This window comes from Variovorax terrae (genome assembly GCF_022809125.1).
Classification (GTDB): domain Bacteria; phylum Pseudomonadota; class Gammaproteobacteria; order Burkholderiales; family Burkholderiaceae_C; genus Variovorax_A; species Variovorax_A terrae.
The window spans coordinates 495,123-551,017 of record NZ_JALGBI010000003.1 but is presented as its reverse complement, the minus strand read 5'-3'; the positions used below and the strand labels follow the sequence as shown (position 1 = coordinate 551,017).

At 70.1% G+C, this 55,895-nt stretch carries 51 protein-coding genes (1 of these 51 only partly in view); 20 read left to right on the top strand and 31 right to left on the bottom strand.

From position 1 onward, the window contains the following. Positions 1-13: 13 nt before the first annotated feature. Both ssb and MMF98_RS21965 read right to left on the bottom strand, forming a co-directional pair. The gene (gene ssb / locus MMF98_RS21970) at positions 14-511 is read right to left on the bottom strand and encodes a single-stranded DNA-binding protein (protein ID WP_243309478.1); all 498 of its coding nucleotides are present in this window, start codon (positions 509-511) and stop codon (positions 14-16) included. Positions 512-537: 26 nt separating this feature from the next. After that, positions 538-1,743, bottom strand: coding sequence for an MFS transporter (locus tag MMF98_RS21965; protein WP_243309692.1), 1,206 nt, complete (start codon positions 1,741-1,743; stop codon positions 538-540). A 240-nt stretch (positions 1,744-1,983) separates the two neighbouring features. On the opposite strand from MMF98_RS21965, the gene uvrA reads away from it, so the two are divergent. Continuing rightward, positions 1,984-4,839: an excinuclease ABC subunit UvrA gene (uvrA, locus tag MMF98_RS21960; RefSeq protein WP_243309691.1), complete on the top strand. Its 2,856-nt coding sequence runs from the start codon at positions 1,984-1,986 to the stop codon at positions 4,837-4,839. Between the two features lie 30 nt (positions 4,840-4,869). Here uvrA and leuD read toward each other — a convergent pair whose 3' ends face one another. From leuD to MMF98_RS21945, 4 genes are read right to left on the bottom strand one after another with little or no spacing between them, the layout of a single operon-like run. Next, on the bottom strand, positions 4,870-5,508 hold the full coding sequence (gene leuD, locus MMF98_RS21955) for a 3-isopropylmalate dehydratase small subunit (protein WP_243309477.1): 639 nt from the start codon (positions 5,506-5,508) through the stop codon (positions 4,870-4,872). Next, positions 5,505-6,920, bottom strand: coding sequence for a 3-isopropylmalate dehydratase large subunit (locus MMF98_RS21950; protein ID WP_243309476.1), 1,416 nt, complete (start codon positions 6,918-6,920; stop codon positions 5,505-5,507). Before MMF98_RS21950 ends, leuD begins: the two co-directional genes overlap by 4 nt. Next, a complete protein-coding gene (locus tag MMF98_RS23690; RefSeq protein ID WP_341481332.1) occupies positions 6,910-7,221 on the bottom strand; it encodes a tripartite tricarboxylate transporter substrate-binding protein in 312 nt (103 codons plus the stop codon). Before MMF98_RS23690 ends, MMF98_RS21950 begins: the two co-directional genes overlap by 11 nt. Then, on the bottom strand, positions 7,136-7,942 hold the full coding sequence (locus MMF98_RS21945) for a tripartite tricarboxylate transporter substrate-binding protein (RefSeq protein WP_279343770.1): 807 nt from the start codon (positions 7,940-7,942) through the stop codon (positions 7,136-7,138). The genes MMF98_RS23690 and MMF98_RS21945 overlap by 86 nt, the downstream gene beginning before the upstream one ends. A 64-nt stretch (positions 7,943-8,006) precedes the next feature. On the opposite strand from MMF98_RS21945, the gene MMF98_RS21940 reads away from it, so the two are divergent. The 3 genes from MMF98_RS21940 (at position 8,007) to MMF98_RS21930 (ending at position 10,282) form a co-directional block, all read left to right on the top strand. Then, the gene (locus tag MMF98_RS21940; protein ID WP_243309475.1) at positions 8,007-8,744 is read left to right on the top strand and encodes a GntR family transcriptional regulator; all 738 of its coding nucleotides are present in this window, start codon (positions 8,007-8,009) and stop codon (positions 8,742-8,744) included. A gap of 175 nt (positions 8,745-8,919) precedes the next feature. After that, entirely contained in the window at positions 8,920-9,360 is a 441-nt protein-coding gene (locus tag MMF98_RS21935; RefSeq protein ID WP_243309474.1) for an acyl-CoA thioesterase, read from the top strand. 10 nt (positions 9,361-9,370) lie between these two features. Beyond that, positions 9,371-10,282, top strand: coding sequence for an EamA family transporter (locus tag MMF98_RS21930; protein ID WP_243309473.1), 912 nt, complete (start codon positions 9,371-9,373; stop codon positions 10,280-10,282). Positions 10,283-10,288: 6 nt separating this feature from the next. On the opposite strand, the gene MMF98_RS21925 is transcribed toward MMF98_RS21930, so the two are convergent. The 4 genes from MMF98_RS21925 to pyrF form a co-directional block, all read right to left on the bottom strand. Then, complete coding sequence (locus MMF98_RS21925) at positions 10,289-11,281, bottom strand: M14 family metallopeptidase (protein WP_243309472.1); 993 nt, start codon at positions 11,279-11,281, stop codon at positions 10,289-10,291. 6 nt (positions 11,282-11,287) lie between these two features. Beyond that, positions 11,288-12,277 carry a Bug family tripartite tricarboxylate transporter substrate binding protein gene (locus tag MMF98_RS21920; protein WP_243309471.1) on the bottom strand — a complete coding sequence of 330 codons (990 nt, stop codon included), beginning with the start codon at positions 12,275-12,277 and terminating at the stop codon, positions 11,288-11,290. Positions 12,278-12,426: 149 nt separating this feature from the next. Beyond that, a complete protein-coding gene (locus tag MMF98_RS21915; protein ID WP_243309470.1) occupies positions 12,427-13,326 on the bottom strand; it encodes a LysR family transcriptional regulator in 900 nt (299 codons plus the stop codon). 31 nt (positions 13,327-13,357) lie between these two features. Next, positions 13,358-14,185: an orotidine-5'-phosphate decarboxylase gene (pyrF, locus tag MMF98_RS21910; protein WP_243309469.1), complete on the bottom strand. Its 828-nt coding sequence runs from the start codon at positions 14,183-14,185 to the stop codon at positions 13,358-13,360. 63 nt (positions 14,186-14,248) lie between these two features. On the opposite strand from pyrF, the gene MMF98_RS21905 reads away from it, so the two are divergent. Further along, the gene (locus tag MMF98_RS21905; protein ID WP_243309468.1) at positions 14,249-15,163 is read left to right on the top strand and encodes a DMT family transporter; all 915 of its coding nucleotides are present in this window, start codon (positions 14,249-14,251) and stop codon (positions 15,161-15,163) included. Here the strand turns inward: MMF98_RS21905 and MMF98_RS21900 are convergent. The 4 genes from MMF98_RS21900 to MMF98_RS21885 are packed head-to-tail and all read right to left on the bottom strand — an operon-like array spanning position 15,160 to position 18,175. Next, positions 15,160-16,014 (bottom strand): uracil-DNA glycosylase, encoded by an 855-nt coding sequence (locus MMF98_RS21900; RefSeq protein WP_243309467.1) that lies wholly within the window; start codon positions 16,012-16,014, stop codon positions 15,160-15,162. The genes MMF98_RS21905 and MMF98_RS21900 overlap by 4 nt on opposite strands. Further along, positions 16,011-16,478: a ribosomal protein S18-alanine N-acetyltransferase gene (gene rimI, locus MMF98_RS21895; RefSeq protein ID WP_243309466.1), complete on the bottom strand. Its 468-nt coding sequence runs from the start codon at positions 16,476-16,478 to the stop codon at positions 16,011-16,013. The genes MMF98_RS21900 and rimI overlap by 4 nt, the downstream gene beginning before the upstream one ends. A 3-nt stretch (positions 16,479-16,481) precedes the next feature. Further along, complete coding sequence (tsaB, locus tag MMF98_RS21890) at positions 16,482-17,165, bottom strand: tRNA (adenosine(37)-N6)-threonylcarbamoyltransferase complex dimerization subunit type 1 TsaB (RefSeq protein ID WP_243309465.1); 684 nt, start codon at positions 17,163-17,165, stop codon at positions 16,482-16,484. A 23-nt stretch (positions 17,166-17,188) separates the two neighbouring features. After that, positions 17,189-18,175, bottom strand: coding sequence for a DMT family transporter (locus tag MMF98_RS21885; protein ID WP_243309464.1), 987 nt, complete (start codon positions 18,173-18,175; stop codon positions 17,189-17,191). Between the two features lie 73 nt (positions 18,176-18,248). Here MMF98_RS21885 and dacB point away from each other — a divergent pair, with 73 nt between their 5' ends. The 4 genes from dacB (at position 18,249) to MMF98_RS21865 (ending at position 22,465) form a co-directional block, all read left to right on the top strand. After that, positions 18,249-19,658 (top strand): D-alanyl-D-alanine carboxypeptidase/D-alanyl-D-alanine endopeptidase, encoded by a 1,410-nt coding sequence (gene dacB, locus MMF98_RS21880; protein WP_243309463.1) that lies wholly within the window; start codon positions 18,249-18,251, stop codon positions 19,656-19,658. Positions 19,659-19,716: 58 nt separating this feature from the next. Beyond that, on the top strand, positions 19,717-19,977 hold the full coding sequence (locus MMF98_RS21875; RefSeq protein WP_243309462.1) for a SemiSWEET transporter: 261 nt from the start codon (positions 19,717-19,719) through the stop codon (positions 19,975-19,977). Positions 19,978-20,128: 151 nt separating this feature from the next. Then, complete coding sequence (locus MMF98_RS21870; protein ID WP_243309461.1) at positions 20,129-21,745, top strand: alpha/beta hydrolase family protein; 1,617 nt, start codon at positions 20,129-20,131, stop codon at positions 21,743-21,745. An 18-nt stretch (positions 21,746-21,763) separates the two neighbouring features. After that, positions 21,764-22,465 (top strand): OmpW/AlkL family protein, encoded by a 702-nt coding sequence (locus MMF98_RS21865; protein WP_243309460.1) that lies wholly within the window; start codon positions 21,764-21,766, stop codon positions 22,463-22,465. Positions 22,466-22,534: 69 nt separating this feature from the next. Here MMF98_RS21865 and MMF98_RS21860 read toward each other — a convergent pair whose 3' ends face one another. Genes MMF98_RS21860 through purE form a run of 4 tightly spaced genes read right to left on the bottom strand, consistent with a single transcriptional unit; the run spans position 22,535 to position 26,181 of the window. After that, complete coding sequence (locus MMF98_RS21860) at positions 22,535-23,488, bottom strand: SGNH/GDSL hydrolase family protein (RefSeq protein ID WP_243309459.1); 954 nt, start codon at positions 23,486-23,488, stop codon at positions 22,535-22,537. Positions 23,489-23,520: 32 nt separating this feature from the next. Next, positions 23,521-24,510 (bottom strand): L-threonylcarbamoyladenylate synthase, encoded by a 990-nt coding sequence (locus MMF98_RS21855; protein ID WP_243309458.1) that lies wholly within the window; start codon positions 24,508-24,510, stop codon positions 23,521-23,523. Positions 24,511-24,517: 7 nt separating this feature from the next. Beyond that, entirely contained in the window at positions 24,518-25,687 is a 1,170-nt protein-coding gene (locus MMF98_RS21850) for a 5-(carboxyamino)imidazole ribonucleotide synthase (RefSeq protein WP_243309457.1), read from the bottom strand. Continuing rightward, positions 25,684-26,181, bottom strand: a complete 498-nt coding sequence (purE, locus tag MMF98_RS21845; protein ID WP_243309456.1) for a 5-(carboxyamino)imidazole ribonucleotide mutase — start codon at positions 26,179-26,181, stop codon at positions 25,684-25,686. The genes MMF98_RS21850 and purE overlap by 4 nt, the downstream gene beginning before the upstream one ends. Positions 26,182-26,230: 49 nt before the next feature. On the opposite strand from purE, the gene trxA reads away from it, so the two are divergent. Then, complete coding sequence (gene trxA, locus MMF98_RS21840; RefSeq protein ID WP_243309455.1) at positions 26,231-27,139, top strand: thioredoxin; 909 nt, start codon at positions 26,231-26,233, stop codon at positions 27,137-27,139. Between the two features lie 10 nt (positions 27,140-27,149). Here the strand turns inward: trxA and MMF98_RS21835 are convergent, their stop codons facing one another. From MMF98_RS21835 to pyk, 3 genes are all read right to left on the bottom strand, one after another. Then, on the bottom strand, positions 27,150-28,046 hold the full coding sequence (locus tag MMF98_RS21835) for a phosphoribosylaminoimidazolesuccinocarboxamide synthase (protein ID WP_243309454.1): 897 nt from the start codon (positions 28,044-28,046) through the stop codon (positions 27,150-27,152). 79 nt (positions 28,047-28,125) lie between these two features. Then, positions 28,126-29,190, bottom strand: a complete 1,065-nt coding sequence (gene fba / locus MMF98_RS21830; RefSeq protein WP_243309453.1) for a class II fructose-bisphosphate aldolase — start codon at positions 29,188-29,190, stop codon at positions 28,126-28,128. 629 nt (positions 29,191-29,819) lie between these two features. Next, positions 29,820-31,253, bottom strand: a complete 1,434-nt coding sequence (gene pyk, locus MMF98_RS21825) for a pyruvate kinase (RefSeq protein WP_423837665.1) — start codon at positions 31,251-31,253, stop codon at positions 29,820-29,822. Positions 31,254-31,465: 212 nt separating this feature from the next. On the opposite strand from pyk, the gene MMF98_RS21820 reads away from it, so the two are divergent. Beyond that, a complete protein-coding gene (locus MMF98_RS21820; RefSeq protein WP_243309451.1) occupies positions 31,466-32,554 on the top strand; it encodes a fatty acid desaturase in 1,089 nt (362 codons plus the stop codon). Positions 32,555-32,656: 102 nt separating this feature from the next. Here the strand turns inward: MMF98_RS21820 and MMF98_RS21815 are convergent, their stop codons facing one another. Beyond that, a complete protein-coding gene (locus MMF98_RS21815) occupies positions 32,657-33,850 on the bottom strand; it encodes a phosphoglycerate kinase (RefSeq protein ID WP_243309450.1) in 1,194 nt (397 codons plus the stop codon). A 107-nt stretch (positions 33,851-33,957) separates the two neighbouring features. Between MMF98_RS21815 and MMF98_RS21810 the strand changes: the two genes are divergently transcribed. From MMF98_RS21810 to MMF98_RS21790, 5 genes are all read left to right on the top strand, one after another. Continuing rightward, positions 33,958-34,611: a response regulator transcription factor gene (locus tag MMF98_RS21810; RefSeq protein WP_243309449.1), complete on the top strand. Its 654-nt coding sequence runs from the start codon at positions 33,958-33,960 to the stop codon at positions 34,609-34,611. 151 nt (positions 34,612-34,762) lie between these two features. Then, the gene (locus tag MMF98_RS21805; RefSeq protein WP_243309448.1) at positions 34,763-36,520 is read left to right on the top strand and encodes a sensor histidine kinase; all 1,758 of its coding nucleotides are present in this window, start codon (positions 34,763-34,765) and stop codon (positions 36,518-36,520) included. Positions 36,521-36,687: 167 nt separating this feature from the next. Further along, complete coding sequence (locus MMF98_RS21800; RefSeq protein ID WP_243309447.1) at positions 36,688-38,124, top strand: RCC1 domain-containing protein; 1,437 nt, start codon at positions 36,688-36,690, stop codon at positions 38,122-38,124. Positions 38,125-38,162: 38 nt separating this feature from the next. After that, entirely contained in the window at positions 38,163-38,408 is a 246-nt protein-coding gene (locus MMF98_RS21795) for a hypothetical protein (RefSeq protein ID WP_243309446.1), read from the top strand. 199 nt (positions 38,409-38,607) lie between these two features. Then, positions 38,608-39,924: an SMP-30/gluconolactonase/LRE family protein gene (locus tag MMF98_RS21790; RefSeq protein WP_243309445.1), complete on the top strand. Its 1,317-nt coding sequence runs from the start codon at positions 38,608-38,610 to the stop codon at positions 39,922-39,924. 97 nt (positions 39,925-40,021) lie between these two features. Here MMF98_RS21790 and MMF98_RS21785 read toward each other — a convergent pair whose 3' ends face one another. The 8 genes from MMF98_RS21785 to def form a co-directional block, all read right to left on the bottom strand. Next, positions 40,022-42,469, bottom strand: a complete 2,448-nt coding sequence (locus MMF98_RS21785) for a DUF6351 family protein (RefSeq protein WP_243309444.1) — start codon at positions 42,467-42,469, stop codon at positions 40,022-40,024. 319 nt (positions 42,470-42,788) lie between these two features. Further along, positions 42,789-43,130: an AzlD domain-containing protein gene (locus MMF98_RS21780; protein WP_243309443.1), complete on the bottom strand. Its 342-nt coding sequence runs from the start codon at positions 43,128-43,130 to the stop codon at positions 42,789-42,791. Then, the gene (locus tag MMF98_RS21775) at positions 43,127-43,813 is read right to left on the bottom strand and encodes an AzlC family ABC transporter permease (RefSeq protein ID WP_243309690.1); all 687 of its coding nucleotides are present in this window, start codon (positions 43,811-43,813) and stop codon (positions 43,127-43,129) included. The genes MMF98_RS21780 and MMF98_RS21775 overlap by 4 nt, the downstream gene beginning before the upstream one ends. Before the next feature lie 48 nt (positions 43,814-43,861). Next, on the bottom strand, positions 43,862-44,914 hold the full coding sequence (locus MMF98_RS21770; RefSeq protein ID WP_243309442.1) for a methionyl-tRNA formyltransferase: 1,053 nt from the start codon (positions 44,912-44,914) through the stop codon (positions 43,862-43,864). Beyond that, positions 44,911-46,383, bottom strand: coding sequence for a caspase family protein (locus MMF98_RS21765; RefSeq protein WP_243309441.1), 1,473 nt, complete (start codon positions 46,381-46,383; stop codon positions 44,911-44,913). Before MMF98_RS21765 ends, MMF98_RS21770 begins: the two co-directional genes overlap by 4 nt. Positions 46,384-46,487: 104 nt before the next feature. After that, positions 46,488-48,491: a caspase family protein gene (locus tag MMF98_RS21760; protein WP_243309440.1), complete on the bottom strand. Its 2,004-nt coding sequence runs from the start codon at positions 48,489-48,491 to the stop codon at positions 46,488-46,490. Positions 48,492-48,620: 129 nt separating this feature from the next. After that, positions 48,621-49,118 (bottom strand): hypothetical protein, encoded by a 498-nt coding sequence (locus MMF98_RS21755; protein WP_243309439.1) that lies wholly within the window; start codon positions 49,116-49,118, stop codon positions 48,621-48,623. Between the two features lie 29 nt (positions 49,119-49,147). After that, the gene (def, locus tag MMF98_RS21750) at positions 49,148-49,660 is read right to left on the bottom strand and encodes a peptide deformylase (RefSeq protein ID WP_243309438.1); all 513 of its coding nucleotides are present in this window, start codon (positions 49,658-49,660) and stop codon (positions 49,148-49,150) included. 191 nt (positions 49,661-49,851) lie between these two features. Here def and MMF98_RS21745 point away from each other — a divergent pair, with 191 nt between their 5' ends. From MMF98_RS21745 to MMF98_RS21730, 4 genes are all read left to right on the top strand, one after another. Then, positions 49,852-51,060 (top strand): LysM peptidoglycan-binding domain-containing protein, encoded by a 1,209-nt coding sequence (locus tag MMF98_RS21745; protein ID WP_243309437.1) that lies wholly within the window; start codon positions 49,852-49,854, stop codon positions 51,058-51,060. Positions 51,061-51,107: 47 nt separating this feature from the next. Beyond that, entirely contained in the window at positions 51,108-52,322 is a 1,215-nt protein-coding gene (gene dprA / locus MMF98_RS21740) for a DNA-processing protein DprA (RefSeq protein WP_243309436.1), read from the top strand. A gap of 64 nt (positions 52,323-52,386) precedes the next feature. Continuing rightward, positions 52,387-52,875: a Smg family protein gene (locus tag MMF98_RS21735; protein ID WP_243309435.1), complete on the top strand. Its 489-nt coding sequence runs from the start codon at positions 52,387-52,389 to the stop codon at positions 52,873-52,875. 124 nt (positions 52,876-52,999) lie between these two features. Next, positions 53,000-53,989 carry a hypothetical protein gene (locus MMF98_RS21730; RefSeq protein ID WP_243309434.1) on the top strand — a complete coding sequence of 330 codons (990 nt, stop codon included), beginning with the start codon at positions 53,000-53,002 and terminating at the stop codon, positions 53,987-53,989. A gap of 30 nt (positions 53,990-54,019) precedes the next feature. Here MMF98_RS21730 and MMF98_RS21725 read toward each other — a convergent pair whose 3' ends face one another. Beyond that, positions 54,020-55,895: the 3' portion of a DUF1631 family protein gene (locus tag MMF98_RS21725; protein WP_243309433.1), read on the bottom strand. It continues 776 nt past the right edge of the window; only the last 1,876 of its 2,652 coding nucleotides appear in the window; the start codon falls outside the window, past its right edge; the stop codon is at positions 54,020-54,022.

Genomic DNA, 55,895 nt, shown 5'->3' with positions numbered 1-55,895 from the left:
AAGTCTTTTCCACTCAGAACGGAATGTCGTCGTCCATGTCGTCAAACCCGCTCGACGACTTGGCCGGGGCCTGACGCGGCGCAGGAGCCGGCGCCGGGGCGCGCGGGGCGGGAGCGGCGCGGCGCGGCGGCGCGCCACCGCCCTCATCGTCGCCACCCGAGGGGCCGCCCATGCCTTCGCGGCCGCCCAGCAATTGCAGCTCGGTGGCGATGATGTCCACGGTGTTCTTCTCGATGCCGTCCTGGCCGGTGTACTTGCCGTATTTCAGGCGGCCTTCGACGTAGATCGGGCGGCCCTTCTTGACGTATTCGCCGGCAATCTCGGCCAGGCGGTCATAGAAAGTAACGCGGTGCCACTGCGTGTCTTCCACCGTTTCGCCGGTGTTCTTGTCCTTGCGGCGGCTGGAAGTGGCCACGCTCACATTGGCCACCGCCTGCCCGGACGGCAGATAGCGGATTTCGGGGTCGCGGCCGCAGTTGCCGACGAGAATGACTTTGTTGACGGATGCCATGTGATTTCCTCCGGAAGGGGTAACGATTATGTAGCCAACGAACGGCCGGCCGGGCCGGCGGCCGCGGTCCGGGCCGAGGCCTGCATCGGCCAGGCGACCAGCAGCCACAGCAGCATCAGGCCGGCGCAGGCGGCGAACAGGCCCTGCGGCCCGGTGTTCTTGACGAGCCAGCCCCCGGCCACGCCGCCGGCAAAGAAGCCGAGCGACTGCAGGGTGTTGTAGACGCCCAGCGCCGCGCCGCGCGCATGCGGCGGCGCCACGCGCGAAGCCATGCTGGGCTGGCTCGCCTCCAGCACGTTGAAGCCGCAGAAAAACACGAACAGCAGGGCGGCCAACCCCGCCACGCCCGGCGTGCCGGATGCCATCAGCAGCAGGCCCAGTTGCACCAGCAGCACCAGGCCGACGGCTCCCAGGAACACGGCCCGCAGGTAGCCCCGGCGCTCGAGCGGAAACAGCGTCATGCCCATCACCACGAACGAGGCCAGCACCGCGGGCAGGTAGACCCACCAGTGGTGCTCCTTGGGCAGGCCGGCCTGCACCAGCAGCGCCGGGATGGCCACCCACATGGCCAGCTGCACCGCATGCAGCACGAAGACGCCGAAATCGAGCCGCAGCAGCGCGGCATGCGTGAGCACCTCAGCCAGCCGGCCGCGCGGCTGGTTCCTGTGCTGCACCGGCTCGGCCGGCGTCCACCAGGCCACGATGGCCACGCCGGCCAGCGCCAGCGCGCCGGTCACCGCGAACAGCCCGGCCAGCCCGATCCGGGCCGACAGCAGCGGCGCCAGCACCAGCGACACGGCAAACATCAGCCCGATGCTGGCGCCCACCAGGGCCATGGCCTTGGTGCGGACTTCGTCGCGCGTCTGGTCGGCCAGCAGCGCGGTGACGGCGGCCGACACCGCGCCCGCGCCCTGCAGCGCACGGCCGACGATGAGCCAGGCCAGGCTGCCGGCCAGGGCCGCCATGAAGCTGCCGGCGGCGAACACCAGCAAACCCAGCACGATGACGCGCTTGCGGCCCCAGCGATCGGAGGCCATGCCGAACGGGATCTGCAAGAAGCCCTGCGTCAGGCCGTAGATGCCCATGGCCAGGCCGATCAGGGCCGGATCGTCGCCCCCGGGGTATTTGCGGGCTTCCAGCGCGAACACCGGCAGCACCAGGAACAGGCCCAGCATGCGCAGGGCAAAAATGGCCGCCAGCGAGCCGCTGGCGCGGCGCTCGACGGGCGTCATGGGGGTGGCGGCGGGAAGGGAGGGGCTGCTCATGGCACAAAAGCGGTGCAGGAAACTGTCAGGAGAACCGGCAAAAAACCGCTTGAAAAGGCGCTAAACCCGCTATTGTCCGGCATTCCCGTGCGGGGCCGGTAGCGCGCGCGCCGGTGCCGGTCTATCATGGTGGGTTTTTCCGGGCCTTCGCCCGAACAGTTCCAAGCAGTGAATTCCAGCACCGACGGCAAATACCTGGCGGCAGCGATGCAGCAGCGCATCAGCGTGCGCGGCGCACGCACGCACAACCTCAAGAACATCGATCTCGACATCCCGCGCAACCAGCTGGTGGTGATCACCGGCCTGAGCGGCTCGGGCAAGTCGTCGCTCGCGTTCGACACGCTGTACGCCGAAGGCCAGCGCCGCTACGTGGAAAGCCTGTCGGCCTATGCGCGGCAGTTCCTGCAGCTCATGGACAAGCCCGACGTGGACCTGATCGAAGGGCTGTCGCCCGCGATCTCCATCGAGCAGAAGGCCACCAGCCACAACCCGCGCTCCACCGTGGGCACGGTGACCGAGATCCACGACTACCTGCGCCTGCTGTACGCGCGCGCGGGCACGCCCTACTGCCCCGACCACGACCTGCCGCTGCAGGCACAGACCGTGAGCCAGATGGTGGATGCGGTGCTGGCCCTGCCCGAGGACACCCGGCTCATGGTGCTGAGCCCGATCGCGCGCGACCGCAAGGGCGAGTTCCTGGAAGTGTTCGCCGAGATGCAGAGCCAGGGCTACGTCCGCTTTCGGGTGGACGGCCAGGCCTGCGAATTCGACCAGCTGCCCAAGCTCAAGAAGGCGGAGAAGCACGACATCGACGTGGTGATCGACCGCATCAAGGTCCGGCCCGACATGAAGCAGCGCCTGGCCGAGAGCTTCGAGGCCGCGCTGCGCCTGGGCCAGGGCCGCGCCATCGCGCAGGAGATGGACACCGGCAAGGAGCACCTGTTCAATGCCAAGTTCGCCTGCCCGATCTGCAGCTACTCGCTGAGCGAGCTCGAGCCGCGCCTGTTCTCCTTCAATTCGCCGGTGGGCGCCTGCCCGGCCTGCGACGGCCTGGGCCACATGGAGTTCTTCGACCCGGCGCGCGTGGTCGCGTTTCCATCGCTGAGCCTGGCCAGCGGCGCGATCAAGGGCTGGGACCGGCGCAACGGCTACTACTTCAGCCTGATCGAAAGCCTGGCCAGGCACTACAAGTTCAGCGTCGACACGGCGTTCGAGGAACTGCCGGCGCCCGTGCAGCAAGTGGTGCTGCATGGCTCGGGCGAGGAAGACATCCGGTTCAGCTACGTCATGGACTCGGGCAACTTCGCGGGCAAGAAGCTCACCAAGAAGCACCCGTTCGAAGGCATCATCCCCAACATGGCGCGGCGCTACCGCGAAACCGATTCGGTGGCGGTGCGCGAGGAACTGGCGCGCTACCGCAGCCTGCAGCCCTGCCCCGATTGCGGCGGCACGCGCCTGCGGCGCGAGGCGCGCCACGTGAAGGTGGGCGAGGGCGAGCAGGCCCGGGCCATCTACGAGATCAGCCGCGCCACGCTGCGCGAGAGCTTCAACTACTTCAACGCCCTGCGGTTGCAGGGCGCCAAGGCCGAGATCGCCGACAAGGTGGTGCGCGAGATCGGCCTGCGGCTCAAGTTCCTCAATGACGTGGGGCTCAACTACCTGAGCCTCGACCGCAGCGCCGACACCCTGAGCGGCGGCGAAGCGCAGCGCATCCGGCTAGCCAGCCAGATCGGCTCGGGCCTGACGGGCGTGATGTACGTGCTCGACGAGCCCAGCATCGGCCTGCACCAGCGCGACAACGACCGGCTGATCGGCACGCTCAAGCACCTGCGCGACATCGGCAACAGCGTGCTGGTGGTGGAGCACGACGAGGACATGATCCGCGCCGCCGACCACGTGATCGACATGGGACTGGGCGCGGGCGTGCACGGCGGGCGCGTGATCGCACAGGGCACCTTCGAGGAGGTGCAGGCCAACGCCGAGTCGCTGACCGGCCGCTACCTGGCCCAGACCCTGAAGATTGCCGTACCCGCGCAGCGCCACTCGCTGGCCGCCCAGGCCGACCCGCAGGTGCTGAAGATCGTCCACGCCACCGGCAACAACCTGAAGAACGTGAGCGTGGACTTTCCCGTGGGCCTGCTGACCTGCGTGACCGGCGTCTCGGGCTCGGGCAAGAGCACCCTGGTCAACGACACGCTGTACGCCGCCGTGGCGCGCCAGCTCTACCGCTCGCACGAGGAGCCGGCGCCGCACGAGGCGATCGAGGGCATCGAGCATTTCGACAAGGTCATCAACGTCGACCAGTCGCCCATCGGCCGCACGCCGCGCAGCAACCCGGCCACCTACACCGGCCTGTTCACGCCGATCCGCGAGCTGATGGCCGAGGTGCCGATGGCGCGCGAGCGCGGCTACGGCCCGGGGCGCTTCTCCTTCAACGTGGCGGGCGGCCGCTGCGAGGCCTGCCAGGGCGACGGCGTGGTCAAGGTGGAGATGCACTTCCTGCCCGACGTCTACGTGCCCTGCGACGTCTGCCACGGCCAGCGCTACAACCGCGAGACGCTGGAGGTGCTGTACAAGGGCCGCAACATCGCGCAGATCCTCGACATGACGGTCGAGACCGCGCACGAGTTCCTGAAGGCCGTGCCCACCATCGCGCGCAAGCTGCAGACCCTGCTGGACGTCGGCCTGAGCTACATCAAGCTCGGGCAGGCCGCCACCACGCTGTCGGGCGGCGAGGCGCAGCGCGTCAAGCTCGCGCTGGAACTCAGCAAGCGCGACACCGGCCGCACGCTCTACATCCTGGACGAGCCCACCACCGGCCTGCACTTCGCCGACATCGACCTGCTGCTCAAGGTGCTGCACCAACTGCGCGACGCGGGCAACACCATCGTGGTGATCGAGCACAACCTCGACGTCATCAAGACCGCCGACTGGCTGATCGACATGGGCCCCGAAGGCGGCGCCGGCGGCGGCCAGGTGGTGGGCACCGGCACGCCGGAAGAACTGGCGGCCCACCCGGACAGCCACACCGGGCGCTACCTCAAGACCGTGCTGGCACGCTAGGCACCGCCATCCAGCGGGCCGCCGCGCACCTCACACGGGCTCGGCCAGCCACTCCCAGGGCCGCTCCCGGCGCACGCGCTGCTGGTAGGCGGCGATGGCCGGCTCGCGCCGGAGCGTCACCTCCACCTCGTCGGCCCCGGCCAGCAGCATCTCGCGGCGGAAGTCGGGCAGGGTGAAGGAAATCGGCTCGCCATCGGGCGGCGTCAGCGTCATGGCCTCCAGATCGAGGTGAAACGCGGCGCCGCCGCGCGCCGCCTGAGCCAGCCGCTGCACCGTGGCAGCCTCCAGCATCAAGGGCAGCATGTGGTTGCGAAAGCAGTTGTCGCGGAAGATCTGGCCGAAGCTGGGCGCGATCACGCAGCGGATCCCGAACGCCTGGAGCATGGTGGCCGCTGTTTCGCGCGAGCTGCCGCATGCGAAGTTGGGCCCGCCGATCAGAAAGCGCGCCTGGCGGTAGGGTGCCTGGTTCAGCACGAAGTCCGGATTCTCCCGGCCGTCCGCCTGGTAGCGCCACGGCCCGAACAGGCGCTGCGCCAGTTCCGCCTGGCTGCGCAGGCCGACCGGCTGCGCGCCGCCGGCCGAGCGCACCAGCGGTGCGATGGTGTCGGTGTTGATGTCGGGTTGAAACAGGGGGGCGGCAGCGCCGCTCAGGGTGACCAGCGCCGTCATGCCGCCTCCTCCAGGAATCCGTCGCGCGGATCGGTGATGACGCCGGTGCAGGCCGACGCGGCGGCCAGCACCGGCCCGGTGATGTGGGTGCGGCTGCCCGGCCCCTGGCGCCCCGCGAAGTTGCGGTTGGCCGTGGACAGCGCCCGCTCGCCGCGGCCGAGGGTGTCGCCATTGGCGCCCAGGCACATCGAGCAGCCCGGCGTGCGCCAGTCGAAGCCCGCCGCGATGAACACCTGGTCCAGCCCCTCGGCCTGTGCCTCGCGGCGCACCTGCTCGGAGCCCGGCACCACCCAGGCCTGCACGCCGGGCGCCACGCGGCGCCCGCGCACCACGGCGGCGGCGGCCCGCAGATCGGACAGGCGGCTGTTGGTGCACGAGCCGATGAAGACGCGGTCGACCGGCAGCCCCGCCATGCGCTGCCCGGGCGCCAGTCCCATGTAGCGCAGCGATGCCTCGAGGCTGGCGCGCCGCGCCGCATCGGGCTCGTGCTGCGGATCGGGCACGCACTCGCCGATCGACAGGCCCATGTCGAGGCTGTTGCCCCAGGTGACCTGGGGCGCCAGCCGGCGCACGTCCAGCGTGACCTCGCGGTCGAACCGGGCCCCGGGCTCCGACGCCAGGCCGCGCCAGTCGGCCACGGCGGCGTCCCATAGCGCGCCCTGCGGCGCATAGGGCCGGCCGGCGAGCCAGGCGAAGGTGGTGTCGTCGGGGGCGACCATGCCGTAGCGCGCGCCCCATTCCACCGACATGTTGCACAGGGTGAAGCGCGCCTCCATCGGCAGGGCCTGCACGGCGCTGCCGGCGTATTCGACGGCGTAGTCGTTGCCGGCGTCGGCGCCGAGGGTGCGGATCAGGTGCAGGATCAGGTCCTTGCCGCCCACGCCTGGCGGCACAGGCCCGTCCAGCGTGACGCGCATCGTCCGCGGCTTGCGCTGCACGCAGGTCTGGGTGGCCAGGATGTGCAGCAGCTCGCCCTGGCCCACGCCCCAGGCCAGGGTGCCCAGGGCGCCGTGGGTGCAGGTGTGGCTGTCGCCGATGGCCACGGTCAGGCCGGGCAGCGCCAGGCCGAGCTCGGGCGCGATCACATGCACGATGCCGTGGCCGAGCTGGCCCACGTCGAACAGCTTGACGCCGAACCTGCGCGTGTCGTTGCGCAGCGCCACCGCGTGCGGGTTGGCCCGCTGCGCCGGATCGGCGTCGCGCGGGTCGGTGGACACCGAATGGTCGGGCGTGGCGAACGTCAGTTCGGGATTGCGCACCGGCAGGCCGCGCGCCGCCAGCCGGGTGAAGGCGCTGCCGTTGAAGTCCTGGAGCACATGGCGGTCCACATGCAGCAGGGCAAAGCCTTCGCCCAGGTCGGCCACCACGTGGCGGCGCCAGACCTTGTCGAACAGGGTGGGCTCAGCTGACATTGGCACCCGATTCCTTGACCGCCTGCCTCCAGTGCGCCACGTCGCGGCGTATCACGGCGGCGAACTCGCGCGGCGTCGAGGCGATGACGTCCATGGCCTGGCGCACCAGGTGCTCGCGCACGTCGGGCAGGCCGAGCACGCGCACGATGTCCGCGCTCAGGGCCTGCGCAAGGTCGTCGCTCAGGCCGCGCGGGCCGATGAAGCCGAACGGGCTGTCATAGCCCAGCCCGGGCACGGCTTCCTCGAGCGTGGGGTACTGCGGATAGACCTTGTTGCGGCGGATGTCGGTCAGCGCCAGCACCTTGATTGAGCTTGCCCGCCTTGACGTGCGGCAGGGCCGACTCGAGCACCACGAAGCCGATGGGCACGCGCCCGGGCAGCAGTTCGCGGTAGGCCGCGCTGCTGCCCGCATAGGGGATGTGGACCATGTCGATGCCCTTGCGCACCTTCAGCAGCTCCGCCGTCACGTGGGCGGCCGTGCCCACGCCCAGCGAGGCATAGGAGATCTTCCCGGGCGCCGCCCTGGCGAGCGCGATCAGCTCCTCCACCGAGTTGCCCTCGAACGAGGGGTGCGCCACGAGCGCGCCGGTGATGTTGCCGATCTGGCTCAGCGGGGTGATGTCCTTGAAGGTGTCGTAGGGCAGGTCGCTGCGCAGGCTGGGGTTGATGGTCAGTGCGCTGATGACCACGCCGAAGGTGTGGCCGTCGGGCGGCGCCTGCACCACCGCCTGGGTGCCGATGATGGTGCCGCCGCCCGGGCGGTTTTCCACCACCACCGACTGGCCCCACAGCTCGGCCAGCCGCAAGGCGATCGGACGCACGATGGCATCCGTCGCGCCCCCGGCCAGCAGCGGCGAAATCAGCCTGACCGGCCGGTTCGGCCTGAAGGCCGGAGCGCCGCCCTGCGCCGATGCCAGGCCAGAGAAGGCGCTCGCGCCGAAAGCGGCCAGCACGGTGCGGCGGCGCGGGCCCGCAGGCCGGGCAAGAGTCGGCCCGGCCGACACGGGGGAGGCAAATGCCATGGGGATCTCCTTCGAATATTTGTATTGATATTAATACATTTAGACCGACCCCTAGAATTCACCGATGAATGCTGTCAGTCGCTTGCCGGGCACGTCGCTGCACCACCAGATCTCCACCCTCATCAAGGACAGCATCGCGGCGGGCGGCTACCGTCCGGGCGACCGGCTCCCCACCGAAGAAAAGCTGTGCGAGCTGCACAGCGTCTCGCGCGTCACGGTGCGCCGGGCCCTGAAATCGCTGGAGCAGCAGGGCCTGATCCTGCGCAAGGCCGGCAGCGGAACCTTCGTGTCGCCCAAGGCCTCGGCGATTGCCATGCCAACGCCGATCGCGGCCTACCTGGAGCAGGTGGCCCGGCGCCGCACCCTGAGCCAGTCGGTGGTGCAGGAGTTCGGCTTCGTGCCCGCCTCGCCCGATGTCGGCCAGAGCCTGCAGCTCGAGGACGGCGCGCCAGTCCTGCGCGTGGTGCGCGTGCGCATGATGCAGGGGCAGCCCCAGGTGCACACCACGGTGTTCCTGCCCGAGGACATTGGCCGCCACTTCAAGCGGGCGGATTTCAACCGCCAGGCGCTGTCGGAGCTGCTGGCCAGCCAGGGCCACCACTACGCCAGGATCGACCTGATCACCCGCGCCAGCCTGGCCGCGCCGACGGTGGCGAAGCTGCTGCAGGTCGCGGTCGGCTCGGCCCTGGTGGACGTGCAGCGCATCGGCTACGACGCCCAGGGCCGACCGGTGGAATACCAGCGGCTGCTGGGGCCGTCCGACCGCTTCGAGACCCACGTCACGCTGCAGGGCGAGGCCTGAGGCCGCAATCGGCGCCACCGGGTGTTCTGCGGCCAAAAAATCATCAAAAACAGGCTGATGTCCTTGTCGGACGGTCATTTCATGCTATCAATTTTGAAGTCACCGAGAACCGATGCCGGGCGGCGCCGAGCCCCGCCCATAATCGGGCCTTCGTTCTGATTCACCGCGCCTGCCCATGTCCAGCATCACCCTGCGTTTTCTCGCCGAACCCAGCGCCGTCAATTTCGGCGGCAAAGTCCACGGCGGCACCGTCATGAAGTGGATCGACGAAGCCGGCTACGCCTGCGCCACGAGCTGGGCCAAGCGCTACTGCGTCACCGTCTACGTGGGCGGCATCCGCTTTCACCGGCCCATCATGATCGGCGACCTGGTGGAAGAGGAGGCGCGCCTGGCCTACACCGGCAGCACCAGCATGAACATCGCGGTGGAGGTGCGCAGCGGCGACATGAAGGGCGGGGTGCTGGAGAAGACCACCGAATGCCTGATCGTGTTCGTCTCGGTCGACTCGCACGGCCGCCCGATGCCGGTGGACGCCTGGACCCCCGCCACCCCGGGCGAAGTGGCGCTGGCCGCGCGCGCCAAGTCCCAGCTCGCCGCCTCGCGCGCAGCCGAGTAGGTTGGCTGGCATGGACCCGCAGCGCCTGAGCGGCCGGGATCTCGCGGCCGCGCTGGCCGTGGTCGTGATCTGGGGCCTGAATTTCGTGGCCATGAAGTTCGCGCTGCGCGACTTCACGCCGTTCCAGCTCGGCGCGGTGCGCTATGTGTTCGCCGTGCTGCCGCTGGCGCTGCTGGTCCGCCCGCCGCGCCTGCACTGGAAATGGGTGGTGCTGTACGGCCTGGCCCAGGGCGTGGGGCAGTTCGGCTTCCTGTTCTCCGCGCTGCAGGTCGGCATGACGGCGGCGCTGGCCTCGGTGCTGATGCAGACGCAGGTGTTCTTCACCGCGCTGTTCGGCTTCGTGCTGCTGCGCGAGCGCGCCAGCCGGCCGCTGCAGATCGGCCTGGGGCTGGCGGCGCTGGGCCTGGCCTGCTTCGCCCTGAACTATGCGGTGCCCGGCGCCGCGTCCAGCGCCACCACCGCCTGGGGCTTCGTGCTCAACCTGTGCGCCGCCGCCATGTGGGCCGCCTCGAACATCGTGGCGCGCAAGGCCCAGCAGTCCAGCCGCAGCTTCGACGCGCTGGGCTTCGTGGTCTGGAGCAGCCTGGTGCCGATCCTGCCGTTCACCGTGTTCTCGCTGGCCTTCGACGACCCGGCCGTGCGCTGGCACTGGCTGCAGGCGCCCGCCAGCGGCTGGCTGGCCGTGGCCTACCTGGGCTGGATCGCCACCATCCTGGCCTACGCGCTGTGGACCGGCCTGCTCAAGCGCCACCCGGCCAACCGCGTCGCCCCGTTCAGCCTGGGCGTGCCGGTGGTGGGGCTGGCCACCGGCATGCTGGCCCTGGGCGAGGCCATCACGGGCTGGCAGTGGGCCGGCATCGCGCTGGTGGTGCTGGCGCTGGGCAGCGTGATGTTCGGCGAGCGGCTGCGCGCGCGCCGCTAGGGCGCGCTACAGCGCGCGCCGGCGCGCGAAGCGCACCACCGTCACGCCGGCGCGGGCCTGGCGCGTGGAGGGCATCACGAGCACGCAGTCGTCGTAGGGCGTGGTGACCGGCTCGCCGTCGTTCCAGCCGATCACGGTGCCGGCGCGCTCGATCAGCTCCAGGCCGGTGTAGGGCTGCACGAAGCGGAAGTCGCTGCTGCGGGCCACCACCGGGCCCGTGACCTCCAGTGCCCACTGGCGCGGCGCGTCGGGCTGGCGCCAATCCGGCAGCAGTCGCTGCGCGGCCTCGGCGTCGAGCGTGCCGGCCTCCCGCAAAAAGCGCAGGCAGGCGTCCTGCGCCACGCTGCGGCTGGACAGGGCGCCGTGGAAGCCGCATTCGAGCAGCAGCGAGCGCGTGCCGTCGTCGTCCGCCGCGCCCAGGCCGGCGCCGAAGCGGCCGTAGTCGCGCATGCGCACGCCGTCCTGGTGGCCGGCGTCGATCACCACATGCCCGGGACTGCGCAGCGCGCGCGCCAGCGCCAGGTTGCGCGGCTGCAGGCCGGTGAGCAGCAGCGGCGCCGAGGGCTCGTGCATGGAGTGCAGGTCGAGCAGCCAGTCGGCCTCGCGCACGAAGGGGCGCAGCGCGGCGGCGCGGCGGCGCTCGCGCGTGTCGCCGGCGTCGATGCGCGCGTCGCTCCACTGGCGGTTGAAGTCCTGGTCCACGAAGCGCGAGGCGTCGTGGTCGGCTGCGTCGAAGCGGTCGAAGGCCTCGAGGTTGCAGAAGGCCAGCGTGAGCCGGCCGCGCTGCGGCCGCACGCCGGCGGCCAGCAGCCCCAGCAGCGCCCAGGCGCCGCACAGCTCATTGCCGTGCACCAGGGCGCTCAGCATCACGTGGCGCCCGGGTGTGGCGGCGTCGAAATGCCACACGCCCTCGACGCCGGTGTTGCCGGCGCGCCAGGCGCCCAGCTCGGGCCGGGGCAGCTCAAACGGTAGGGAAGAAGAAAGAGAACGGTCCGGCATCGCCCCTCACTCCTCGATCTTGGCGAACTGCACGATCTTGCGGTACTTGGCCACCTCGTCACCGAGGAACTTGTCGATGTTGAGGTTCGGGTCGGCCACGCCAGAGCCGGCGGCCAGCATCTTCTGGCGGAAATCGGGCGACTGCAGCGTCTCCGTCAGCGCCTTCTTGAGCCGCGCCACCACGGGCTGCGGCAGGCCGGCCGGACCCATGAGGGCGAACCAGGAGCTGATGTCCACATTCTTGAACTGCGGCGACTCGGCCAGCGCCGGGATGTCGGGCGTGGCGGGCGAGCGTTTGGCCTCGGTCGTGCCCAGGGCCACCAGCTTGCCGGCGCGGATCTGCGGCAGGCCGCTGGAGAGCACGAACACGCCGAACTCGATGTTGTTGCCCACCAGGTCGCTGGTCAGCGGGGCCACGCCGCGGTAGGGGATGTGCGTCATGAACAGCCTGCCCTGCTCCTTGACCATCTCGCCGGCCAGGTGCAGCGCCGTGCCCACGCCGGAGCTGCCGTAGCTGAACCTGCCGGGGTTCTTCGCCACGAGCTGGCTGAACTCGGCGGTGTTCTTCACGCCGGTGCTGGTCGAAGCCACCAGCACCATGGGCTGCGAGCCGATCAGGCCGATCGGGGTGAACTGCCTGAGGTCGTACTTGACGGACCTGGTGACCAGCCGCGCGATCGCAAGCTCGTTGTTGGCGCCCACCAGCAGGGTGTAGCCATCAGGCGCCGCGTTGGCCACCTTCTGCGCGCCGATGGTGCCGCCGGCGCCGCCCAGGTTCTCGATGACCACGGGCTGGCCCAGCCGGTTGGCCAGCTCGGCGCCGACCAGGCGGCCCATCAGGTCGGTGCTGCCGCCGGGCGGGTAGCCCACGATCAGGGTGATGGGCTTGGCGGGGTAGGCTGCGTCGGCGGCAGCGGCCGGCGCGGCGCCGGCCAGCGCCAGCAGCCCGCACAGCACGGGCGCGAGGCGTGCAACGAGAGAAGGGAAACATGTCATGGCAAGGCTCCGGTGGTGTTCTCTGAAGGAAAGCGCCGTCGATGGACGGCACGGCAAGAGGGCCGGAACCGGATTGTCCGAGCCCTGGCGCCTTGGCGTGTGCCAGATCAGCACCATTCCGAGCCAGAACGGCACTCAGCGGCAGGCCGTCATCCGCGCGCCACGAAGGCCTGCCAGACCGATTCGGCCAGCGGGCCGAGGCGGCGCTTGGGGCGGTACAGGCGCACGTCGAAGCGCACCTCCAGGCGCGCATCGCCCAGCACCGCGAGCCGGCCGGCCCGGCAGTCGGCGTGCACCATGGACCAGGGCAGCCAGGCCACGCCCAGGCCCTTGAGCGCGTACTCGTGGTGGGCGTCGGGCGAGTCGCACTCCACGCGCCGCGCCAGCGCCGGGGCCAGCGGGTTGTTGGCCAGGTGGTCGTCCACCAGCCGGCCCAGCGCCAGCGTGGGCGCGTAGGCCAGGTACGGTGTCGGCGCGCGGCCGCCGAACGCGTGCTGCGCCCGGCCCCGGGCGTCGGTGCGCGACACCGGCACCAGCCGGTCGGAGGCCAGCGTGAGGTGGGTGAACTGCCGCGCGTTCAGGCCGAAGGCCAGCACCGGGTGGTGGTACAGCAGCGAGAAATCGACCTCGCCGCGCTCCAGCATGTGCGCCGTCTCCTGCAGGCTGCGCGTGAGCACCTGCATCTCGGCGCCGCCCAGCACCGGGCGCAGGCGCACCAGCCAGTCGGCCACCAGGGTGCGCGCCAGGGTGCGGCCGGTGGCCAGCGACACGCTGCGGGCCTGCCGCCCGGCCGCGTTGCGCAGCGCCTCGCGCGAGCTGCCCAGGCCCTGCACGAGCTGGGCGGCGTTCTCCAGAAAGTTCTCGCCGGCCGGCGTGAGAGCCACGGGGCCGCCGCCGCGCTCGGCCACCAGCGGTGTGCCGGCCCAGGCTTCCAGCGCCCGGATGCGGCGGCCGAAGGCCGGGTGGGTGACGTGGCGCAGCTCGGCCGCGCGCGTGAAGCTGCGCGTCTGCGCCAGCGCAAGAAAATCTTCCAGCCACTTGAGTTGCATCGCGCCCCTCGGTCGGCTGGCGGCGGTGGGATCAGGCGCGGGCGGCCTGCTGCAGCAGGTCGCGCGTGCGCAACGCCTCGTGCCGCGCGGCCTCGGCGAAGTCGTCGCCGCCCGAGGCGTAGAGGATGGCGCGCGAGGAGTTGACGATGATGGGCGCGTCTTCGCGCCAGCCGGCCTTGACGGTGGCCACCGCGTCGCCGCCCTGCGCGCCCACGCCGGGGATCAGCAGCGGCAGCGTGGGCGCCAGCGCGCGCACGCGCTCGATCTCGGCCGGGTAGGTGGCGCCGACCACCAGGCCGAGCTGGCCGTTGAGGTTCCACGGCCCCTGCGCGAGGCGCGCCACGTGCTCGTACAGCAGCGGCTCGCCGGGCACCGACGACAGCCGCTGGTTCTGCAGGTCGTCGCCGCCGGGGTTGGAGGTGCGACACAGCAGGAAGGCGCCCTTGCCTTCGAACTTGAGGTAGGGCTGCACCGAGTCGAAGCCCATGAAGGGCGACAGCGTGACGGCGTCGGCGCCGTAGCGCTCGAAGGCTTCGCGCGCGTACTGCTCGGCGGTGGAGCCGATGTCGCCGCGCTTGGCGTCCAGGATGATGGGCACCTGCGGCGCCACGCGGCGCATGTGTTCCATCAGGCGTTCGAGCTGGCCTTCGGCGCGGTGCGCGGCGAAGTAGGCGATCTGCGGCTTGAAGGCGATCGCGAGGTCGGCCGTGGCGTCGACGATGTGCGCGCAGAAGTCGTAGATCTTGTTGGCGTCGCCCTTGAGCCGGGACGGAAAGCGCGTGGGCTCGGGGTCCAGCCCCACGCACAGCATCGAGCCGTTCTGGCGCCCGGCGGCGCGCAGCATGTCGAGAAAGGTCATGGCCCGATTTTAAGGCGCGGCCCCGCGCGCACCGGCCGGCGGCCCTTTGGGCACAATCGCCCCATGCCGCAGCTCTCGAAGCAACAACTCGTCACCCTCGTCGCCCTCACCCTGGTCTGGGGCCTGAACTGGCCGATCATGAAGCTGGGGGTGACCGACTACCCGCCGCTGACCTTCCGCATGATCTCGATGTGGCTGGGCCTGCCGCTGCTGGGGCTGGCGCTGGTGGCGATGAAGATACCGTTCCGCGTGCCGCGCGCGCACTGGCGCGAGCTGTTCTGGCTGGCGTTCTTCAACATGTTCGTCTGGCACAGCCTGATCATCGTGGCCGTCCAGTCGCTGTCCAGCGGGCGCGCGGCGATCCTGGGCTACACCATGCCGATCTTCTCGGCCGTGTTCGGCGCGCTGTTCTTCGGCAACCGCCTGCTGCCGCGCGCCTGGGCCGGCGTGGCGGCCGCGGCGCTGGGCGTGTTGCTGCTGCTGTGGCACGAACTCACCCACCTCACGGGCCGGCCGCTGGGCGTGCTGCTGATGCTCACCGGCGCCGCGACCTGGGCCGTCGGCACGCAGATGCTGCGCCGCACCACCCTGCCGGTGCCGACGCTCACGATCTCGTTCTGGATGACGGCGCTGACCACGCTCGTGGTCAGCACGCTGGCCGTGCTGTTCGAGCGGCCGCAGTGGCGGGCGCCGTCCGGGGTCACCTGGAGCGCCATCGCGTTCAACGCGGTGCTGGTGTTCGGCTTCGCGCAGGCCGCCTGGTTCTACCTAGCGCGCGGCCTGCCGCCGGTGGCGTCCACGCTGAGCGTGATGCTGATCCCGGTGCTCGGCGTGTTCTCGGGCGCGCTGTGGCTGGGCGAGGTGCTGCACTGGCAGGACTGGGCCTCGGTGGCGCTGATGATGGCGGCGATCGCCTCGGTGCTGTGGCCGTCGCGCCAGGCCCCGGCCGCGAGCCCGCTCGGCGCGGCGAGAAATTAGCCCGGACCGGCCGAGCCAGCCTGCTGCTGCATGAGCTCAAGCGCCAGGCACAGGTCGGCCCAGGCCTTGGCCTTGTCGGGCAGGCTGCGCAGCAGGTAGGCGGGGTGGTAGGTCACGATCACGGGCACGCCGTGGTAGGTGTGGCTGCGTCCGCGCAGGCGACCGATCGGCTCGGTGGTCTGCAGCAGCGACTGCACGGCGAAGCGGCCCATGGCCAGGATGATGCGGGGCTGCAGCAGCTCCACCTGGCGGCGCAGGTAGGGCTCGCACTGCGCCACTTCCTCGGGCTCGGGGTTGCGGTTGCCGGGCGGGCGGCACTTGAGCACGTTGGCGATGAAGACGTTGTGGTGCCGGTCGAGCCCGATGGCCTTGAGCATGTTGTCGAGCAGCTTGCCGGCCTGGCCGACGAAGGGCTCGCCCTGCAGGTCCTCGTTCTCGCCGGGCGCCTCGCCGACGATCAGCCAGTCGGCCCGGGGCGGCTGCCCGGGCGCCGCCGGGGCCTGGCCGACGCCGAACACGGTGTTCTTGCGCCGCTCGCACAGCCTGCAGGCCTGGCAGCCGGCCACGGCGGCCTGCAGCGCGGGCCAGTCCATGGCCCCGATGCCGGCGGGGCGCGGGGCGCGCGCCACGGGCCGGTTTTCGGGCTCATTTTGGCCGGAAGTCCGCATCGGCGGGTCATTGGCTGCTCTCTTTTCAGGAGCAGCCGCGATGGCCACAGGCGCCGTTGCGGGGCGGGCGGGCACGGCCGTCTCGGCCGCGGCGGCGGCCTGCACCGGGGTCTGGGGAAACCAGACCTTGACGTGCATCGCCTCCAGCATCGCGCGCTGGCGTTCGTCGAGATCGAGGCTCATAGCTTCAGGCTCATCACCACCGCATCCTCGCGCTGGCCGCCATGGGCGGGGTAGTAGTTCTTGCGTTCGCCGACGCGGCGAAAGCCGTGGCGCTCGTAGATCTGCAGGGCGCGCTGGTTGCTCACGCGCACTTCGAGCCACAGCCACTGCGCGCCCTGGCCGCGCGACCAGATCGACAGCGCGTCCAGCATCACGCGGCCCCAGCCCTGCGCCTGGCTCGCGGGCACCACCGTGATGTTGAGCAGGTGCACCTCGTCCACGCCCTTCATGGCGACGAAGTAGCCAAGGATCTGCTCGCCCGCCGTGAGCAACTGCGCCTGGTAGCCCGAGCGCAGCGAGTCGGCGAAGTTGCCGCGCGACCAGGGGTGCGCGTAGGCGGTCTGCTCGATGGCCGCGACCTCGTCGAGCCGCGCTTCGGTCAGCGGCTCGAACTGGGCTTCGATGGTGTTGAAGACGGCGCTCATCGGTCAGGGGGCGGCGGCCTTGTCGGCGGCGCGCTCCTCGGTTGTTTTTGCCACTTTATCGCGAATGTAGAGCGGCAGGGCCTGGTCGGCCGGCACGGCCGCGCCGGCGGCCAGCAGGGCCGGGGCCAGCCGCAGCAGCGCGGCGCCCGTGGGCAGCGCGTCCAGGCGCGCCGCCGCCGCGGGCAGGCGCGCGCCGTAGGCGGCGAACGCATTGCCGGCCAGCGCCCAGCCCGGCGCCAGGCTCAGGGCTTCGGGCTTCGCCAGGCCGGCCTGCGCCTGCTGGCGCCACTGCCGGCCGTCGAATTCGTAGCTGGCCGCGTACACCTCGTCCATGCGCGCATCGAGCACGGCCATCACGCGCGTGGCGCCGTGGTGGTGGCGGGCCTCCTCGGCCACGGCCAGCAGGGTGTCGATCGGCAGCACCGGCACGGCGGCGCCGAAAGCCAGCCCCTGCGCCACCGCGCAGGCGGTGCGCAGCCCGGTGAACGAGCCGGGGCCGCGGCCGAAGGCGATGGCGTCGAGCTGCGCGAAGCCCAGGCCGGCCTGCGCCATCAGCGCCTCGATGGCCGGGATCAGCGTGGCCGAGGCCTGGGCGCCGCCCGCGCCGGCATGCAGCCAGACGCGCGCGCCGTCGCCCAGGGCGATGGACAGGGTCTCGGTGCTGGTGTCGAAGGCCAGAATCTTCATGCAGGCGCCATTTTCAGGTCAAATCAGCCCGATGTCCGCATGCAGCGGTCTTCGGCAGCTACTTTTTTCATAGCAGCCCCGGTCGGCGCCAGGGTGCCCCGCACGCCGAACACGATGCCCGCCGTCACCAGCGCCAGCCCGGCCAGCAGGTTCCAGTACAGCGGCTCGCCCAGGAACAGCACCGCCCCCAGCGCCGACAGGCCCGGCACCAGCGCGGTCAGCATGGTCGAGCGCACCGGGCCGAAGTGCTGGACCATCTTGGTGAAGGTGATGCCCGAGATCACCACCGAGCCCCCGCCCTGGAACAGCAGCTGGAACAGCACCTCGCCGGCCGGGGCCGCGCCCAGGCGGCTGGGCATCGCGCCCCACGCCGTCAGCAGCGTGTAGGCCGGCACATAGGCGATGAAGGCGAACACCGTGACGGCGATGGTCGCCCGCACGGCGTCCAGCCCGTGGCGGCGCGCCAGCACGCTGTAGACCGCCCAGCAGAACGCCGCGCTCATGAACAGCAGGTCGCCCTTCCAGACCTGGCCGCCGGAGAACGCGCCGAGCAGACTGCTGCCGCCCACCAGCAGGTCGCCCGCGACGATGCAGGCCAGCCCCAGGGCACGCGCCGGCGTGATGCGGTCGCGCAGGATCAGCGCCGCCAGCAGGGTGGTCCACAGCGGCAGGCTGCCGGGCATCAGCACCGAGGCGTGCACCGCGGGCGCGTAGAAAAAGCCGCTGTAGGCCAGCATGGCATAGAGCAGGCCGCCGAACAGGCCCGTCAGCGCGGTCAGCCGGAACGACAGCGGCGACAGCCCGAGCCAGCCCGGCAGGCCGTGGCGGCGCACCAGCCACGCGCCCCAGGGCAGCAGCACGCAGCTGGCGCCGAGGATGCGCAGGAAGGCGATGTCGAACGGGCCGAGCGTGCGCTGGGCCGAGGCCCGGGCGATGACGATGAAGGAGGTCCAGATGATGACGGTGACGACCGCGGCGGCGATGCCGGTCGCCCGGGGAGAAAGGCGCATGGCCCGATTATCGAGGGGGCGGCGCCGCTCTGCCGCGGCGGGCCGGATCAACCTTGCAACGGATAATCGGCCCATGACATTCAAGAGCCTTCTCGCCGGCGCGCTGGCCGGACTGGCCGCCGCGGCGGCGCTGGCGCAGCCGCTGCCGGCGGAGGTCGACGCCGCGCTGGCCCGGGCCCGCATCCCGCGCGACGCCGTGACGATGCTGGTGGCCGACGCCGAGGGCCGCGCCGCGCCGCGCCTGAGTCATCGCGCGGGCGCCCAGGTCAACCCGGCATCGATCATGAAGCTGGTGACCACTTACGCGGCGCTCGACCAGCTGGGCCCGGCCTTCACCTGGAGCACGCCGGTGTTCATGGAAGGCGCGGTGCGCGACGGCACGCTGTTCGGCAACCTCTACATCCGGGGCCAGGGCGATCCCAAGCTGGTGCTGGAGCGGCTGTGGCTGCTGCTGCGCCGGGTGCAGGGCCTGGGCGTGAAGGCCATCGCCGGCGACATCGTGCTGGACCGCAGCGCGTTCGAGGTGGCGCCGCAGGACCCGGGCGCCTTCGACGGCGAGCCGCTGCGCCCCTACAACGCCGCGCCCGATGCGCTGCTGGTGAACTTCAAGTCGGTCATGATGACCTTCCAGCCCGACCGCGCGGCCGGCAGCGCGCAGGTGAGCTTCGAGCCGCCGCTGGCCGGCGTGCAGATGCAGGCCGCCGTGCCGCTGGCGAACGGCGCGGCCGACTGCGGCGACTGGCGCGGCGCGCTGAAGGCCGATTTCGGCGACCCGCAGCGCATCCGCTTCGCCGGCGCCTACCCGCTGGCCTGCGGCGAGAAGACCTGGCCCGTGGCCTACGTCGAGCCCGCCAGCTACGCCCTGCGCGCCGTGCAGGGGCTGTGGCGCGACATGGGCGGCCGGCTGGCCGGCCAGGTGCGCGACGGGCGCGTGCCGGCCGGCCTGCAGCCGGCCTTCGAGGCCGGCTCGCCGGCTCTGGCCGAGGTGGTGCGCGACATCAACAAGTACAGCAACAACGTGATGGCGCAGCAGGTGTTCCTCACCCTGAGCCTGCAGCAAAAGGGGCTGGGCACGTTCGAGGGCTCGCGCGAGTGGCTGGCCCAGTGGTGGAAGGAGCGCTTCGGCACGCCCGATGCGCCCTTCACCGAGAATGGTTCGGGCCTGAGCCGCAGCGACCGCCTCAGCGCGCAGGCGCTGGCGCGCCTGCTGCAGGCGGCCTGGCTCTCGCCCGTGATGCCGGAGCTGGTGTCCTCGCTGCCGGTCACCGGTGTCGACGGCACCCTGCGCCGCAGCAAGGCCCGGGCGGTGGGCGCGGCCCACCTCAAGACCGGCAGCCTGCGCGACGTGGCCGGCGTGGCCGGCTTCGTGCACGCGGCCAGCGGGCGGCGCTACGTGCTGGTGGCCATCGTCAACCACGCCAACGCCGCCGCCGCGCGCCCGGCGCTCGACGCCCTGATCGACTGGGCTGCCAAGGACCATTGACCCGGCGCTCCCGCCGGGCCGCCTCTTTGTCTTAGAAGAACGTGCTTCCGCCGACACCATGCCCACCACCGAACTGATCGGCTACCTCGCCGCCTTCTGCACCACGCTGAGCTTCGTGCCGCAGGCCTGGCTGACCTTCCGCACGCGCGACGTGAGCGGCATCTCGCTCGGCATGTACAGCGTGTTCACGGCCGGCGTAGCGCTGTGGCTGGTGTACGGCCTGCTGGCCGGCGCCTGGCCCGTGGTGGCGGCCAATGCCGTCACGGTGGCCCTGGCGCTCTCCATCCTGCTGATGAAGCTGCGCTACCGCGCGCGCTGACTTCGCCTCTACCCTGCCCGGCGCTTTGCCGCTGGAGTGGGCTCCCCATTTGCCATCGGTAGTTACCCCGTGTAACTTGCACAGGGGCAGCCGTAACATTGTGAGTGAAAAAACGAACGATCGTTCTATTTTCACAACCGGAGAACACAACATGAAGAAGTTGACAGGGTTGGCCGCCGTCGCTGCGGCCGTGTTCGTCGCGGCCTGCGGCGGCGGGGGATCGGATCCCGGCGGTACCACCACCACGGACAATAGCGGGGCGCGCGGGTCGCTGCAGTTCAACCCGCCGTTGCGCGTGACGGCGCTGACGGCCAGCGCGTTCCAGGGCAACCTGAGCGCGAGCGCCAGCGGCCAGAGCCTGCTGGCGGTGGCGGGCGCGCCCAAGTGCGGCGTCAGCTTCTACTACCTGCAGTACGGCACCGTCGGCGGTGCCGGCGAGGCCACCAACGCCACCGGCGCGCTGATCGTGCCGACCGGCACCGACCCCGCCTGCTCGGGCGCGCGGCCGATGGTGCTGTACGCCCACGGCACGACGACCGACAAGGCCTACAACATCGCCAACATCATCGACTCCAAGAACGCCGCCTACAGCGAAAGCGCGCTGGTGGCCGCCACCTACGCGGCGCAGGGCTTCATCGTGATCGCGCCCAACTACGCGGGCTATGACACCTCCAGGCTGCCCTACCACCCCTACCTGAACGCCGACCAGCAGTCCAAGGAAATGATCGACGTGCTGGCCGCCGCGCGCAAGGCGCTGCCCAACGTCGGCGCCGCGGACTCGGGCAAGCTGTTCATCACCGGCTACTCGCAGGGCGGGCACGTGGCAATGGCCACGCACAAGGCGCTGCAGGCCGCCGGCCAGACGGTCACGGCCGCCGCGCCGATGTCCGGCCCCTACGCGCTGGCCGCCCTGGGCGACGCGGTGTACTACGGCAACGTGAACCTCGGCTCTACCGTCTTCACGCCACTGCTGTCCACCAGCTTCCAGAAGGCCTACGGCAACATCTACAGCAACCTGACCGACATCTACAACCCGGTCTACGCGACCGGCATCGACACGCTGCTGCCCTCGACCACGCCGATCACCACACTGTTCCAGCAGGGCAAGCTGCCGCAGACCGCGCTGTTCAACAGCACGCCGCCCACCGCACCGGCCGGCTCGCCGCCGTCGCTGCAGCCCACCCTGAACGCCATCACGCCGCCGACCACGCCGCCCGCCCTGGCGCCGCTGTTCGCGCTCGGCTTCGGCACCAGCTACCTGATCAACAACAACGCACGCCTCGGCTACCTGCTGGACGCCATCGCCAATCCCGACGGCGCGGTGCCCACGGTGACCACCGTTGTCGCGGCGGCCGCGCCTGCGCACCCGATGCGCCAGGCCTTCAAGAAGAACGACCTGCGCAACTGGACGCCCACGCGCCCGGTGCTGCTGTGCGGCGGCAATGGCGACCCCACGGTGTTCTACAGCGTCAACACCCTGGTGATGCAAGGGTTCTGGACCGCGCCGTCGCCGGCCGCCATGCCCGCCGGCCTGCTGAGCGTGCTGGACGTCGACTCGGCCCCCAGCGGCGCCAGCGACCCCTATGCGGCGGCCAAGGTCGGCTTCGCCACGGCCAAATCGCAGACCGCGGCCGCCGCCGTCGCCGCCGGTGCCACCGACGGCGGCGTGAGCGCCGTGACGCAGGCCTACCACGGCTCCCTGGTTCCGCCCTTCTGCAACGCAGCGGCGCGCGGCTTCTTCCAGCAAGTCCTGGCCGCCGGCCTCTGATCGCAGGAGACACCCACCATGAACCACCGCTTCACCCTGATCGCCGCCGCCCTGGCCCTGGCTGGCCTGAGCACGGCCGCCTCGGCGCAGAACACCGTGCGCATCGGCTACTCGCATGTCGAGCCGCATTCGTCGGCCAGCGATGCCACCGGCCCGTTCCTGCTCGGCCCGCCCTCGGGCGTGAGCCTGAGCGTGAAGAACCAGGACACGCTGTTCCTGTCCTTCGCGCATTCGTTCAACAACAACATGGAAGTGGAGCTGGCGCTGGGCTACCCGCCCACCCATGACGTCACCGCCCAGCTCAACCCTGCCATCGTGCCGGCCTACATCGTGTCCTCGTTCCAGGGCCAGGTGATCGCCAAGGTGAGGCAGGTCGCCCCGACGCTGTTCTTCAACTACAAGTTCGGCGAGCCGCAAAGCGCCTGGCGCCCGTTCGTGGGCCTGGGCATCAACTACACCCGGTTCGACAAGCGCGAGTCCACCGCCACCGGCAACGCCCTCAACGGCGGGCCGACCGACATCTCGCTGAGCGACTCCTGGGGCCTGGCGGCGCAGGCCGGCGTCAGCTACCGCTTCAGCGACAAGTGGACCCTGAATGCCGCCGTCGCCACGGCCCGGGTCAAGACCCACCTGACGGCCACCACGGCCGGCGCGGCGCGCAACATCGACATCCGGTTCCGCCCCACGGTGCTGACGTTCTCGGTCGGCTACGACTTCTGAGCGGCCCCTGCGGCCACAAAAAAGCCGGCCCGCGGGCCGGCTTTTTCTTTGGGGGAGAAGGGCCTCGGCCTACCAGCGGGCCCGCACGCGGTTGTAGGCGTAGTCGCCGAACACGCGCTGGGCCTGGGGCGTCATGTACACGCCGTCGGCAAACATGAATTTGCTGTAGTCGGCGCCTGGCGCGATGGTGGACGGGGTGCACAGCGCCGAATTCACCTGGTTCACCCCGGTGCCGATACCGTTGCCCGGGTCTACCGAGGTGCACACGACGCTGGTAGCATCGTTGATGGCGTAGATGGTCGGCGACGCGGCGACGAGGTTGTAGTAGTAAGCCGCGTCCACATACAGGACCCTGTTGCCCAGGTCGACGATGCTGACCAGCAGCGCCTGGTTGAACGCGCTGCTGGCATCGCTCAACAGCGCGCCCTGGCCGATGCGGGTGGCCCAGGGCGTCACGCTCAGGTTGTAGACGCCCGCCACCACCACGTGCTGGCCGCCGACCAGCGTCAGGCGGCGGATCTGGGCCCCCAGATCGCGGCCGGCCTGCTGCACGTTGGCCATCATCTGGGCCGAGGTCTGCGTGCCGGCCAGCACGGCGGCCATTTCGGCAATGATGTCGGCCGTGCCGCCGGCCAGCACCACGACGTCACTGGCGCCGATGGTGTTGCCCGCGAGGAAGGTGTCGATCTGCTGCTGGACGGTGGGCGTGGCACTGCTGCCCGCGGCATCCGGCTTGGCGGTGATGCGCGCATTGCCCTGGGCGTAGGCGAAGCCGCCGCTGACCACGGCCGCCATCGGAACGCCGAAGTCCGCCGCCATCTGCTGCGTCCAGTTGTTGACGCTGCCGTCGTTGACGGTGTAGCGGCTGCCGGTCTGGCCGAGATCGGCGAAGGCATCGCCGAACGAGATGAAGCGCGTCGGCGTGAGCTGCGACTCGATGGTGCTGGAGCCGCAGGCCGCCAGCAGAGCCGCTGATGCGCAGACCGCCGTCAGCACGGCGCGGCGCAACCAGGTTGTTGTCATGGAGATCTCCAAAATGTCTGGCGGTAGTTTAACTAGGCCGCTGCGGCTCTTTGTAAACGGTCCCGCACGCCTTCCCATTCGGGCACGGCCGGCGGCAGCTCGACCCAGATCAGCTTGACGCCCTGGGCGTCGAAATCGCGCAGCACCGCGAACAGCTGCTGGGCCGTGGCGGCGGCATCGTCGGGCATGCGGCGGCGGATCACGCCGGAGGACCGCGTGCGCAGCAGGGCGCGCGACCACACGGCGATGCCCGACGCCTCGGCGCCCAGCAGGTCGAGCGCGGTCTGCAGCGCGGCCGCGTCCATCAGGCGCAGCTTGGCGTGGGGCGCGTAATGCGCCTGCAGCGTGCCCGAGGCGCGCGGATCGGGCGCGGCCAGTTCCTCGCGCGAGCGCAAGCGCTCGCCGCCAGCGACCTCGATCTGCGCGCGCGTGAACACGCCGGGGCGCAGCAGCACCGGAACCCCGCGCGTGCAGTCGACGATGGTGGATTCGATGCCCACGTCGCAGGCGCCGCCGTCGAGCACCAGCAGGGCATCCCCGAACTCGGCCTGCACATGCGCCGCCGTGGTCGGGCTGACGCGGCCGAAGCGGTTGGCGCTCGGCGCGGCCACGCCATGCACGCCCAGGCGCTCGCAAGCCCGCAGCAGCGCCTGCGCCACCGGATGCGAGGGGCAGCGCAGGCCGATCGAGTCCTGCCCGGCCGCCGCCGCCGCGCCCACGTCCGGGCGGCGCGGCAGGATCAGCGTGAGCGGGCCGGGCCAGAAGGCCTGCATCAGCCGCTGCGCGAACACCGGCACCCGGGCCGCGAAATGCGCCACGCCCGCGGCATCGGCCACGTGCACGATCAGCGGGTGGTCGCTCGGCCGGCCCTTGGCCTCGAAGATGCGGGCCACGGCCGCGCCGTTCGAGGCGTCGGCCGCCAGGCCGTAGACCGTCTCGGTCGGCAGGCCGACCAGTTCGCCGGCCTGCAGCGCCGCGGCGCCCGCGGCGATGGATTCAGGGGCAAGGCCGTCCAGGATCATGGCCGCCTCAGAAGGCCTCGAGGCCGAGCAGCTGCGCCGCCTCGAGCGCCGTGGCCCGCACCTGCGCCGCGCTGGCGCCGGTGATGTTGAGGTGGCCCATCTTGCGGCCGCGGCGCGCCTCGTGCTTGCCGTACAGGTGCAGGTGGGTGCCCGGCAGGGCCAGTACCCGGGCCCAGGGCGGCTCGGTGGCGGCGTCCTGGGCGGTGGAAGCAAACCACAGGTCGCCCAGCAGGTTGAGCATGATGGCCGGGCTGTGCTGGCGCGGCGGCGTGAGCGGCAGGCCGGCCAGCGCGCGCACCTGCAGCTCGAACTGCGAGACGTCGCAGGCGTCCTGGGTGTAGTGGCCGCTGTTGTGCGGGCGCGGCGCCATCTCGTTGACGACCAGCGAGCCGTCCTCCAGCACGAAGAACTCGACGCACAGCACCCCCACGTACTGCAGGCCGTTCGCTATGGATTTGGTAGCATCGATCGACCGCTGCACCAGGACCTTTGGCAGATTTCCCTCATGAACCTGGGTCACGGCCAGAATGCCGTCGCGGTGCAGGTTGAGTTGCGGCGGGAAATGCACCATGGCGCCATCCCAGCCGCGCGCCACGATCACCGAGCATTCGGCGGCCAGCGGCAGCCTCTTCTCGAGCACGCAGGGCACGCCCTTGAGCCCGGCCCAGGCGGCAGCCAGTTCGGCGCGCGTCGCCACGCGCTGCTGGCCCTTGCCGTCGTAGCCCAGGCGGGCGGTCTTGAGGATGCCGGGCAGCAGCTCGTCCGGCACGGCGGCGAGCTGCTCGGGGGTCTCGATCACCGCGTAGGGCGCGCAGGGCACGCCGCAGCGCACGAAATGGGCTTTTTCGCGGGCTCGGTCCTGGGCGATGGCCACCGCCTCGGCGCCGGGCGCCACCGGCCGCTGCAGGGCCAGCGCCGCCAGCGCGGGCGCCGGCACGTTCTCGAACTCGGTGGTGACGGCCGCGCTGCACTCCGCCAGCCGCGCCAGGCCCTCGGGGTCGAGGTAGCCGGTCTGGATGTGGTGGTGGCTCACCAGGCCGGCCGGGCTGGCCGCGTCGGGGTCGAGCACCGCGGTGAAATAGCCCATGCGCTGCGCCGCATGCACGAACATGCGGCCGAGCTGGCCGCCGCCCATGACGCCGAGCGTGGCGCCGGGAAAAAGGGTGGGCAGGCTCATGGGGTCGCGGGGGGCAGGGTCATGCCGCGTGCGGTTTCGGTCTGCCGGGCGCGAAAGGCGTCCAGCTGCGCGCGCAGCGCCGCGTCCTGGTTGGCCAGCAGGGCCACGGCGAACAGCGCCGCGTTGGCCGCGCCGGCCGTGCCGATGGCGAAGGTGGCGACCGGCACGCCCTTGGGCATCTGCACGATGCTGTGCAGCGAGTCCACCCCATGCAGGTGGCGGCTGGCCACCGGCACGCCGAGCACCGGCACCGTGGTCTTGGCCGCCAGCATGCCAGGCAGGTGGGCCGCGCCGCCGGCGCCCGCGATGATGGCCTTCAGCCCGCGGCCGACGGCGGCCTCGGCATAGGCGAACATATCGTCGGGCATGCGATGGGCGGAAATCACGCGCGCCTCGTGGGCGATGCCGAATTCCTGGAGAATCTGTACTGCGTGCTGCAGGGTGTCCCAATCCGAACTGGACCCCATCACCACGCCAACCTGTATCGAGCTCATGAATGCTCCCAAAGATTGAATTTTACTTTTTGGCCCTGAAGTACCCCAAATGATTGACGTCACCGTAGAAAACTTTGAAGCCGAGGTGGTCGCCGCCTCGATGTCCACCCCGGTGCTGGTCGACTTCTGGGCGCCCTGGTGCGGTCCCTGCAAGTCGCTCGGCCCGGTGCTCGAGAAGCTGGAAACCGACTACGCGGGCCGCTTCAGGCTGGTCAAGGTCAACTCCGACGAGGAGCAGCAGCTCGCGGGCGCCTTCGGCATCCGCAGCATTCCCACCTGCATCCTGATGATGAACGGCCAGCCGGTGGACGGCTTCATGGGCGCGCTGCCCGAGGGCAAGGTGCGCGAGTTCCTCGACAAGCATGTGCCCAGCGCCGAGGAACTGGTGGCCGAAGAGGCCGAGGAAGAAGCGCTGGACGCGCTGGCCGACGGCGACCCGCAGACGGCGCTCGAGAAGCTGCAGCACGCCGTGGCCACCGACCCGGCCAACGACGACGCGCGCTTCGACTACGTGAAGCTGCTGCTGCAACTGGGCCGCACCGACGACGCCAAGGTGGCGTTCGCCCCGGTGATCGGCAAGACCGCGCTGGTGCGCCGCTTCGACGCGCTGCAGCGCTGGATGGATGCTATCGATTTCGAAGCACCCCAGGGCCAGCCGGCAAGGACCCTGGCCGAATTCGATGCCAAGATTGCCGCCAACAAGCGCGATTTCGAGGCGCGCTTCCAGCGCGCCCAGTGCCTGATGGCGCAGCGGCAGTGGACCGCCGCCATGGACGAGCTGCTGGAGATCCTGATGCGCGACCCGGGCTGGAGCGACGGCCTGGCGCGCAAGGCCTACATCGCCATCCTGGAGATCATCGAGCCGCCCAAAGCCAAGGTGGCCGATGGCCAGATTCCGCCGCAGGACCCCACGGTGGCCACCTACCGGCGGCGGCTCAGTTCCGTGATTCTGAGCTGAGCTGAACGGCTCAGGCCGTCAGCCGCGTCAGCGCCTCGCGGTACTTGGCCGCGGTGCTGTCGATCACCGACTGCGGCAGCTTGGGCGCCGGCGGCGTCTTGTCCCAGGGCTTGCCATTGGTCCTGGCCTGCTCCAGCCAGTCGCGCAGGAACTGCTTGTCGTAGCTCGGCGGGTTGATGCCCTCCTGGTAGCTCTCGGCCGGCCAGTAGCGCGAGGAATCGGGCGTGAGCACCTCGTCCATCAGCACCAGCGTGCCGTCCGGGGCCAGGCCGAACTCGAACTTGGTGTCGGCGATGATGATGCCCTTGGCCAGCGCGATCTCGCTGGCCGCCTGGTAGATCGCGATGCTGATGTCGCGGATCTGCGCCGCGAGTTTGGCGCCGATCATCTCCACCACGCGCTCGTAGGTGATGTTCTCGTCGTGCTCGCCCACGGCCGCCTTGGCCGCCGGCGTGAAGATCGGCGCCGGCAGCTTGCTGGCGTTCTTCAGGCCCTCGGGCAGCGGCACGCCGCAGACCGAGCGGCTGTCCTGGTATTCCTTCCAGCCGCTACCGGCCAGGTAGCCGCGCACCACCGCCTCCACCGGGATCGGCGTGAGCCGCTTGACCAGCATCGAGCGCCCCTGCACCTGGGGCACCTCGGCCGGCGTCACCACGCTCTCGGGGGCCTCGCCGGTCAGGTGGTTGGGGCACAGGTGCCCCAGCTTGCCGAACCAGAACAGCGCCATCTGCGTGAGCAGCTCGCCCTTGCCCGGAATCGGCTCGCCCATGATCACGTCGAACGCGCTGATGCGGTCGCTGGCCACCATCAGGATGCGGTCGTCGCCCACGGCGTAGTTGTCGCGCACCTTGCCGCGCGCGAGCAGGGGCAGGGAGGTCAGGGCGGAGGTGTGCAGGGCGGAGGTCATGATCGGGGTCTGTCTGAAAGCAAAAAGGCCCGTTGAACAGTCAACGGGCCATGAACCATTCGGATCGATTATCTCAGGCTCAGTGCACCACCTGCGCCAGCTCGCCCTGGCTGTAGCGCGTGGCGACCACCTGCAGGCTGTCGCCCTTGATCTTGCCGGCCTGGCCTTCGCAGCCGAATTCGATGTAGCGCTGCTTGCAGATGGCCTTGGCGGCCTCGCGCGCGGGCTTGAGCCATTCGCGGGCGTCGAACTTCTCGGGGTTCTCGGCCAGGAACTTGCGCACCGCGCCGGTCATGGCCAGGCGGATGTCGGTGTCGATGTTGATCTTGCGCACACCGAATTTGATGGCGTGCTGGATTTCCTCGACCGGCACTCCGTAGGTTTCCTTCATGGCGCCGCCGTACTGGCGGATGATGGCCAGCAGCTCCTGCGGCACGCTGGAGCTGCCGTGCATCACCAGGTGGGTGTTGGGGATGCGGCGGTGAATCTCCTTGATGCGGTCGATCGCCAGGATGTCGCCGGTGGGCTTGCGCGTGAACTTGTAGGCGCCGTGGCTGGTGCCGATGGCGATGGCCAGCGCGTCAAGCTGCGTGCGCTTGACGAAGTCGGCGGCCTGCTCGGGGTCGGTCAGCAGCTGCTCGCGCGTCATGGTGGCGTCGGTGCCGTGGCCGTCTTCCTTGTCGCCCTTCATGGTCTCCAGGCTGCCTAGGCAGCCGAGCTCGCCCTCGACCGTGACGCCGAGCTTGTGCGCCATGTCCACCACCTTGCGGGTGACGTCCACGTTGTAGTCGTAGCTCGCGATGGTCTTGCCGTCGGCTTCGAGGCTGCCGTCCATCATGACCGAGCTGAAGCCCAGGTCGATGGCGCCGCGGCAGACGTCGGGGTTCTGCCCGTGGTCCTGGTGCATCACCAGCGGAATGTGGGGATAGGCCTCGATCGCGGCCTGGATCAGGTGCTTGATGAAGGCCTCGCCGGCGTACTTGCGGGCGCCGGCGCTGGCCTGCAGGATCACGGGCGCACCGGTCTCGTCGGCCGCCGCCATGACGGCCTGCACCTGCTCGAGGTTGTTGACGTTGAAAGCCGGAATGCCGTAGCCGTGCTCGGCGGCATGGTCCAGCAGCTCGCGCATCGAAACGAGTGCCATGGTTGAATCCCCAGGGAAAAAGTTGGTAACTGATTGGTAACTGATTGGTAACTGGGGAGATTTTACTTGGTGCGCTCGGTCGGCCTGCTCGTCAGCCGGCTTGGCGGGCAAGGGGCAGGCGGTCCGGGTGCCCGTTCTCCGGCCTGCTCGCGGTGGAAGGTGCCTGGTGCGCTGTCTGGGTCGGCGTTAACGCCGCGGTGGGCACGCTGGCTTTTGTGGCCACCGCGAATGGGGCCTGCGCCCGGACACCCGGACCGCCTGCCCCCCAGTAGTGGGTTGGCGCGGCGAGAAATTCAGAAGAAAATGCCTGAAGTCCAGGCAGAGTGGTCATTTATTGCTACAATATTGATAGCAAACCAGCCCACTCTCTGAAGGCAGGTGGTGGGGCTTGCGGGCGCAGGCCCCATTCGCGGTTGCCACAAGAGGGCGTGCGCCAGCCACGGTGTTGACGCCCGCCAAGGTGACGCACCCGTCACCTCCCACCGCGAGCAGGCCGGAGAACGCAAGCCACGCCGCCCGCCTTTCGCGAGGTCTACCAGCAGGAAGGCCGCGAGAGCCAGCCCCCTTCTCTAAAAAACCGTGTTGACGATCCGCAGGCGACCCCGTCGTAAACGGTCGCCACCACGCTCTCAGCTCGCCCGGCAGATCTTGAGCATGTTGGTGCCGCCCGGCGCGCCCATGGGCTCGCCGCAGGTGATGGCGTAGACATCGCCGCTCTGCACGATCTGGCGCTTCTTGAGGTGGCCTTCGGCCTCGCTCAGGGCGGTGTCGCGGTCGGCGCTGGTGTCCATCAGCAGCGGGCGCACGTTGCGGTACAGCGCCATCTTGCGCTGGGTTGCGACCTTGGGCGTCAGTGCGTAGATCGGCACGTGGATGCGGTGGCGGCTCATCCACAGCGCGGTGGAGCCGCTGTCGGTCATGGCCACGATGGCCTTGGCGCCCAGGTGGTGGGCGGTGAACAGCGCGCCCATGGCGATCGACTGGTCGATGCGGTTGAAGGCCATGCCGGTGAAATCGGCGTCGAGCTTCACGTCCTCGGCCTTCTCGGCTTCCATGCAGATGTTGGCCATCTCGACGATGGTCTCCAGCGGGAAGCGGCCGGCCGCGGTTTCGGCGCTCAGCATCACGGCGTCGGTGCCGTCGAGCACGGCGTTGGCCACGTCGCTGACCTCGGCGCGCGTGGGCACCGGGTTGGTGATCATGCTCTCCATCATCTGCGTGGCGGTGATGACCACCTTGTCATGCTCGCGGGCCAGCCGGATCATGCGCTTTTGCAGCGCCGGCACGGCCGCGTTGCCGACTTCCACCGCGAGGTCGCCGCGCGCCACCATGATGCCGTCGCTGGCCTTGAGGATGGCTTCGAGGTGCGGGATGGCCTCGGCGCGCTCGATCTTGGCGATCAGCCCGGGCCGGTGGCGGTATTCGGCCGCGGCCACGTTGCAGAGCTGGCGCGCCATTTCCATGTCGGTCGCGTTCTTGGGAAAGCTCACGGCCACGTAGTCGGCCTGGAAGCTCATCGCGGTGCGGATGTCCTCCATGTCCTTGGCGGTGAGTGCCGGCGCCGTCAGGCCGCCGCCCTTCTTGTTGATGCCCTTGTTGTTGGACAGCTCGCCGCCGAGCTTGACGGTGGTGTGCACCTGCTCGCCGCGCACGGCGTCCACCGTGAGCACGATCAGGCCATCGTTGAGCAGCAGCAGGTCGCCGGGCTTGACGTCGCGCGGCAGCTCCTTGTAGTCCAGGCCCACGCCCTGCAGGTCGCCCGGCTCGGTGCGCGAGGCGTCGAGCACGAACCTGGCGCCGGGCTCCAGCATGACCTTGCCCTCGGCGAACTTGCCGACGCGGATCTTGGGGCCCTGCAGGTCGGCCATGATGGCCACCTCGCGGCCGGCGCGCTGGGCCGCCTCGCGCACCAGGGCGGCGCGGTCGATGTGGTCCTGCGCCTTGCCATGGCTGAAATTCAGGCGCACCACGTTGACGCCGGCGCGGATCATTTCCTCGAGAAGCGCGGGGTCGCTGGAAGCGGGGCCAAGGGTGGCAACGATTTTGGTGGCACGGCGGGCCATGGGCATGTCTCCTGTAACTTGGTTACTATTCTGGCATGGAATCGGTTACAACCCCGGTACCAATTCAGGCGATGCCGGGCAAAACGGCTTTGCCTTGGGGCGGCAGGCCCGCCCGTTTCGCCGCGGTTTGATCCTGATCAGGGTGGCGGCCCGCGCCTCCGCCTAGGATGGCCGGCGTCCGACCTCCTGTGCACTCGCCTGCACCCCTGCCCATGACCACCCCGCCTGTCGATCCCATCCCCATCCACGATCCGCTGCCGCACCGCAAGGTGATCCGCCAGTGGCTGATGCCCCTGGCCGCGCGCAGCACCGCGCGCGCCCTGGCGCTGCTGGCCTTCGACACGCTGCTGCTGGCTGCGCTGCTGGCCGGTACCGTGCTGCTGTCGCCGCTGTGGGCCAAGCTGCTGTGCGGGCTGGCAGCGGGGTTCATGACCGGGCGGCTGTTCATCATCGGCCACGATGCCTGCCACCAGAGCCTGACGCCGCACCGCCGCCTGAACCGCTGGCTCGGCCGCATCGCCTTCCTGCCCTCGCTCACGCCCTACAGCCTGTGGGACGTGGGGCACAACGTGGTGCACCACGGCTTCACCAACCTCAAGGGCGTGGACTTCGTCTGGGCGCCGCTCACGCAGGCCGAGTACGCGGCGCTGCCGCCGCACCGCCGCTTGATGGAGCGGCTCTACCGCAGCGGCTGGGCGCCGGGCCTGTATTACCTGGTCGAGGTCTGGTGGCGCCGCATGTTCTTCCCGAACCGGGCCGAGATGGCCGCGCGCCGCCCGGTCTTCGTGCTCGACGGCCTGCTGGTCTCGGCCTATGCGCTGGCCTGGCTCGGCGCCCTGGCCTGGGCCGCCGTGGCCACCGGCCAGCCGGTGGCGCCGGTGCTGCTGTGCGGCTTCGTTGCGCCGCTGGTGTTCTGGTGCTCGATGATCGGCTTCGTGGTCTACGTGCACCACACGCATGTGAAGGTGTCCTGGCACGACAGCAAGGCCGCCTGGGCCCGCGCCCAGCCCTTCGTCTCCACCACCGTGCACCTGACGTTCGCGCTGCGCATCGGCGCGCTGCTGCACCACATCATGGAGCACACGGCGCATCACGTGGACATGAGCATTCCGCTGTACCGGCTCAAGCAGGCGCAGGCCCGGCTCGAGGAGCTGCTGCCGCAGCGCATCGTGGTGCAGCGCTTCTCGTGGCGCTGGTACTTCGGCACGGCGCGCCGCTGCAAGCTCTACGACTTCAGCCGGCGCTGCTGGACCGACTTCCGCGGCCGCCCGACCAGCACGCCGGCGCCGCTGCCGGCCTGAAACCCCGCCACCCGGGCCGCGTGGCCCTTTTTGAGGTCTTTTGGGTCCAAGGTCCAGGCGGGGCGGTCATTGGTTGCTATTGATTCAATAGCAACCAGCCGCTCAGCCCGCGGCGCGCTTCTGCAGGATCTCGAACGCAGGCAGCGTCTTGCCTTCGAGGATTTCAAGGAAGGCGCCGCCGCCGGTGGAGATGTAGCCCACCTGCTGCTCGATGCCGTACTTGGCGATGGCCGCCAGGGTGTCGCCGCCACCGGCGATGCTGAAGGCCGGGCTCTGTGCGATGGCGCGCGCGATGGTTTCGGTGCCGTGCGAGAAGGCGTCGAACTCGAACACGCCCACCGGGCCGTTCCAGACGATGGTGCCCGCGGCCTTCAATTGCTCGGCCAGCCTGGCGGCAGTCTGCGGACCGATGTCCAGGATCAGGTCGTCGTCCTCCACCTCGGTGGCGGCCTTGACGGTGGCCGGCGCGTCGGCCGCGAAGGCCTTGGCCGTGACCACGTCGGTCGGGATCGGCACCTCGGCGCCGCGCGCCTTCATGGCCTCGATCACGGCCCGCGCCTCGCCCACGAGATCGGCCTCGGCCAGGCTCTTGCCGATCGACAGGCCGGCGGCCAGCATGAAGGTGTTGGCGATGCCGCCGCCCACGATGAGCTGGTCCACCTTGTCGGCCAGGCTCTTCAGGATGGTGAGCTTGGTCGAGACCTTGGAGCCCGCCACGATGGCGGCGAGCGGCCGCTTCGGGCCGGCCAGCGCCTTGGAGATGGCGTCGATCTCGGCCGCCAGCAGCGGGCCGGCGCAGGCCACCTTGGCGTATTGCGCGATGCCGTAGGTCGTGCCCTCGGCGCGGTGCGCGGTGCCGAAGGCGTCGTTCACGTAGATGTCGCACAGCGCGGCCATCTTCTGCGCGAGTTCGGGGTTGTTCTTCTTCTCGCCCTTGTTGACGCGGCAGTTCTCCAGCAGCACGAGCTGGCCGGGCTGCACGTCGACGCCGTCGACCCAGTTCGCGCGCAGCGGAACCTCGCGCCCCAGCAGTTCGCCCAGGCGCAGCGCCACCGGCGCCAGCGAGTCCTCGGGCTTGAACTCGCCCTCGGTCGGTCGACCCAGGTGCGAGGTCACCATCACGGCCGCACCGGCGTCCAGCGCCATGCGGATGCAGGGGATCGAGGCGCGGATGCGCGTGTCCTCGGTGATGCGGCCGGCGTCATCCTGCGGCACGTTGAGGTCGGCACGGATGAAGACGCGCTGGCCTTGGACTTTGCCCTGGGCGCACAGGTCGGAGAAGCGGAGAACGTTCATGGCAGGATCAGGCGAATCGGAGATAAACCGGCCATTTTAGAGGCCCAGGCCCCCATGACTTTGGTCACTTCCCAGGACCCCGGCCACCCCCTAAGATGCCATGCACCATGGTTGCCGTCACGTTCTCGCCGTACACCGCGCCGCGCCGCGGCGCGGCCGCCGCCGTGCCGACGCCGGGCATCCTGGTGGTAGACGACCACGAACTGGTGCGCCTGGGCCTGCGCGCGCTGCTGCAGTCGCAGTCCGGCAGCACGCCGGTGTACGAGGCGCGCAGCCTGGCCGACGCGCTGGAACTCTACGGCGCCCATGGCGCGGCGCTGCACCTGGTCCTGCTCGACCTGGACCTGCCCGACGCCCAGGGGCTGGATGCGCTGGTGCGCTTTCGGCGTGCCTTTCCGCATTCGCGCGTGATCGTGCTCTCGGGCACGGGCAGTCCCGCGCTGATGCAGGGCGCGCTGGCGCTGGGCGCGCAGGCCTTCCTGCCCAAGTCCGGCCACCTGAGCGAAGTGCTGCGCTACGTGAGCGACCACGATCTGGCCGGCCCGGCCCCGGCCATCGACCGCGCCGCGGCGCCGTCCCTGCAGCAGCAGCTCACGCCGCGCCAGGTCGAGATCCTCGACTGGCTGCTGGCCGGCAAGTCGAACAAGGAAATCGCGCAACTCTCGCACCTGAGCGAGGGCACGGTCAAGAACCACGTGTCCACCCTGCTGCTGCAGTTCGGCATGCGCTCGCGGGCCCAGCTCATCAGTGGGTTGAGATGACGCAACCCCCAGGCTGCGCGCTGCGCGCTACGCCTCCCCCCTTCCGCTGCGCGAAGGGGGCGCACCCAGCGGCCTGGCAAAGCCAGTTCCGCGGGTGCACTGGCATGGCCTGCTCCGCGGCCTTCTGACTGGCGATGTCCGGACACACGCGATGAGCGCCCCGCCCGAGCCGGCCCCTCCCGAGCTGGCCCAGCGGGTGCTGCGCGAGCAGGTGGCGGCGGTCCACGCCAACGCGCCGGCCGCCTACCTGGCCGACCTGCTCACCGCGCAGGCGCTGGGCATCGGCCTGTTCGTGGCCACGCGGCGCTGGCAAGTCCTGCTGTGGATGGCGCTGCACCTGGCGCTGACACTGCGGCGCGCCTACCGGCGCTACCAGCGCAGCCCCGATGCGGCGGACCACCCCGAGTACTGGGCGCGCTTCAACGCGCGCAACGTGCTGCTGCGCTCCTGCGTCTGGGGCCTCGCGCCCTGGTTGTGCATTCCTGCGGGGCAGCACTCGGTTCTGTGGGCCATGCTCATCGTCATGATGATGGGCTGGTGCGCCGGCGGCGCCCTGTCGCTGGCTGTTCTCAAGCGCAACATCCCGCGCTTCATCGTGCCCAGCATGGCCAGCCTGACCGCGGCGCTGGCCTGGCGCGGCGACAGCACCCACCTGTTCCTGGCCGTCGGCTGCCTGCTCTACATGGGCGTCATCATCACGTTCGCGCTGCAGCACCATCGGCTGCTGACCGCCTCGCTGACCATGCGCTTCGAGAAGGAGGCGCTGGCCGAGCAGCTGAGCCGCCAGATCGCCGCCACCCAGCGCGCCAGCGAGGAGAAGACGCGCTTTCTCGCCGCGGCCAGCCACGACCTGCGCCAGCCCCTGCACGCCATCGCGCTGTTCGGAGCCGTGCTGGAGAAGGAGCTGCAGGGCCGCGAGGAAGAGCGCCACGCGGCGCGGCTGATGGACGCGGTCGGCGCGCTCGGCCAGTCGCTGGACACCTTGCTCGACATCTCGCGCCTGGACGCCGGCGTGGTGGCGCCGCAGATCCAGCCGGTGGCGCTCAACCCGCTGTTCCTCGCGCTCAACCATGTGTTCGCGGCACAGGCGGCCGACCGCGACCTGCAGCTGCGGCTGCGCGCCACGCCTTGCTGGGTGCTGAGCGACCCGCAGCTGCTGCAGCGGCTGCTGTCCAACCTGGTGGACAACGCGCTCAAGTACACGCCGCGCGGCGGCGTGGTGGTGGCCGCGCGCGCGCGCGGCCAGCAGGTGTGGATCGACGTGCGCGACACCGGCATCGGCATCACGGGCGAGCACCTCGGCCGCATCTTCGAAGAGTTCTACCAGGTCGGCAACCCGGGCCGCGACCGTGCGCAGGGCCTGGGCATCGGCCTGTCCATCGTGCAGCGGCTGACGCGCCTGCTGGCGCACCCGCTGCAGGTGCGCTCGCTCCCGGGCCGCGGCAGCCGCTTTCGCCTGGTGCTGACGGCGGTGTCCGCCCCGGGCGCCATCGCGCCCGCAGCGCCGCCGGACAACACCCTGCCGCTGCCGCGGCGCGTGCTGGTGATCGATGACGAAACCGCCATCCGCCAGGCCGTCTCCGATCTGCTGCAGGCCCACGGCGTGGCCGTCGAGGCCGTGGCCGGCGAGGCCGAGGCCGAGGCCGTGCTGGCGCAGTCCGCAGCGCAGGCTGCACAGGGCGCCTCGCCCGTCGAAGCCCTGCTGTGCGACGTGCGCCTGGCCGACGGTGCCGACGGCCTGGCGGCCGCACAGCGGCTGCGCGCGCGCTTCGGCCTGCCGGTGCTGCTGATCACCGGGGAGACGGCACCGCGGCGGCTGCAGCAGGTGCACGATTCGGGCTTGCGCGTGCTGTTCAAGCCGGTGGCCGGCGACGCGTTGCTGCAGGCCCTGGCTGCGCTGCCGCGCTAACGCCGACGTCGGCGCTGGCGCCGCCAGCCGGGCACGCTCTCCCACGCTCTCTTACAGGCCGTTACCGCGCGCTGCGCACGGCATGACTTTCGGCACTGGCCCGTGCGGGCCGCGCGGCCTACCTTCAGGGCCGACACGCACTCCACAAGATGAAAGACGCCCGCACCATGGATTCCTCACGCATCGCCGGCCTGGCCGCCCTGTTTGCCCTGAGCCTGACGCTGGCCGCCTGCGGCGGCAGCGACGCAGTGCCTGCATCGGCCTCTGCCCCCGCACCTTCGCCCTCACCTGCGCCCACGCCCACCCTCAACCTGCAGGCCGCAGCGCGCGTGGTCGCCCACACGCTCTACAGCTACAGCGCCGCCGTCAGCGACGGCGCGGCCGGCTCGTTCTCCTGGAGCTGGGGCGACGGCAGTGCCGCCGGCAGCGGCAGCCCGGCCAGCCATGTGTGGAACACCCCGGGCAGCTTCACCAGCCAGTTGAGCGCCTCGGTCGGCACCAGCACGCTCACCGGCACCCAGACCACGACCGTGGTGGGCCGGCCGATGGCCTTCGGCTTTGAGCACAGCTGCGCCCTCAAGGCCGGCGGCGGCGTGGCCTGCTGGGGCTACAACGGCTATGGCCAGCTTGGCGACGGCACCACCGTGGACCAGACCGCTCCCGCCGCCGTGCCTGGCCTGACGGACGTTGTTGCCCTCAGCGCCGGCACGTTCCACAGCTGCGCCCTCAAGGCCGACGGCAGCGTGGCCTGCTGGGGCTTCAACAACGAAGGCCAGCTCGGCGATGGCACCACCGTGAACAAAACCACCCCCACCGCCGTGCCTGGCCTGACGGGCGTCGTCGCCCTCGGTGCGGGCTCATCCCACAGCTGCGCCCTCAAGGCCGACGGCAGCGTGGCCTGCTGGGGCAACAACAGCGTCGGCCAGCTCGGCGATGGCACCACCACCAACCGGCTCTCGCCCACCGCCGTGCCCGGCCTGACGGACACCGTTGCGCTCAGCAACGGCCTGGCGCTCCACAGCTGCGCCCTCAAGGCCGATGGCAGCATGGCCTGCTGGGGCTTCAACAACGAAGGCCAGCTCGGCGACGGCAGCACCACCAACCAGCACGCCCCCACCCCCGTGCCTGGCTTGACAGACGTCGTCGCGCTCAGCACCGGCGGATACCACAGCTGCGCGCTCAAGGCCGACGCCACGGTGGCCTGCTGGGGCTATAACGGCTATGGCCAGCTCGGCGACGGCACCACCACCAGCCAACCGTCCCCCAGCGCCGTGCCCGGCCTGACGGGCATCGCCGCGCTCGGCACCGGCGTGTACCACAGCTGCGCCCTCAAGGCCGGCGGCGGCATGGCCTGCTGGGGCTACAACCCCAACGGCTCGCTGGGCGACGGCACCACGGTGAACAAGCCCACCCCCACCGCCGTGTCCGGCTTGACAGGCATCGCCGCGTTCGGCGCCGGCACCTACCACAGCTGCGCCCTCAAGGCCGACGGCAGCCTGGCCTGCTGGGGCTTCAACGACCGCGGCCAGATCGGCGACGGCACCAGTTCCGTCGACAGAACCACCGCCACTGCCGTCAGCGGCGGCGCGGTGTTCTGGAAATAGCCAACCCTGCAATGTGTTCCCACCCCAAAGGAGTCCCCATGTCTCATCCCGCAAAGCTCTTCTTCCTCACCCTGTTGGGTGCCGCGTGCACGGCCCTGGCACCGCCGGTTCACGCCGATGGCGTCAAGGACGGCAAGCAAGCCGCCGAGCAGTGCGTCAAGTACCAGAAGGCCCGCTCCGACAAGCAGATTCAAGCCTGCTGCGCGGACCTGCTCGATGGCCAGGGCGGCAAATCGACGCAGCAGCAATGCGTCAAGGAGGGCAAGGAGATGGCCAGGAAGTAGCCCGAACGCCGTCAACGGCAGCGCGATGTCCTGGCCATGACGCCGGCCGCGCTGTGACCGTGTCCGCCTCCGGCACGCCGCCTTACACGCCGTTACCTCACGCCGCGCGACGCATGACTTTCGACACTGGCCTGCACCCACCGCCCGACCTACCGTCGGAGCCTTCCCGTTCATCACTGTTTCGACAAGGAGTACCTACATGACAAACGCATGGACCTGGGCGCGACGCGCCCACCGCCCCGCGCTGGCGGCCTGCCTGGCACTGACGCTGGGCCTGGCCGCCTGCAGCGACAACGATGCCATCACCCAGGGAGCGCAGGCACCGGCCCCCACGGGCACCCCTGCCGCGCTGGCCATCACCACGCAGCCAGCCAGCGCCACGATCGGCCAGGGCCTGGCCGCCACGCTGAGCGTGCAGGCCACCCAGGCCACGACCTATCAATGGCAGAGCAGCGCCGACGGCGGCGCCAGCTGGGCCGACATCAGCGGCGCCACCGGCGACAGCTACACCACGCCCGCCAACCCGCTGGCCAACAGCGGCAAGCAGTTTCGCGTGCGGGTGATGGGCAGCAGCGGCAACGTGACCAGCACCGTGGCCACGCTGACCGTCAAGCCCTGGGTGGCGAGCCTGGTGACGACGACGGTCGCCCCGCCCCAGCAACTGGCGCTGGACGCCAGCGGCGCCACCCTCTACGTGGCCATGGGCAACAACAACGCGGTGTACAGGATCGACACGGCCAGTGGCAGCGGCGCCGAAGTGACCCCGGGGCAGCCCCTGAGCGTGCCGACCGGCCTGGCGCTGGCCGCCAACGGCACCCTGTACGTGAGCGGCCCGCACTACATCGCCACGGTGGCGGCCGGCGCCACGACCGCGACCACCTGGGTGGGCAGCGGCGCCAGCGGGTACGCCGACAGCCCGGCCGTGCCCCAGTTCAACAGCCCCGCCAGCATCGCGCTGGACAGTGCGGGCAACCTGTTCGTGGCCGACCCGCAGAACATGCGCGTGCGCAAGGTGGCGGCCGACGGCACCGTGAGCACCTTGGCCGGCGACGGCACGCAGGCCTATGCCGACGGCGTGGGCACGGCCGCCAAGATGGCGCGGCCGACCGGCCTGGCGCTCAGCCGCGACGGCAAAACGCTGTACGACACCGACACCGACAGCCCCTGCCTGCGCAAGATCGACGTAGCCAGCGCCACCGTGAGCACCGTGCTCGGCGATTGCGCCAACGGCAACGCGGGCGCGGGAACCGTCGACGGCACGGCCGCCACGCCGGCCAAGCTCGGCTATTCCTACGGCCTTGCGGTAGATGCGCACAACCACGTCTTCCTGACCCAGGCCTGGGACGGCGTGGCGCGTGTGGTCACGGCGGCCGGCGAGATCAGCACGCTGCGCGACGGCACGGGCACGGCGCTGGCGTTCAACTTTCCGGTCGGCGTGGCGGTAGCGGGCAACGGCACCGTCTACGTGGGAGCGTCCAACAGCAAGCAGATCTTCAAGCTCACGCTGGCGCCTTGAGCGGCACGCTGCAGCGCCAGAAAATAAAAAAGGGCGGGCCTTTGAAGCCCGCCCCTCGCACCGGTCGCCCGGTGCCCCGTAAATCGCGCCGCAGCGCTTACTTGGCCACGGAGACCGGTGCCGGTCCGAACGCAGCGCCGCCCGAACCTGCCGCGAAGTTCAGCGGCCCGATCGCATCCTGCTGGCCCACGCCCGGCTTGCTCCAGTCGCAGACACCGGTGCTGAACACCGCCTTCAGGCGCGTCAGCTGGCCGGCGTCGAGGCGGCCGCCGTACTCCACGTCATTGACGGGGCGCAGCTGGCACTTGAGCACGTTCTCCGCCAGCGGCCCGCCGGCGGCCTGGCGCGGCGAGGCGTAGGGCTTGAGCTTGGGGTCGGCGTTGCAGGTGGTCAGGTCGGTGACCTTGGTGGCCTGCGCCGTGTCGGTGGACAGCACGCAGTAGTCGCTGGCGCCGGCCGGCTTGGCGGCACGCACCTTCTGCTCGAGGCTGGCCTTGCTGGTGTCGGCCTTCAGCGCCGTGAGCCAGCTGTCCATCACGCTCAGCGATTCCAGCGCCATGGTCGGCGGCGCGCCCAGGCCGTTGCGGCCGAAGCGCCACATCACGTGGTTGCCGTGGTCGCCGAACTCCTTGTCGAGCCGCTCGCGCACGGAGAAGCTGCGCCAGACGAAGTGGACGTTCGACGGGCTGGCCGATGCGGAGGTGTCGTCCCAGCCGCGCATGTCGATCACGGCGGTCTTCGCATAGCTCTTGCCGCCCATCACGATGCCCGAGCGGTAGGCGATCGGCAGCGCCGCCAGGTCGGCGATGGTGCGCGTCGTCTTCGCGTTGGAGTCCTTGTCGGCCCCGCCGGCGAGTTCGTTCAGGGTCACGAACTCTTCACCGGTGATCACGTCGGCCAGCAGCGCCTTCAAGCCGTACTGGATGCCTTCGTTGTCGTTGGTCTGCAGCCCGCGCAGGCCGTCGGCCGTCTTGCCCCAGATGGAGGCCGCCCAGTCCGAGGCATGGCAGCGCGCGCCCGTGGGGTTGGTGACGGGGTCGTACACCTGCGAGGGCAGCAGCTGGCAGTTGTTGGTGGACGTGGGCTGCGTGGCGATGGTGCCGGTGAGCGAGGTGACCACGCGCTGGTTGTAGGTGCCGGCCTTGCTGTTGCTGCCGAAGGCGTTGTACCAGCCATGGCAGCCGGTCTGGTCGGGATGGCCGTTGATGGCCGCCTTCTTGGCGTTGATGGTGGCGGCCGTGGCCGTGCCCATGAGCGTGGTCCACTGCGGCTTCTGGTAGGCCTCCACCAGCGCGACGCAGTCGCCCACCTCGATCGCCGTGGTCTCCGAATCGGGGAAGGTACAGGAGACCGAGACGCCGTCCAGCAGCCCGGGGGCGATGCTGGCATTGGTGTTGGAGTTGATCGAGCCGCCCGAGCAGCCGGTGCCGTGCGTGTACTTGATGGCGCCGTAGGTGTCGGCGATGTGCTCCTTCATCATCATCACGGTTTCGCTCATCAGCACGCGGTTGGAGTTGATGGACGAGTCCGTCATGCTGTTGGAGGCCCAGATGTAGCCTTGCGAGATGGCGGTCTGCGGGTCGATGTTGCCGGTGGTTTGCGCGGTCGAGGTCCAGCTGTTCGCGGTTCGCGCCTGGCGCCGGATCTGGCCCGTGCTGGCGCCGAAGGTGTAGAGCAGCTTGCCGTTCCACTGGGCCTGCGGCGACATCGCGGTCCAGGGCTTGGTCGGGTCGAACAGCGACACGATGTCGTAGATGCCGCGGTTCATGGTGCCGCGCTCCACGCGCACGATGAAGGGCACGGTCCGGCCCGCATCGGTGGTGGTGGTCGCCAGGTCGGCCGGTGCCGCTGCGGCCGGGTCATACGGCTTGAAGCAGAGGTTGACGGCTGGCGTGGCGGTGGTCACCACCAGCGTGGTGCTGGTGAAGGCCGAGCCCGAAGCGCTCGGGTCGGGCAGGCCCGTGTTGCAGCCCGCCGCGGTGGTCTTGTAGTAGAGCTTGTATTCCGTCGCGATGTTGCAGCGCGCGTCGGTGGCTTCGGTGCTGAGGCCGCTGCCATTGGACACGGGCGAGGTCGCGGTGGCGCTGCGCGGCAGCGGCGTGGCGCAGACGAAGGGCGTGACCTGCGGGCCGGAGACGATCGGGCCGCCGCGCGAGGTGTTGGTGATGGTGAGCCTGGCGGCGCTGGCGCCCTGGGCGCTGGCGGACAGCAGGTTGGCACCTTCGGCCAGGCCCGTGACCAGGCCCATGACGCGGCCGTTCGAGCGCAGGGCGAACGCGCTGCTGACGTCGCGCCCGTTGACGTCGACTTTCAGCGCCGCGGCCGTGACGCCGGCCGGCAGCACCACTTCGACCACCGCATCGCCGTCGCTGATGAGGTCGGCCCGGTTGTTGACCGTCCTGATCTCGAGCAACTGGCCCGGCGCGGTGGGAGTGGGCGGCGTGAACCCGTCACCGCCGCCACCGCAGGCCGAGATGAGGGCGGCTGCAACGACGGCCAGCCACCGGCCATGGCCGGGCAAGCCCGGCTTCCTTGATGTCCACATGTTGTTGTCTCCTGTTATGGTTTTTTGCGGCTTGCTGCCGCATGAGCCGGCGCCGTGGCTTCTGCTCTGAAGAAGCCACGGGGCGCCGGTCGATGGCAGTCTATCGACCGGCTTTTTGCGTGTACACGGCCGTGTCCTATCGTTTTCCATGAGGACTTGTCCGCATTCGCCTCGGCCAGGGGCGGAATGCCCCAAAACCGTCACATGCGCGACAGCGGTGCGGGTGGACAGAGGGTCTGCACGAGGAGCAGAGCGGGTGAACGCGCGGACCTGCGCAGTCCCCTGGAAAGCCGGCGGCGGCCTGACCTGGCCGCCAGCGCTACCAGCCCCAGCCCAGGTGCAGCGGCAGGTAGACCGCCATGCCCACCAGGATGGTGAGCAGCACGTCGCGGCGCCAGAAGTAGGCCAGCGCCCCGGCCGCGGCGGCGAACAGCCGCGCATCGGCCCAGGTGCCGACGAGCTGGCCCTGCACCATCACCACCTCGGGCAGCACCACGGCCGACAGGGCGGCAATGGGCGCGTATTGCAGGCCGCGCTGGGCCCAGTGCGGCAGGCTCCAGGGTTTGCTCGAGATGAAGAAGAAGCTGCGCGCCACCACCGTCACCACCGCCAGGCCCACGATCACGGCCAGCGTCCACAGGTCGGTCGTGCCTGCCGTCATGGCCGCGCCTCCTGCGTTGCCGGCCGGAGCTTCTCGAGCCCCAGGCACAACAGCACGGCCGCCGCGATCGCCACCACGATGTTGAGCTTGAGCGGCAGCGCCCAGGTGGCCACCGCCACCGCGCCGGCCACGGCGGCCGAAACGATGCGCAACCGCGTGCTGGCCAGCGAGCACAGGATGCCCACCAGGCACAGGATGCCGGCAAAGCCCAGGCCCCATCGCGTGGGAATGAAGTTGGCCAAGGCCACGCCGACGATGCTGGGCACCATCCAGCTGCCCCAGTTGACGAAGCAGTTGCCGGCCAGATAGGCCTCCTGCGCGCGGCGGCCTTCGGCGTCGGCGGCCGGCTTGGGATAACGGCGCGTGAACAGCACGTAGCTCAGGTCGGCCGTGAGGTAGCCATGCGCCATTCGCTCCCAGCGCGGCAGGTGGATCAGGTAGGGCCGCAGGTGCAGGCTGAACACCACGAAGCGCAGGTTCACGCAGAAACCGGTGGCCAGGATCACCCACATCGGCGCGCCCGCCACCAGCAGCGGAATGGCCGCGAGCTGCGAGCTGCCGGCGAACACCAGCAGCGTCATGGCCAGCGACTCGAACACGCTCATGCCGGACTTGACCATGGCCACGCCAGTCATCAAGCCCCAGGCGGCGATGCCGGGCGCCTGCGGCCACATCTCGCGCATGCCGGTGCGGAATTCGGGGTGGGTGTAGTGGGAACGGAGGAAGAACACTCAGGGTTTCTCGAAAGTCATGCCGGGCTTCAGGTCGAAGCCGCGCAGGAAGTCTGCCACGTTCAGGCGTTTGCCGCCGGCGCGCTGCAGCTCGGTGAGGCGCAGCACGCCCTCGCCGCAGGCCACGCCCACACCGGCCGCGTTGACCGACAAAATCGTGCCAGGGTCCGCATCTACGGGACGCGGGTCGCTATCTATTTCATAGCGCCAGAGCTTGACGGTGTCGCTGCCGATCTGGGTGAAGGCGCCGGGAAACGGGTCGAAGGCGCGAATGCGCCGCCCGATCACGGCGGCCGGCTGCGTCCAGTCCACCGCGGCCTCGGCCTTCTCGATCTTGTGGGCGTAGGTCACGCCCGCCTCGGGCTGCTTCACGGCCGCCAGGCCGCCGCAGGCCGCCAGCTCCAGCGCCTCGACGATCAGCCGGCCGCCGAGCGCGGCCAGCCTGTCGTGCAGGCGGCCCGTGGTGTCGTCGGGCGCGATCGGCAGCTTCTCCACCAGCAGCATGTCGCCGGTGTCCAGCCCCGCATCCATCTGCATGATGGTGACGCCCGTCTCGGCATCGCCGGCCTCGATGGCACGGTGGATCGGCGCCGCGCCGCGCCAGCGCGGCAGCAGCGAGGCGTGGATGTTCAGGCAGCCCAGGCCACGCGCCCCCACGCGCCCCGCTGCGCGCGGTTCGCTGCCCCCCGTGGGGGCGTTCGCGCCTTCGGGCGGCCGTGCGGCGCTCATGGCATCGAGCACCCATTGCGGCAGGATCAGCCCGTAGGCGGCCACCACCATCACGTCGGCCTGCGCCGCCTCGATGGCCTCGCGCGCGGCGGCCGCGTCCTCGGGGTATTTGCCGTCCAGCCGCAGGCTGCGCGGCTGCGCCACGGGGATGTTCTTCTCCAGCGCGAACTGCTTGACCGCCGAGGCCTGCAGCTTCATGCCGCGGCCGGCCGGTCGGTCGGGCTGGGTCAGCACCAGCGGAATCTGGAAGCCCGCGGCGTGCAGACGCTCTAGGGCGGTGCGGGCGAAGTCGGGCGTGCCCGCGAAAACGATGCGTAGACTCACTTGGCGGATACCTGTTGGAATTGTCCGGATAACAGCTCCGGCCCCCCTGTGCCGGCCACGGCGCTGTGTATCGCCAGCTCGAATGCTGTGGGCATCGGGCTGGCACCCGCATAGCTGGCCACCCAGGTGCCATAGCGCCTCGATCGGAAGAACTCGACCTTGGTTTCCACGCGAGCCTCGCGGCCGACCTCCTGAATCACGCGCCATTCCAGCTGGGTTTCCAGCATGGGATCGATCGTGCCGTAGGCCACTCCCGAAGCTCCTGCATGCAAGGGCAATCGCCACAGGCTGCCAGAGTTCAGCCGAAACACTTGAGGACCCAGCCGCACGGCCTGTACCTGCTCGTCCCGGCCGATCGCGTCGCCCGTGCTGAAAAGCACGCGCTCGGACGTGGCCTCGGTCACGCGCACGATGTCTTCATGGCGGCGGCCTGTCAGCTTGTCCGTCATCGACAGCCGGCCCAGGGTGTCGCCCATGGCCAGGTCTGAAATGGCAGGCGTCCCTACTGCGCTCTGGCTGGTGCCAGCCGACGGCTTGGGGGGAGCGGAAGGCGAGAGCGACGCGGGCGCGCTTCCCGGCAGTTCAGCCAGCCGCGCCCGCACCAGCCCCGCAAACTGGCCGTTCGGAAATTGCGCAAGGTAGGCCTCCAGCTCGCTCGGGCGGCGGCTGGTCTTGATGCTGTCCCAGTAGGCCAGCTCCACGGCCGAGGCACCGGTCGGCGCCTCCTGGGCGCCAGCGCCTGGGGCCGCCATCGGCATCGCGGCCATGGAGGGCTTGAAGAAGAACTGTCCCTCAAGCGCCGTGTTCTCCCACGGCGTCTGCTGGTTTGCACTGTCGCGGCGCACCGCGGCACGCACCTGCTTGAAGACTTCCTCCACGGGCAGCCCCGGCTGGCGGATGGCCCGCGCCAGGTGCTCGGTGTAGAGCCCGTTGCGCCCATGGCCATCCGAGGCGATCGAGCCCGGTGCGGTGGCGTAGGCCACCAGCGAGCCCGAGGGCGCGCTCATCTGCGCCAGACCGGCGGCCGCTGTCCGCGACTTCACAGCAAACGGGTTGTTCCGGCAGGCGTCCAGGATGACCAGGTTCATGCGGTTGCCGGCCGACTGCATCTTCTCCAGCACGAGCTGGGCGTTGATGGCGTCGTCGGCCACTTCGTCCTCGTTGCGGATGTCCGAGTCCACCGAGATCAGGTAGTTCTCGCCGCGCATCTGCACGCCGTGGCCTGCGAAGTAGAACAGGCCGACGCCACCCGTCTGCTTGAGCCGATCGCCGAAGTCGCGCACCAGGCGGCGCATCTCGCGCAAAGAAACGTTCTCGCCCCGGATCACCTGGAACCCCGCCTCCCGCAGGGACGACTCCATGAGCCGCGCGTCGTTCACGGGGTTGCGCAGCGGAGAGTTCTTGTAGCTTGCGTTGCCAATCACCAGCGCCAGCCGGTTCTCGGTGCCAGATTGCGCCCATGTCCGCATGGGCAGGACGCTGATCGCTATCAAAAGAAGAGCAAACCACCAACCCCGCCAGCCGTTCGAAGCGGCAGCCGCTGGCGCGATGCCATGCTGCATGACCCTCTCCCTCACTTCGCGACCACCCTTTGAACCTCACCGATCAGGGTATCGGGAATGCCGCGGTAGGTCATGTTGCGTGTTTCCATGCGGTAGCTGGCAGCCAGGGGCAGCTCATCCCTGAAAGTGCCGGTCCAGGTCCCGTAGCGGCGGCTGGTCTCCAGGTTGTGCGCCGTGCCTGCCGCCGTCACGGCGTAGTAGTTCAGCGTGGCCTCCAGCACTGCGGTGTCGCCCTGGCGGCTCACCACCCGCCATTCAATGCTGCCCGGCACTTTCTGTCCCCGGATATCGAGAGCGGCCGAGCCGCTCTCTCCCGCTTGCAGCGGCAGGCGCCACAGACGGCCGCTGCGCACGGAAGCCACCAGATCCCCCAGGCGCACGGCCGTGACCTGGCCATTGGCCTCGATCACGTCGCCGGTGCTGTAGGTGGTCCGTCGGGGCGTGCGCTCGGTCACCTCGACGCCGATCTCCTGGGTCTGGCCATAGAGCGCATCCCTGATGAGCATGCGGCCCAAGACGGCGGAGTTGCCGAGCGCGGAGGCCGGCACGGCATTGGGCTGCCATACCGTAGAAACCACGTCGGGACTCTGGGCCCCGCCACTGTCCAGGCGCACCTGAAGCTGCGAACGCGAGGCCAATGTCTCCTGCTCACGAAACTCGGCCCTCCAGGTTCCGAACCGGCGCGCGCGCACAAGGCCGTTGGAGGGAATGCCGATCTGGGCTTCAATCTTCGCAATTCCGTTGGCAACGGAGACCACCCGCCAGGAAAAATCGCCCCAGGTGCTACCCCCCTCGAACTGAAGCTGCGCGGTGCCTCCGTCGCCCGCGCGGAGGGGGAAGCGCCACAGCGCACCAGACATCGCCGTGCCGACGTAGCTGCCGAACCGGGCCGTCAGCGCCCGGCCGTCGTTGGCGATCACGTCGCCCGAGCTGTAGGTCGTGGCCGACTCCGTTTCGGTCGCGACCCGGACGTCCACGACGCTCTGCTGCCCCGTCAGTTCGTTCTTGATCGTGAGCCGTCCCTCGGCGTTGCGTGAGGACGGCCCCGGTGGCAACAGGCTTGCCGCCATGGGACCGGGAGAAGCCTGCACAGAGCCCCCCGCAGGCTTCGCACTCGCCAGTCGAGCCCTCGCCAACGCTGCAAAGCGCCCTTCGGGAAACTGCGACAGATAGGCCTCCAGTTCGGCCGCCTGGCTGCTGGCCTTGATGCTGTCCCAGAAGGCCAGATCGATGGCGGCAGGGTCGGTCGTTCCCGGGGGCTGCGCCGGGGCCGTGGCTGACGTCTGCACCAGCGACGGCTTGAAGAAGAACTGTCCTTCGAGCGCCGTGTTCTCCCAGGGCGTCTGGGCATTGCGGGTTTCCCTGCGCACAGCGGTGCGCACCTGCTTGAACACCTCTTCCACCGGCACACCGGGTTGCACGATGGCCTGGGCCAAATGCTGGGTGTAGGGGCTGTTGCTGCCGCGTCCGTCGAGCGCCACCGAGCCCGGCGCCGTGGAATAAGCCACCAAGCTGCCCGAGGGCGCATTCATCTGGGCCAGCCCGACCGCGGCCGCCCGCGAGCTGTTGGGAAAGGGATTGCTGCGGCAGGCGTCGAGGATCAGCAGGTTCATGCGGTTGCCCGCCGCCTCCATCTTGTCGAGCACCGACTGCGCGTCCACCGAGTCGTAGGCCACCTCTTCTTCGGCGCGGATGTCGGCGTCCACCGGCACGAGGTAGTTGGCGCCCTTCATCTGCAGGCCGTGGCCCGAAAAGTAGAACAGGCCCACGCCGCCGCTTTGCTTGAGCCTGTCGCCGAAGGCGCGGATCAGGCGCTGCATGTCGCGGCGGCTCACGTTTTCCGCCCGCTGCACCTGGAACCCCGCCTCCTTGAGCGCGGCTTCCATCAGCCGCACGTCGTTGACCGGGTTGCGCAGGGGCGAGAACTTGTACTGGGCATTGCCGATCAGCAGCGCCATGCGGCTTTCCTGCGCCTGCGCCGTCCGGATGCCGGCCAGCGCCGCAGCCAGAAGCATGAGCAACGCCAAGCGCGTCAGGAACAAATGCGGCCGATGCGGTAAGGAATGAGGCATCACGATCAGGACGGATACGGAAGTCAGGCCCCGATCATCCCATGAACCGGGGCGCCCGGACGCGGCGCGCGGCTACGAACGGTCGTTCGGCGCGTTGCGGAATTCCATGCCCTGCTGCGTGCGCTGCACGAGGCCCTGGCCGTCCACGTAGACCCAGAAGAACATGTCGCTGCCGTCGGTCCAGCGGTAGGTGAGGATGTCGCCGGCCCAGTCGCGGGTGTGGTCCACCGTGGCCGGCCGGCCGAACTCGCGCTCGACGTCGCCCCGCGTCCATTGGCCGGGCCGGATGCGCGCGAACTCGGCGGCGGTCAGCACCTGGCGCGCCTGCAGCACGCGGCCCGCCGCGTCGAGGTCCACCATCACCGCGAACTGCCCGGCCGGCTGGGATGAGTACTGCAGGCGCTCGCCCGAGGCCAGCGGCACGGTGCGCGTGGGTGGACCGAAGCGCGCCAGCACGGCCTCGCGCGGCGTGCCGGGGGCCACGTCAAAGGTAGGGAACGGGTCGCTGGCGCAGCCCGCCCCGAGGGCCGCGGCGGCGATCCACGGCATCAGCAGCATTCGCAGGTTCATGGCAGTCTCCCAGGAGCCCACCGGCGGGCTCAGGCCTTTTCCGCCTCGCGTTGCGCCTTCAGCATCTTGGTCTTGATGCGGTTGCGCTTGAGCGGCGAGAGGTATTCGACAAACACCTTGCCCATCAGGTGGTCCATCTCGTGCTGGATGCAGACGGCCAGCAGGCCCTCGGCTTCGAGCGTGCGCAGCTGGCCCTCGCCGTCCAGCGCCTTCACCTTCACCGCGGCGGCGCGTTCCACACCGTCGTAGATGCCGGGCACCGACAGACAGCCTTCCTCGCTGATGTGCCGCTCGGCGCTGGCCCAGGTGATTTCGGGGTTGATCAGCACCAGCGGCTGGTCGCGCTCCTCCGACACGTCGATCACGATCAGGCGTTCATGCACGTCGATCTGCGTGGCCGCGAGGCCGATGCCATTGGCGTCGTACATGGTGTCGAGCATGTCGGCGATCAGGCTCTTGATGCGTGCGTCCACCGCCTGCACGGGCTTGGCCACCGTATGCAGTTTGGGATCGGGATAGCGAAGAATGGAAAGTAAAGCCATGAAATCTCGTCGAAGGTGTCGCTATTTTCGCCACTTTTCGCTTTTCGGGCAGCGGCAAAACCCAATAAACGTTGCCCAATCAAGGGCTTGAGCGCAGAATCGCGAGTGATTTGTCAAGACATATCCGCCGGGACGCCGCCCTGAACAAGGCTCCGGCCCAGGCCCGGGGGGCATCCAAGATGCAGCAAACAATGACGACATACAAGATGGTACACACCACGGCACTGGCAACGGCTCTGGCGGGCACCCTGCTGGCGAGCGCGCCCGCACTGGCCCAGAATTTTCCGGTCACGTCCGGCCAGAAGGCCACGGCCGAGCAGGTGGCGCAAACCGGCGTGCCCCTGAGCGAGCTGGCGCCCAATGCGCCCGACCACTACACCGTGCAGCGCGGCGACACGCTGTGGGCCATCTCCGGCCTGTTCCTCAAGAGCCCGTGGCGCTGGCCCGAGCTGTGGGGCATGAACCTGCAGGACATCCGCAACCCGCACCGTATCTACCCCGGCCAGCAGCTCTACCTGGACAAGAAGGATGGCCGCGCCACCCTGCGCACCCGCGAGGCCAGCGCCGACAGCCCGCCCAGCGACACCGTGCGCGTGTCGCCGCGCACGCGCTTCGGCAGCCTGGCCGACAGCGCCCTGCCGACGCTCAAGACGCACCTGATCGAGCCCTTCCTGGCCGAGCCCGTGATCGTGGACGAAACCACGCTGGCGCAGGCGCCGCGCATCGTGGCCACCCAGGAAGAGCGCGTGCTGCTCAGCCGCGGCGACCGCGCCTATGCGCGCGGCAACGCCGCCGCGCCGCTGCTTGACGAACAGGGCAAGTCCCGCGACTACCGGGTGTTCCGCAACGCCACGCCGCTCAAGGACCCGGTCACCGGCGTGGTGCTGGGCTACGAGGCGCAGTACGTGGGCAAGGCCTCGCTGGTGCGCGGCGAGTCCACCAGCGAGGTCCAGAACAAGGACGGCAAGACGCAGACCGACATCGTGCCGGCCACCATCGACATCGTGCGCGCCAAGGAAGAAATGCGCGTGGGCGACCGCCTGCTGCCTGAGCCCGAGCGCCAGCTGCTGAGCTACATGCCGCATGCGCCCAACAACCGCGTGGAGGGCCGCATCGTCTCGGTCTACGGCAGCGCCGTCACCAATGCCGCGCAGAACCAGGTGGTGGTAATCAACCGCGGCACCCAGGACGGCATGGAAAGCGGCCTCGTGATGGCCATCCTGAAGGACGGCGCGCGCATCGTCGACAAGACCGATCCCGCCAAACCCCAGATCAAGCTGCCGGACGAGCGCAACGGCCTGCTGATGGTGTTCCGTCCATTCGAGAAGCTGTCCTACGCGCTGATCCTCGAAATCACCGACGGCGTCAAGATCGGCGACCGCGTCACCAACCCGCGCTGAGGCTCGCCGCCACGCGCGCGGGCCCTGGCCCCTTTTCGCAGCACCCCATGGAGCGCGATGAACTGGCCGCCTGGCTGCGCCTGACGCTCACCCCGGGCGTGGGCAACGACAGCGCGCGCCGGCTGCTGGCCGCCTTCGGCCTGCCGCAGGCGGTGTTCGGACAACCCGCGAGCGCGCTCCAGCAGGTGGTGAGCCTGGCGCAGGCCGGCGCCCTGCGCAGCGAACCGCCCACCCTGGCGGCGCAGCTCGACGCCACCTGGCAATGGCTGCACGGCCCGGCCGACCCCGAGGCGGCGCAGCCCGGCCGGCGCCGCGTGCTGGTGCTGGGCGATACCGACTACCCGGCGGCGCTGCTGAGCCTCGAAGACCCGCCCCTGATGCTGTACCTGCTGGGCAGCGCAGATTTTGAATCAAATCCGCCCGAGGTCCAGGCCGGTGGGTCATTTTCAGCTACAGAAACGATAGCAAGCAGCCTGTCGCGCAGCATCGCCATCGTGGGCAGCCGCAACCCTACGCCGCAAGGCGCCGCCAATGCACGCCAGTTCGCGCGGGCGCTCAGTGCGGCCGGCCTGACCGTGGTGTCGGGCCTCGCGCTGGGCGTGGATGGCGCGGCCCACGAGGGCGCGCTCGAAGGCGCGGCGCCGGACGCGGGCCTGGCCACCATCGCGGTGGTCGGCACCGGGCTGGACCGGGTCTACCCGAAGCAGCACCTCGAGCTGGCGCGCCGCATCGCGCGCCGGGGCCTGCTGATCAGCGAATACCCGCTGGGCACGCCGCCGCTGGCGGCCAACTTCCCCAGGCGCAACCGGCTGATCGCGGGCCTCTCGCGCGGCACGCTGGTGGTGGAGGCGGCCCTGCAGTCGGGCTCGCTGATCACCGCGCGGCTGGCGGTCGAGCAGGGCAAGGATGTGTTCGCCATCCCGGGCTCGATCCACGCCACCCAGTCGCGCGGCTGCCATGCGCTGATCAAGCAGGGCGCCAAGCTGGTGGAGTCGGCGCAGGACGTGCTGGAAGAGCTGCGGCTACCGGCCGCTCCTGATTCGATAGCACCCAAGGACCAGGGCACGCGGACCTCCGCCTCTAAAGAGCCTGAAAGCACGCTGCTGCAGCGGCTCGGCCACGACCCGGTGAGCCTGGACGCGCTGATGGCGCGCACCGGCCTGCCGGCGCCCGAGCTGCAGGCCCGGCTGCTGGAGCTGGAGCTCGAAGGCCAGGTCGCGCGCCTGCCGGGCGGCCTGTTCCAGCGCCTCGGCGCGGGCTGATGCCGCTCCGCAACACCGGCGGCAGACTTCTCCCCGCGCCGTGGTTCTGCGCTATATTGGGGCCATGTTTGAAGTGCTCGTGTTCGTCTACGAAAACTACTGGCGAGGCGATGCGTGTCCTGAACTGAAGCAGTTGGGGCGCAAGCTCAGTGCCGTGGGCTTCGACAGCGACGAAATCGAGGCCGCGCTGGCCTGGCTCGACGGCCTCAACCTGGCCGCCCGCCACACCCGCATCACCCTCCCGGCCAGCCCAGACCTGCCCCCGATCCAGCAGCAGTCGCCCACCAGCCTTCGCGTCTATTCCAGCGCCGAGCAGGATCACCTGGGCGCCGAGGCGCTGGGCTTTGTGAGCTTCCTCGAAACCTCGGGCGTGCTGCCCGCGCCGATGCGGGAAATCGTCATGGACCGCGCCATGGCCGTGCCCGGCGGCCCGATGTCGCTGGACGACCTCAAGATCATCGTGCTCATGGTCTACTGGAGCGCCGGCGTCGAGCCCGACGCGCTGGTGCTCGACGAGCTCTGCGACGACACCGAGTCGCGCATCGCGCACTGACGCCGCTTCTTCTGCATCGCCACCCCCTGATCGAAGGGGGATCGGCCCCCCGATCAGGGGGGTGACCGGATCGGGACCCGCCACCAGAATCGCTCTCCATCTGTGTTTCACCCCTGGAGAACGTATGCGGCACCCTTTCCACCGGCCCTGGTGGCTTCTGCTTTCAGGACTGGCCGCGGCCGGTCTGATCACGGCCTGCGGCGGCGGCGACGGGCTGATCGCCGCCGCCGGCAATGGCGGCGCCACCACCGTGACGGGCGCCGCCGTGAAGGGGCCGGTGGCGAATGCCACGGTCACGCTCTACGCGGTGAACAGCGCGGGTGTGCGCGGCGCCTCGCTGGGCACCGCCAGCACCGACGCGCGCGGCAGCTACAGCCTGACCGTTCCGTACAAGGGCGACCTGCTGATCGAAGTGACCGGCGGCAGCTACACCGACGAGGCCAGCGGCGCCACCCGGCCTCTGACGGACACGATGCGGGTCATGACCACCTCGGGCTCGGAGGGCGGCACCATCACCGGCATCGTCACGCCGCTGACCACCATCGCCTACAGCATGGCGCAGCGCGCCGGCGGCGGCGCCACGGTCCGCAACTACGGGGCGGCGCTCAACAGCGTGGGCACGCAGTTCCAGCTGGGCACGGTCAACCTGGCCACCACCCTGCCGTCCGTCACCGGCACCCTCAATGCCTACGGCCAGGCGCTGCGCGGCGTGTCGCAGTATGTGCAGAACGGCGGCTCGCTCGCGACCCTGATGGCCTGGAGCACGCCGGGCGCGCTGCAAGCCGGTTTCCAGGCCGCCTACAACGGCATCAACGGCACCACGCTGAGCTTCAGCTTCAATGAAAATGGCGTCAGCATCGGCGGCACGGGCGTAGGTGGCGGCAGTGGCAGCTGCGGCGTGAACGTGCAGGGCACCGTCTCGACCGGTGGCATCAGCGTGCCGCTGAACCTGAACTACTGCATCTCCGGCATCGCCGCCGGCTCCTGCAACGCCGGCAACAGCTCGCTCAGCCAGGCCGTGGCGGGGCAGGGCGGCGCGGCCGGCGCGGTCAACCTCAACTACACCTACTCGCCCAGCTGCGCCGCGGGCGCGGTCACGATCGCGCTGCAGTAGCGAGCCCGCTGGCGAACGGTTCCGCGCGGCTCAGCTCAGCAGCCGCTCGGGATTGGCCTCGAGCTTGGCCAGCGCGTCGCGCGTGGCGCGCACGGTGAGCGCCTCTTCCTCGGCCGGCACCAGCAAGCCGGCCTGCAGGTAGGCCGCCAGGCGCCGCGCCTGGATCAGGTAGCTGCGGCCGGCGGCCGAGGCGAACAGGTGGAGCTGCTTGCGGTCGCTGCACCACACGAACTGCACCTGGCTGAGCTTGCCGTTGTGGTCCAGCGTGAACCAGGTGCCCAGCTGCAGCTCCTGGGCCCAGGCCCGCATCGCATCGCTGGGCTGCGAGCCGCCGTCGGCCACCACCTCGATGTCCGAGGCATCGATGCCCAGCATCATCTCGATGCTCTCGGTGTCCAGCGGCAGGTCGCCGGCATCGTCGTCGCTGACGAAATCCTCCAGGTGGGCCAGCCGCTGGGCCATGAGTTCGATGCGCGCCTGGGGGATGGCCTCGGTCTTGGACAGGAAGGCATCGGCCAGCGTGTCGCCGATGGCCTTGATGCGCATCTCCTGCTCGGGCCCCACGATGCCCAGCAGGTCCATGCCCTGGCGCAGGCGCTGCAGCAGCTGCGGCAGGTCCTGGATCACGCGGGCGCGGTCGCTGCGGTTGGGCTTGGCGCTGGCGGCCCACACCAGGTCGGCCGCCGACTTCTTGAGCGCGATGGTGTCCGCATGCTGCGGCCCGTGCTTGACCGCCGCCATCGCCAGCACCTCGGCCCAGACCTTGAACAGGAACTCCCGGATCTCCTCGCGCACCGGCATGTCGTTGAGCATGTTGCGCATCTCGATGGTGTACTGGATCGCCATCGTCTCCTTCTGCTCGACCTGCTGCGCCACGCTGACGAGGCGCTGCGTGGCGCCCTTCTCGGTGAGGAACTTGGAGAGGAATTTCTGGAACTCGTCGTAGACCAGCTGGAACACGCGCCGTCCGGTCTCGGGGTACTGCTCGATCACCTGCACCACGCGCTTGATCTCGCCCTCCAGCGCGCTGCCGCTGATGGCGCTGGCGTCGAAGCCCATCACGCAGGAGCCCATGCGGTCGATCAGCTGGCGCGCCGGGTGCTGCAGCGTGCCGAAGAACTCGGGCTCGCTGATCGCCACGCGCAGCACCGGCATCTGCAACCGCGCGAACCACACACGCACGGCAGCCGGGATGCGCTCCTCGGCCAGGATGCTCTGGAACATCAGCGCCACGATCTCGATGGTGGCCTTCTCGGTCGAGGTGGCGGCCTTCTTCTTCAGCTCGCTGGTGCGCTGGCGCATGGCCGTGGCCACCTGCGCCACACCGGCGTCGTCATAGGCCACGGCGGGCATGCTGGGCTCGGCCACCTGGGTGGCATCCACCCGAGCCAAGGCCTCGGCCAGCGCCGGCGACGGCCGGGTGACATGCGTGGCGTCGAAGTCGGCCACGCGGTCGCTCAGCAAACGCCTCAACTGCCCGATCACCCCCTGCGCCCGCTGGCGCACCCGCGCCAGCGGTGTGCTCGCGGTCAGCATGCGGGTTTCCTCGCCCGCGCCCTCCGGGCCGCCCCGCGCCACCATGCCGCCGCCCGCACCGCGGCCGGCTCCGGCGCCACCGGCGGGCATGCCGGCAGAGCCGCTGGCCGGCGCGCCGGCGCGACGGGCACCGCCGGGGAAAGCCCCACCGCCACCGCCACCGCCACCGCCACCGCCACCGCTGCCGCTGCCGCTGCCACTGCCACTGCCACCCAGCATGCCAGGGCGACTGGCGGCCGCCCCAGCCTCTGCCCAGCGGGCGCCGGACAGGCCTGCCCCGCCGCCACTGCCACCCAGCATGCCAGGACGACTGGCGGCCGCCCCGGCCTCGGCCCAGCGGGAGCCGGACAGGCCTGCTCCGCCACCGCCA

Coding starts and splice junctions, on each gene's coding strand:
- MMF98_RS21745 (WP_243309437.1), top strand. CDS start 49,852: ATGACGACATACAAGATGGTACACACCACGGCACTGGCAACGGCTCTG.
- MMF98_RS21870 (WP_243309461.1), top strand. CDS start 20,129: ATGAAGAAGTTGACAGGGTTGGCCGCCGTCGCTGCGGCCGTGTTCGTC.
- MMF98_RS21780 (WP_243309443.1), bottom strand. CDS start 43,130: ATGACGGCAGGCACGACCGACCTGTGGACGCTGGCCGTGATCGTGGGC.
- tsaB (WP_243309465.1), bottom strand. CDS start 17,165: ATGAAGATTCTGGCCTTCGACACCAGCACCGAGACCCTGTCCATCGCC.
- MMF98_RS21940 (WP_243309475.1), top strand. CDS start 8,007: ATGAATGCTGTCAGTCGCTTGCCGGGCACGTCGCTGCACCACCAGATC.
- MMF98_RS21735 (WP_243309435.1), top strand. CDS start 52,387: ATGTTTGAAGTGCTCGTGTTCGTCTACGAAAACTACTGGCGAGGCGAT.
- MMF98_RS21795 (WP_243309446.1), top strand. CDS start 38,163: ATGTCTCATCCCGCAAAGCTCTTCTTCCTCACCCTGTTGGGTGCCGCG.
- MMF98_RS21835 (WP_243309454.1), bottom strand. CDS start 28,046: ATGACCTCCGCCCTGCACACCTCCGCCCTGACCTCCCTGCCCCTGCTC.
- pyk (WP_423837665.1), bottom strand. CDS start 31,253: ATGGCCCGCCGTGCCACCAAAATCGTTGCCACCCTTGGCCCCGCTTCC.
- MMF98_RS21925 (WP_243309472.1), bottom strand. CDS start 11,281: ATGCCGGACCGTTCTCTTTCTTCTTCCCTACCGTTTGAGCTGCCCCGG.
- MMF98_RS21800 (WP_243309447.1), top strand. CDS start 36,688: ATGGATTCCTCACGCATCGCCGGCCTGGCCGCCCTGTTTGCCCTGAGC.
- fba (WP_243309453.1), bottom strand. CDS start 29,190: ATGGCACTCGTTTCGATGCGCGAGCTGCTGGACCATGCCGCCGAGCAC.
- MMF98_RS21885 (WP_243309464.1), bottom strand. CDS start 18,175: ATGCGCCTTTCTCCCCGGGCGACCGGCATCGCCGCCGCGGTCGTCACC.
- MMF98_RS21775 (WP_243309690.1), bottom strand. CDS start 43,813: ATGCGCGAGATGTGGCCGCAGGCGCCCGGCATCGCCGCCTGGGGCTTG.
- MMF98_RS21785 (WP_243309444.1), bottom strand. CDS start 42,469: ATGTGGACATCAAGGAAGCCGGGCTTGCCCGGCCATGGCCGGTGGCTG.
- dacB (WP_243309463.1), top strand. CDS start 18,249: ATGACATTCAAGAGCCTTCTCGCCGGCGCGCTGGCCGGACTGGCCGCC.
- MMF98_RS21855 (WP_243309458.1), bottom strand. CDS start 24,510: ATGATCCTGGACGGCCTTGCCCCTGAATCCATCGCCGCGGGCGCCGCG.
- MMF98_RS21920 (WP_243309471.1), bottom strand. CDS start 12,277: ATGACATGTTTCCCTTCTCTCGTTGCACGCCTCGCGCCCGTGCTGTGC.
- MMF98_RS21760 (WP_243309440.1), bottom strand. CDS start 48,491: ATGCTTCTGGCTGCGGCGCTGGCCGGCATCCGGACGGCGCAGGCGCAG.
- leuD (WP_243309477.1), bottom strand. CDS start 5,508: ATGACGGCGCTGGTCACCCTGAGCGGCGCTGCCGCCCCCCTGTTTCAA.
- rimI (WP_243309466.1), bottom strand. CDS start 16,478: ATGAGCGCCGTCTTCAACACCATCGAAGCCCAGTTCGAGCCGCTGACC.
- MMF98_RS21820 (WP_243309451.1), top strand. CDS start 31,466: ATGACCACCCCGCCTGTCGATCCCATCCCCATCCACGATCCGCTGCCG.
- MMF98_RS21755 (WP_243309439.1), bottom strand. CDS start 49,118: ATGAACCTGCGAATGCTGCTGATGCCGTGGATCGCCGCCGCGGCCCTC.
- MMF98_RS21765 (WP_243309441.1), bottom strand. CDS start 46,383: ATGCGGACATGGGCGCAATCTGGCACCGAGAACCGGCTGGCGCTGGTG.
- MMF98_RS21850 (WP_243309457.1), bottom strand. CDS start 25,687: ATGAGCCTGCCCACCCTTTTTCCCGGCGCCACGCTCGGCGTCATGGGC.
- MMF98_RS21945 (WP_279343770.1), bottom strand. CDS start 7,942: ATGGCATTTGCCTCCCCCGTGTCGGCCGGGCCGACTCTTGCCCGGCCT.
- uvrA (WP_243309691.1), top strand. CDS start 1,984: ATGCAGCAGCGCATCAGCGTGCGCGGCGCACGCACGCACAACCTCAAG.
- MMF98_RS21815 (WP_243309450.1), bottom strand. CDS start 33,850: ATGAACGTTCTCCGCTTCTCCGACCTGTGCGCCCAGGGCAAAGTCCAA.
- purE (WP_243309456.1), bottom strand. CDS start 26,181: ATGAGCTCGATACAGGTTGGCGTGGTGATGGGGTCCAGTTCGGATTGG.
- MMF98_RS21875 (WP_243309462.1), top strand. CDS start 19,717: ATGCCCACCACCGAACTGATCGGCTACCTCGCCGCCTTCTGCACCACG.
- MMF98_RS21915 (WP_243309470.1), bottom strand. CDS start 13,326: ATGCAACTCAAGTGGCTGGAAGATTTTCTTGCGCTGGCGCAGACGCGC.
- def (WP_243309438.1), bottom strand. CDS start 49,660: ATGGCTTTACTTTCCATTCTTCGCTATCCCGATCCCAAACTGCATACG.
- MMF98_RS21810 (WP_243309449.1), top strand. CDS start 33,958: ATGGTTGCCGTCACGTTCTCGCCGTACACCGCGCCGCGCCGCGGCGCG.
- MMF98_RS21805 (WP_243309448.1), top strand. CDS start 34,763: ATGAGCGCCCCGCCCGAGCCGGCCCCTCCCGAGCTGGCCCAGCGGGTG.
- MMF98_RS21865 (WP_243309460.1), top strand. CDS start 21,764: ATGAACCACCGCTTCACCCTGATCGCCGCCGCCCTGGCCCTGGCTGGC.
- ssb (WP_243309478.1), bottom strand. CDS start 511: ATGGCATCCGTCAACAAAGTCATTCTCGTCGGCAACTGCGGCCGCGAC.
- MMF98_RS21930 (WP_243309473.1), top strand. CDS start 9,371: ATGGACCCGCAGCGCCTGAGCGGCCGGGATCTCGCGGCCGCGCTGGCC.
- MMF98_RS21790 (WP_243309445.1), top strand. CDS start 38,608: ATGACAAACGCATGGACCTGGGCGCGACGCGCCCACCGCCCCGCGCTG.
- pyrF (WP_243309469.1), bottom strand. CDS start 14,185: ATGACCTTTCTCGACATGCTGCGCGCCGCCGGGCGCCAGAACGGCTCG.
- MMF98_RS21905 (WP_243309468.1), top strand. CDS start 14,249: ATGCCGCAGCTCTCGAAGCAACAACTCGTCACCCTCGTCGCCCTCACC.
- MMF98_RS21965 (WP_243309692.1), bottom strand. CDS start 1,743: ATGACGCCCGTCGAGCGCCGCGCCAGCGGCTCGCTGGCGGCCATTTTT.
- trxA (WP_243309455.1), top strand. CDS start 26,231: ATGATTGACGTCACCGTAGAAAACTTTGAAGCCGAGGTGGTCGCCGCC.
- MMF98_RS21730 (WP_243309434.1), top strand. CDS start 53,000: ATGCGGCACCCTTTCCACCGGCCCTGGTGGCTTCTGCTTTCAGGACTG.
- MMF98_RS21900 (WP_243309467.1), bottom strand. CDS start 16,014: ATGAGCCTCGATCTCGACGAACGCCAGCGCGCGATGCTGGAGGCGATG.
- MMF98_RS21860 (WP_243309459.1), bottom strand. CDS start 23,488: ATGACAACAACCTGGTTGCGCCGCGCCGTGCTGACGGCGGTCTGCGCA.
- MMF98_RS21935 (WP_243309474.1), top strand. CDS start 8,920: ATGTCCAGCATCACCCTGCGTTTTCTCGCCGAACCCAGCGCCGTCAAT.
- MMF98_RS21950 (WP_243309476.1), bottom strand. CDS start 6,920: ATGTCAGCTGAGCCCACCCTGTTCGACAAGGTCTGGCGCCGCCACGTG.
- dprA (WP_243309436.1), top strand. CDS start 51,108: ATGGAGCGCGATGAACTGGCCGCCTGGCTGCGCCTGACGCTCACCCCG.